40 protein-coding genes and 1 pseudogene (1 of these 41 cut by a window edge) are annotated in these 46,638 nt (G+C 42.2%); 15 read left to right on the top strand and 26 right to left on the bottom strand.

All coding sequences use genetic code 11. The features are described 5' to 3' along the window. The 7 genes and pseudogenes from VIM89_RS21085 to VIM89_RS21055 form a co-directional block, all read left to right on the top strand. Positions 1-291 (top strand): annotated as a pseudogene (locus VIM89_RS21085) (CDP-alcohol phosphatidyltransferase family protein); the annotation flags it as partial. A gap of 23 nt (positions 292-314) precedes the next feature. After that, on the top strand, positions 315-884 hold the full coding sequence (locus tag VIM89_RS21080) for a DUF4833 domain-containing protein (protein WP_488158160.1): 570 nt from the start codon (positions 315-317) through the stop codon (positions 882-884). A gap of 4 nt (positions 885-888) precedes the next feature. After that, complete coding sequence (locus VIM89_RS21075; protein ID WP_488158159.1) at positions 889-1,512, top strand: sterol desaturase family protein; 624 nt, start codon at positions 889-891, stop codon at positions 1,510-1,512. A 1-nt stretch (position 1,513) separates the two neighbouring features. Continuing rightward, on the top strand, positions 1,514-2,452 hold the full coding sequence (locus tag VIM89_RS21070; RefSeq protein WP_488158158.1) for a phosphatase PAP2 family protein: 939 nt from the start codon (positions 1,514-1,516) through the stop codon (positions 2,450-2,452). Between the two features lie 169 nt (positions 2,453-2,621). Continuing rightward, a complete protein-coding gene (locus VIM89_RS21065) occupies positions 2,622-3,440 on the top strand; it encodes a hypothetical protein (RefSeq protein ID WP_488158157.1) in 819 nt (272 codons plus the stop codon). After that, the gene (locus VIM89_RS21060; protein ID WP_488158163.1) at positions 3,377-3,547 is read left to right on the top strand and encodes a Loki-CTERM sorting domain-containing protein; all 171 of its coding nucleotides are present in this window, start codon (positions 3,377-3,379) and stop codon (positions 3,545-3,547) included. Before VIM89_RS21065 ends, VIM89_RS21060 begins: the two co-directional genes overlap by 64 nt. 54 nt (positions 3,548-3,601) lie before the next feature. Beyond that, a complete protein-coding gene (locus tag VIM89_RS21055; protein ID WP_488158156.1) occupies positions 3,602-4,177 on the top strand; it encodes a CAP domain-containing protein in 576 nt (191 codons plus the stop codon). 467 nt (positions 4,178-4,644) lie between these two features. Here VIM89_RS21055 and VIM89_RS21050 read toward each other — a convergent pair whose 3' ends face one another. Continuing rightward, positions 4,645-5,331 (bottom strand): pseudouridine synthase, encoded by a 687-nt coding sequence (locus VIM89_RS21050; protein WP_488158155.1) that lies wholly within the window; start codon positions 5,329-5,331, stop codon positions 4,645-4,647. Continuing rightward, on the bottom strand, positions 5,331-5,612 hold the full coding sequence (locus tag VIM89_RS21045) for a DUF1456 family protein (protein ID WP_488158154.1): 282 nt from the start codon (positions 5,610-5,612) through the stop codon (positions 5,331-5,333). The genes VIM89_RS21050 and VIM89_RS21045 overlap by 1 nt, the downstream gene beginning before the upstream one ends. 95 nt (positions 5,613-5,707) lie before the next feature. Between VIM89_RS21045 and VIM89_RS21040 the strand changes: the two genes are divergently transcribed. From VIM89_RS21040 to VIM89_RS21025, 4 genes are all read left to right on the top strand, one after another. Next, a complete protein-coding gene (locus VIM89_RS21040) occupies positions 5,708-5,935 on the top strand; it encodes a hypothetical protein (RefSeq protein WP_488158153.1) in 228 nt (75 codons plus the stop codon). A gap of 110 nt (positions 5,936-6,045) precedes the next feature. Next, positions 6,046-7,173 (top strand): acyltransferase family protein, encoded by a 1,128-nt coding sequence (locus VIM89_RS21035; protein ID WP_488158152.1) that lies wholly within the window; start codon positions 6,046-6,048, stop codon positions 7,171-7,173. Between the two features lies 1 nt (position 7,174). Continuing rightward, on the top strand, positions 7,175-7,552 hold the full coding sequence (locus tag VIM89_RS21030; protein WP_488158151.1) for a hypothetical protein: 378 nt from the start codon (positions 7,175-7,177) through the stop codon (positions 7,550-7,552). 12 nt (positions 7,553-7,564) lie between these two features. After that, on the top strand, positions 7,565-9,091 hold the full coding sequence (locus VIM89_RS21025) for an FAD-dependent oxidoreductase (RefSeq protein ID WP_488158150.1): 1,527 nt from the start codon (positions 7,565-7,567) through the stop codon (positions 9,089-9,091). On the opposite strand, the gene VIM89_RS21020 is transcribed toward VIM89_RS21025, so the two are convergent. Together VIM89_RS21020 and VIM89_RS21015 are read right to left on the bottom strand one after the other, a co-directional pair. Then, positions 9,088-9,498, bottom strand: coding sequence for a Dabb family protein (locus tag VIM89_RS21020; protein WP_488158149.1), 411 nt, complete (start codon positions 9,496-9,498; stop codon positions 9,088-9,090). The genes VIM89_RS21025 and VIM89_RS21020 overlap by 4 nt on opposite strands. A 56-nt stretch (positions 9,499-9,554) precedes the next feature. Beyond that, the gene (locus VIM89_RS21015; RefSeq protein WP_488158148.1) at positions 9,555-10,334 is read right to left on the bottom strand and encodes an NUDIX hydrolase; all 780 of its coding nucleotides are present in this window, start codon (positions 10,332-10,334) and stop codon (positions 9,555-9,557) included. A gap of 136 nt (positions 10,335-10,470) precedes the next feature. On the opposite strand from VIM89_RS21015, the gene VIM89_RS21010 reads away from it, so the two are divergent. Continuing rightward, positions 10,471-12,417: a glycoside hydrolase family 3 protein gene (locus tag VIM89_RS21010; RefSeq protein WP_488158147.1), complete on the top strand. Its 1,947-nt coding sequence runs from the start codon at positions 10,471-10,473 to the stop codon at positions 12,415-12,417. Positions 12,418-12,491: 74 nt separating this feature from the next. On the opposite strand, the gene VIM89_RS21005 is transcribed toward VIM89_RS21010, so the two are convergent. After that, entirely contained in the window at positions 12,492-13,583 is a 1,092-nt protein-coding gene (locus VIM89_RS21005) for a YncE family protein (protein WP_488158146.1), read from the bottom strand. 74 nt (positions 13,584-13,657) lie between these two features. After that, the gene (locus VIM89_RS21000) at positions 13,658-14,332 is read right to left on the bottom strand and encodes a cytochrome b/b6 domain-containing protein (protein WP_488158145.1); all 675 of its coding nucleotides are present in this window, start codon (positions 14,330-14,332) and stop codon (positions 13,658-13,660) included. Positions 14,333-14,572: 240 nt separating this feature from the next. Between VIM89_RS21000 and VIM89_RS20995 the strand changes: the two genes are divergently transcribed. After that, positions 14,573-14,995: a DUF1810 domain-containing protein gene (locus VIM89_RS20995; protein ID WP_488158144.1), complete on the top strand. Its 423-nt coding sequence runs from the start codon at positions 14,573-14,575 to the stop codon at positions 14,993-14,995. A gap of 104 nt (positions 14,996-15,099) precedes the next feature. Here the strand turns inward: VIM89_RS20995 and VIM89_RS20990 are convergent, their stop codons facing one another. The 9 genes from VIM89_RS20990 to VIM89_RS20950 form a co-directional block, all read right to left on the bottom strand. Continuing rightward, positions 15,100-16,326 carry a glycoside hydrolase family 76 protein gene (locus tag VIM89_RS20990; protein WP_488158143.1) on the bottom strand — a complete coding sequence of 409 codons (1,227 nt, stop codon included), beginning with the start codon at positions 16,324-16,326 and terminating at the stop codon, positions 15,100-15,102. 88 nt (positions 16,327-16,414) lie between these two features. Next, complete coding sequence (locus VIM89_RS20985) at positions 16,415-17,605, bottom strand: glycoside hydrolase family 76 protein (RefSeq protein ID WP_488158142.1); 1,191 nt, start codon at positions 17,603-17,605, stop codon at positions 16,415-16,417. Between the two features lie 21 nt (positions 17,606-17,626). Further along, entirely contained in the window at positions 17,627-20,017 is a 2,391-nt protein-coding gene (locus VIM89_RS20980) for a GH92 family glycosyl hydrolase (RefSeq protein ID WP_488158141.1), read from the bottom strand. 4 nt (positions 20,018-20,021) lie between these two features. Further along, complete coding sequence (locus VIM89_RS20975; RefSeq protein WP_488158140.1) at positions 20,022-21,230, bottom strand: glycoside hydrolase family 76 protein; 1,209 nt, start codon at positions 21,228-21,230, stop codon at positions 20,022-20,024. 61 nt (positions 21,231-21,291) lie between these two features. Next, entirely contained in the window at positions 21,292-22,401 is a 1,110-nt protein-coding gene (locus VIM89_RS20970; RefSeq protein WP_488158139.1) for a SusE domain-containing protein, read from the bottom strand. Between the two features lie 22 nt (positions 22,402-22,423). Further along, positions 22,424-24,055: a RagB/SusD family nutrient uptake outer membrane protein gene (locus VIM89_RS20965; protein WP_488158138.1), complete on the bottom strand. Its 1,632-nt coding sequence runs from the start codon at positions 24,053-24,055 to the stop codon at positions 22,424-22,426. A 21-nt stretch (positions 24,056-24,076) separates the two neighbouring features. Further along, positions 24,077-27,238, bottom strand: a complete 3,162-nt coding sequence (locus VIM89_RS20960) for a SusC/RagA family TonB-linked outer membrane protein (RefSeq protein WP_488158137.1) — start codon at positions 27,236-27,238, stop codon at positions 24,077-24,079. A gap of 18 nt (positions 27,239-27,256) precedes the next feature. Next, complete coding sequence (locus VIM89_RS20955; protein ID WP_488158136.1) at positions 27,257-28,717, bottom strand: sugar porter family MFS transporter; 1,461 nt, start codon at positions 28,715-28,717, stop codon at positions 27,257-27,259. After that, entirely contained in the window at positions 28,714-30,537 is a 1,824-nt protein-coding gene (locus VIM89_RS20950; RefSeq protein WP_488158135.1) for a class I mannose-6-phosphate isomerase, read from the bottom strand. Before VIM89_RS20950 ends, VIM89_RS20955 begins: the two co-directional genes overlap by 4 nt. A 251-nt stretch (positions 30,538-30,788) precedes the next feature. On the opposite strand from VIM89_RS20950, the gene VIM89_RS20945 reads away from it, so the two are divergent. Next, complete coding sequence (locus tag VIM89_RS20945) at positions 30,789-31,517, top strand: GntR family transcriptional regulator (protein WP_488158134.1); 729 nt, start codon at positions 30,789-30,791, stop codon at positions 31,515-31,517. A gap of 35 nt (positions 31,518-31,552) precedes the next feature. On the opposite strand, the gene VIM89_RS20940 is transcribed toward VIM89_RS20945, so the two are convergent. After that, on the bottom strand, positions 31,553-33,421 hold the full coding sequence (locus VIM89_RS20940; protein ID WP_488158133.1) for a hypothetical protein: 1,869 nt from the start codon (positions 33,419-33,421) through the stop codon (positions 31,553-31,555). Further along, positions 33,418-34,365: an NAD-dependent epimerase/dehydratase family protein gene (locus tag VIM89_RS20935; protein ID WP_488158132.1), complete on the bottom strand. Its 948-nt coding sequence runs from the start codon at positions 34,363-34,365 to the stop codon at positions 33,418-33,420. Before VIM89_RS20935 ends, VIM89_RS20940 begins: the two co-directional genes overlap by 4 nt. Positions 34,366-34,751: 386 nt before the next feature. Here VIM89_RS20935 and VIM89_RS20930 point away from each other — a divergent pair, with 386 nt between their 5' ends. Further along, positions 34,752-36,143 (top strand): hypothetical protein, encoded by a 1,392-nt coding sequence (locus VIM89_RS20930; protein WP_488158131.1) that lies wholly within the window; start codon positions 34,752-34,754, stop codon positions 36,141-36,143. Here the strand turns inward: VIM89_RS20930 and VIM89_RS20925 are convergent. The 9 genes in view from VIM89_RS20925 to VIM89_RS20885 are tightly spaced (at most 18 nt apart) and all read right to left on the bottom strand, a layout consistent with a single transcriptional unit that may run on beyond the window. Continuing rightward, positions 36,130-37,215: a glycosyltransferase family 4 protein gene (locus VIM89_RS20925; protein ID WP_488158130.1), complete on the bottom strand. Its 1,086-nt coding sequence runs from the start codon at positions 37,213-37,215 to the stop codon at positions 36,130-36,132. The two genes, VIM89_RS20930 and VIM89_RS20925, sit on opposite strands and share 14 nt — an antisense overlap. Before the next feature lie 5 nt (positions 37,216-37,220). Beyond that, entirely contained in the window at positions 37,221-38,447 is a 1,227-nt protein-coding gene (locus VIM89_RS20920) for a glycosyltransferase (protein WP_488158129.1), read from the bottom strand. Between the two features lie 7 nt (positions 38,448-38,454). Further along, positions 38,455-40,356 carry an asparagine synthase (glutamine-hydrolyzing) gene (asnB, locus tag VIM89_RS20915; RefSeq protein ID WP_488158128.1) on the bottom strand — a complete coding sequence of 634 codons (1,902 nt, stop codon included), beginning with the start codon at positions 40,354-40,356 and terminating at the stop codon, positions 38,455-38,457. Between the two features lie 12 nt (positions 40,357-40,368). Next, positions 40,369-41,226 (bottom strand): glycosyltransferase family 2 protein, encoded by an 858-nt coding sequence (locus VIM89_RS20910; protein WP_488158127.1) that lies wholly within the window; start codon positions 41,224-41,226, stop codon positions 40,369-40,371. 5 nt (positions 41,227-41,231) lie between these two features. Continuing rightward, positions 41,232-41,984, bottom strand: a complete 753-nt coding sequence (locus VIM89_RS20905) for a class I SAM-dependent methyltransferase (RefSeq protein ID WP_488158126.1) — start codon at positions 41,982-41,984, stop codon at positions 41,232-41,234. 3 nt (positions 41,985-41,987) lie between these two features. Further along, positions 41,988-43,073, bottom strand: coding sequence for a glycosyltransferase (locus VIM89_RS20900; RefSeq protein ID WP_488158125.1), 1,086 nt, complete (start codon positions 43,071-43,073; stop codon positions 41,988-41,990). A gap of 5 nt (positions 43,074-43,078) precedes the next feature. Next, complete coding sequence (locus VIM89_RS20895) at positions 43,079-44,359, bottom strand: lipopolysaccharide biosynthesis protein (RefSeq protein WP_488158124.1); 1,281 nt, start codon at positions 44,357-44,359, stop codon at positions 43,079-43,081. A gap of 18 nt (positions 44,360-44,377) precedes the next feature. Next, positions 44,378-45,406 carry a hypothetical protein gene (locus tag VIM89_RS20890; protein ID WP_488158123.1) on the bottom strand — a complete coding sequence of 343 codons (1,029 nt, stop codon included), beginning with the start codon at positions 45,404-45,406 and terminating at the stop codon, positions 44,378-44,380. Beyond that, positions 45,403-46,638, bottom strand: the end of a protein-coding gene (locus tag VIM89_RS20885; RefSeq protein WP_488158122.1) for an SLBB domain-containing protein. The gene runs 1,263 nt beyond the window's last position; the window shows 1,236 of its 2,499 coding nt (coding positions 1,264-2,499); the start codon falls outside the window, past its right edge — the gene reads right to left on this strand; its stop codon occupies positions 45,403-45,405. The genes VIM89_RS20890 and VIM89_RS20885 overlap by 4 nt, the downstream gene beginning before the upstream one ends.

The raw sequence follows: 46,638 nt of genomic DNA, 5'->3' as shown, positions 1-46,638 counted from the left end.
ATGATGGTAAGCTATGTTCGTGCACGTGCTGAGGGTTTGGGAGCAGATATCAAAGGCGGACTGATGCAAAGACCAGAACGCGTGATCACCCTTGGTTTGTTTGCTATGCTTTGCGGTGTTACCTCGTTATACATTGGTGGTAACTACAAGTTATATGTACCAGGTATTAAGTTTCACGTGTTCGAAACCATGTCAATTTTCACATTCCCTATTGTTGCATTAGCCGTGTTAACCAACGCAACCGCTATCAGGCGACTGATAGACGCTAAAAAGGCACTGGAGAAAAAGTAATGCGATACCCTCTTTTCAAATTAATGCCATTCCGTTTTTTTATACTTATTGCTCTTTTATCCGCAACATCTGTTTACGGGTATCCTAAAAAGTTTGATAAAGAGCCCGGTGGAGATAAAGGTGCTAACGTGGTTTATCCTACGCCACCCACTAGCAGCGAACGGCTATTTTACGTACAGCGTACCCCAAATGCCAATACAATAGTTTACGACCTGAATTTAAACAGCGATGGGAAACTGAATACTGAGCAGCCCGTAAAAGTGTACTGGTTAAAATATGCTGAAAAAGGACAAAAAGAGGAATTAAATTATATTCAACGTAAATTTGCATACGGTTTAAATACAAAAGCGCTGAATAACGGCGGTTATGATATCAGATTTGTGTCATACAAGAAGTTTCCGCTTACTTTAATGAAGGGCGGAGACGGAAAATATCATATCTTCGCGTTAGTTGCGCAAAAGCAGGTAATACTCAACCGTATCTTTGTAAAGATTGAAGGTGGCAGCTTTTGGATACCTAACGTGGTATACGTAGAGGTTAAAGGCATCGATCCGGAAACAGGCAAAGAAATAGTTGACCGTTTTAAACCCTGAAGTGATGAAAAAGAAATTTGTTTCCAATTCACAGGAATCTGTGAGAATGTTTAAGAGCGACCTCTTCGAGGCTTTATCAAAGGTTCATTTCCTTGTTCCGGTAGTTATTTTTGTGCCGGTTATATTTTATTGCGTTTACAGGTATTTCTTCACAACGGACTTGTCTGCGCTCCTTTTCGTCGGGCTGTTTTTCATTTCCTTATTTGTATGGACCTTCGTCGAGTATATTATGCATCGTTTTGTATTCCATTATGCACCTCCCGATAAACCCTGGGCACAACGCATGCATTTTATCTTCCACGGTGTTCACCACGATTACCCAAGCGATGCCAAACGTTTAGTGTTACCGCCATCTGTAAGTATTCCACTGGCAACAGGCTTCTTCTTTTTATTTAAAGCGATGCTGCCTGTCGATTATATCTGGGGTTTCTTCCCCGGCTTTATCCTGGGCTACCTTATTTACGATGAAACCCATTATGCCATCCATCATTTCAACTTTAAAGGAAATATCTGGAAAAAAATAAAACAGCACCACATGCTGCATCATTACCAGGATGCCGATAAAGGTTATGGCGTAAGCTCACCGCTTTGGGATAAGGTTTTCGATTCCGATTTCATTAAGAAATAGCATGGACAGTGATACCGGTTCAAGTAATACAGTCACCATACGGGCTGTAACTGTCGTCTCTATTGCATCATTTGCATATTTATTGTTTTCCGCTTTTCTGGTTGGGTTTAAATCCGACCAGGTTGTATTGGTGGTGCTTTTCAACCTGCTTTTTTATGCATCTGCCCTTACCCGGAAATTTGTAACAGGCTTTACCATTTTTGTTGTGTATTGGATCATATTCGACTATATGAAGGCCTTCCCTAATTACGAATACGCGACAGTACACATTGCCGATGTATACAATTTTGAAAAACATTTATTCGGAGTTCACTCGCAAGGCAAGCTGCTCACCGTAAATGAATATTTTCGTTTCAACGGTACTACTTTCCTGGACATACTTACCGGCATATTTTATTTATGCTGGATACCGGTGCCAATGGGCTTTGCGGTTTATTTGTTTTTAACCCGGAGAAGAGAGTTTTTACTATTCCTGTTCACTTTTGTACTGGTCAACTTTCTGGGCTTTATTGTTTATTATACCTTCCCGGTAGCACCACCCTGGTACATACAATATCACGGCTTTACTTTTCATGAGCTTACTGCCGGTAATACGGCAGGCCTCGCTAAATTTGACGCCTACTTCAATGTGAGCATTTTTAAATCTATATACTCAAAAGGATCGAACGTCTTTGCGGCTATGCCGTCATTACATTCCTCCTATCCTATTATTGTTATGTATTACGGTTTAAAAAACAAGTTGGGCAAGGCCAATATCTTCTTTGGAATAGTTATGGTTGGAATTTGGTTTTCGGCTGTATATCTTAGTCATCATTACATAGTAGATGTTATAGCGGGAATATTATGTGCCATTATCGGAATCACTTTATTCAACCTCATCTTATCTAAAGTAACGCCTTTCAGAAGGTTTATTGACAGCTACGAAAACCTGATAAAGTAGCAAGTTGAGGAGTATTATGTACTAATTACTATACTTTGTGCCAATTTGTCCTGATTGCTCATTATTTAGATAACATACCGATTCTATTGATTTAAAGTCACATTAAGGCACTTTGAACCTGAGTTTAAGTATAAAGGCACGGCTTTTGATGCTTTCATTCATCAATCTGATGAAAACATATATGCCTTACACGAGAAAAACGATATTACTCCTTCTATTTTTATGCAGTTCCTATAGCCTGTTTGCAAGCACGACCAGTGTTGATAGTTTAAGTACACAAGACCAATCAGGCTCAGGCGTAAGTTTGATCGATAGCCTGAAAAAACAGCTTGGCAGTGTTAGTGATGATTCACTTAAAGCCTCGTTATATAGTAAAATAGCCGCTCAGTATCTAAAATATGATTCCACAGCCAGCAAAAAAGAACGCCATACCTTTCAGAACGAAGCTATCAGCAACACACTTTCGGCTATTCATCACTACTCCAAATATGATGACTCGGTAGGCCTGCGCAACAGCTTTGATGTGTTAGCAAAAGTTTATCATACCCAGCATAAATACATCCAGGCTAAATGGTTTATTATCCAATCAAACTCCATATCGCGGGCAATAAACGATAATCCGAATATTATCGCTTCTCTGCTCGAAATGGCGTCCATCAAAGCTGATATAAAAGATTACAAGCTTGCTGTACGCGATTTGAACGAAGCATTGTCCATATCCTCCAAAAACCATATGCCGAAACAAGAGGCAGATGTTCAATTACATTATGCTATGTTCTATAATGTGATTAAGAATACGGAGAAAGCTGCTATAGCTATGAAAAGGTATGCGGCCATTAATGACAGCATAAAACGGGATAACGAAGCGCGTACACTGGCTAAATTAAAAACCACCGACTCGCTGCAGCAGGTCAAAAAAAAAGTATATATGAGCAGCAGCGACGGAAAGAGCTTCTCAACCAAAATGGTATTATTGTCGACCTTATAATTATCATTGCTGTAATATCTGCTGGTTTTCTTTTTCTTTACAGGCGCAAACGACGTGGTTTCTGGCGCTCAAAGATCAAACATCATCATCATTCCGACAATAATTAGCGGATAAATAACATTTATTTAAACCAGCCGTTTGATTAAACGTCAATAGGATATATGAAGAGATTGCTTTTGGGCGGATTATCAGTGTTAGTTATCCTGCTCATATGTGTTTCTGCGGCTCCGCAGCACATTAATAATGAACGTTTTAAGGAAGAGTTTTTAAACCGCATTAACAAAATACGGGCAAAGGGCTGCAATTGCGGTGTTACCTACTTTCCGCCCGCCCCGCCAATGAAATGGAACAACGACCTGGAATTTGCTGCCCGTGGACATGCCCTGGATATGTCGGAACGTCATTATTTTAGCCACACCAGCATCAACGGTCGCAGCATGTCTGATCGTGCCCTGGATGCAGGTTATGGCTTTAAAGGATATAGAACTTATGCCATAGGCGAAAATATTGCCCAGGGGCAAACCAGTATAGCCGAAGTAATGAATGGCTGGCTGCACAGCGAAGGCCACTGCCGTAACCTGATGAACCCGGCTTTTAAAGAAGTAGGTGTGGCTGAAATAGATAATTATTGGGTACAGGATTTTGGCGGGCGGGAAGCTTTTTCAGCACGCGAACAGCAAATGATCAAAAGTGGCAGGTATAAATTAGTGCAGAAAGAGATATCACAGGGGCATTAATCGATTATTCTTGCTTTCCCTTCAATAGACTATCTTGCCTAATGTTGATTAGTTTCCATTGTTCTCCCTCTCTCTTCATTGTACATGTAACATATAAGTTCAAACTGTCGCCGTGCAACTCAACCTGAAATATTGCTGGATTATCAGTCTCCTTAGGAAGTTTCTCGCTATAGTAGGTATATGCATTAAAATCATTTATGCGATCTTTTACGAACTTGCTACCGTGTAATTGACTTATGCCTTGTTCGAAGTATTTTGGTCCTTTCATTAAGTGGGAGATCAATAAATAGCCACTTGTTGATATCAGAAAAAGTATCGAAAACCACATCAATAAAGATTTCCTTCCATCTCTTGATTTTAAATATGGCTTTATGCTTTTATAAACCCAATAAAAGCTAGCAAAAAACAACAGTAATACTAAAACAAAGATAATAAGGTATAGCATGATCAAATATAATTACAAAAAGTTAGAGTTGTCCCCATCCCATCAATTCCATCATTCTGATAAACTCAGGTTGTAATGAAGCTTCAATAGTTATCAGATCTCCATTTATAGGATGATTAAACCTCAACTGTGATGCATGCAGCAGCATAGTCGTCATTTCCCATTTCTCTTTAAACAGCTTGTTTTGTTTGTTACAGCCATGGGTCCGGTCGCCAATGATCGGGTGAAAAACATGGGCGAAATGCTTGCGTAACTGGTGCATGCGGCCTGTTTTTGGTGTGGCTTCTACCAGTGAATATCTTGAAGTAGGATGTTTGCCAAAGGGCACATCCAATTCAGCACGTTTTAAAGTATAGTATGCTGTAAAAGCTTCTTGTAATGTACCGTTCTCTTTTCTGAGGGGATAATCTATTTCAGCACTATCCTGACTATGTCCGCGTAAAATAGTAAGATATTTTTTGCTAACCAGGTTATCTGCAAACTGCTTCTGCATTTCAATCTCAACAGCCTTATCGAAAGCAAACAGCAGCACACCGCCAGTTTTTCTGTCGATCCTGTGAACGGGGTAAACCTTCTGCCCTACCTGGTCGCGTAATAATTGCAGGGCGAATACTTCTGCGTCCGCAGCAATATTAGAACGATGAACTAACAAGTCGTGGGGTTTATTAATGACGATCAGATAATCATCCCTAAAGATTATTTCCAACATTATTGATCTGTCTTTTTATCTGTTGATTGACCGGGATTTGGTTTATTTTGTACAGGCTTCTTTTCCATCGGTCCGCGTTTGAAGATAATAAGCCCATTCAGAAAATTACGCAGCAATTGGTCGCCGCATGGTTTGAAATTGGGATGATCTTTATCGCGGAATATAGCTCCCAGCTCTGTTTTTGATGTCCGGAAATTTACGAGACTGCAAATATGAACAATATCATCATCCCTCAATTGAAGCGCCACCCGTAATTTCTTCATGATATCATTATTGCTCATAATCCACGTCTGTTTGAAACAAAGGTAGGCTTTTCTGTGTAATCCGATCTGAAGTCGGGCCAAATGACCTAACTTTGCAAACTAATACCTGAGATATGAACGATCCATTTGACATCGAAATAAACGGCATCACTTATTCCGTATTCCCTGAGGGAGAAGATATTTATGCAGTCTTCAAGGAAGGTGAAGATTATTTGCGGATTCAGAAAGATACCGAATCGCACTGGTTAAAACTCGATCCTGAAACAGAAATGCCTTTTTTTGATAACGATGAAGAAGTAAATACTATCGGTCGTGAAATAGCAGCCTACAAAGAAGAGTAAAAATTTTGTAACAGATTATAAATGTGTCGTCAGCCCGTTCGGATTAATGGCGGAAATGATTAGTTTTATTTTTATAACCCTAACTCAATCATTTTTTTCGCAATTAAACTATGACTGCAAACCCGGCTGACGATTTTCAGAAAACACCTACCCGTCTTTATTCTTTAGATGCGCTACGCGGATTCGACATGTTTTGGATCATGGGCGCTGAGGAAATATTTCATGCCTTGGCTGACGCTACCAAATGGGGACCGTTTGTGGCGATATCAAACCAACTGACGCATCCCGCATGGAACGGTTTTCACTTGTATGACCTGATCTTTCCTTTGTTCCTGTTCATGGCGGGTGTATCTACCCCATTCTCAGTAGGCCGCGACCTGGAAAAAGGCAAATCGCGCCAGCAATTGTTGATCAGAGTCATTAAAAGAGGTTTGATCCTGGTTCTATTAGGCGTGATCTATAATAACGGTTTAAATATTAAGCCGATCTCCGAGATACGCTTCGCTTCAGTTTTAGGGCGTATTGGTTTGGCTTATATGTTTGCCAATATCATCTACTTGTATTCAGTTGAAAAATGGCAGATATTCTGGTTCTGGGCTCTGATCATTGGATACTGGCTGTTATTAAAATTCACATCTGCTCCCGGCTTCCCGGCAGGCGACCTGACTATGCAAGGTAACTTCGCGTCTTACATGGACAGGACTATATTGCCCGGCCGCTTATATTTGAAGATACACGACCCGGAAGGTTTATTCTCCACTATCCCCGCGATTAGCACTGGACTATTAGGTATACTGACAGGTATCACCTTAAAGAAAACAACGCTTACTCAGGTGCAAAAAACCTTGAGAATGGCTATAGTCGGAATCATTTTCCTGGTATTGGCGCAAGTATGGAACCTGGATTTTCCGATCAACAAAAACCTTTGGACAAGCTCGTTTGTACTAAATGTCGGCGGATTGAGCTTATTGCTGATGGCATTATTTTATTATGTGATCGACGTATTGGGCTATCAGAAATGGGCCTTCTTTTTCAAGGTTATCGGCATGAACTCTATCCTTATTTATATTTCAGGAAGATTTATTGATTGGGAATATGCAACTAAAGGTTTTTTCAACTGGCTGCTGTATTTCTTCAACGATCCTTACAAGTTAGTAGTTGGAGCAATATGCTTTGTATTTATCAAGTGGCTGTTTTTATATTTCATGTATAAAAAGAAGGTTTTCTTACGTGTTTAATATGCAAAGAAGAACGTTCCTGCATTTATCGGCCTACACCGCTTTGGCGCTGACATTACCTTTTTCAGAAGGTTGTGCACCGTCACCGGAAAGAATTGCATCGCGGCCTTTTCTGTTCTCAAAACTGGCAGATAAAAAGACTATTACAGAAGCGGGAATCAGTTATCGCAAAAAGTTTCCAAAAGAGAGTGATAAAATTGTTCTAAGCAACCTGCTTGTTGGCGCTAAAACGTCGCTGGACAAGTCGGTCATCGAGAAACACCTTGATGATCGTGTTTTAGATGATTTTAAAACCGGCAAAACGGTGACCGCTGCGGGTTGGGTACTTTCTGTTACCGAAGCCCGTCAATGCGCTTTATACTCCATTTTAAACGCCTAAGTTATACTAACTATGCATATAGACGCCCGGCAATTACCCGACAACTCATTAATAGAAGGTGATCTATGCATTATCGGCGCTGGCGCTGCGGGTATTAGTCTGGCACTGGAGTTTTTGAATACGCAACATAAAGTAATTCTGCTGGAAGGCGGCGGATTCGAGTATGAGTCACAGATGCAGGATTTATACAGGGGAAAAACAACTGGCCAACGTTACTTTCCGTTAGAATCGGCACGTCTGCATTACTTTGGCGGCACAACCGGGCATTGGGCAGGCTTTTGTTCTACGCTTGATCCGATAGATTTTGAAAAACGGGATTGGGTGCCCCACAGTGGCTGGCCTATTAAACATTCTGATCTTGATCCTTACTATGCCCGCGCCCACAAAAACCTCGACCTCGGGCCCTACGAGTACCAGGACACCTATTGGATTGAAAAAGACCCAAAGCTTGATTCGCTACCATTCAATCATGCCAATGTATATAACAAAATGTGGCAGTTCAGTCCGCCTACACGCTTCGGCACAAAGTATAAGGACATCATTGTTAAGGCACCGAATATCCATTTGTATACTTATGCCAATGTAACAAACATCGATGCAAACGAACATGCTTCAGCTATACAACAGGTAACGGTTAAGAATTTTGCAGGCAAAACGCATACGGTCAAGGCAAAGCGCTTTGTACTCGCCTGTTGTTCTATCCAAAACGCACGTTTACTGCTCGCTTCTAATAAACAGGCTAAACGAGGGTTAGGCAATGATAACGACCTTGTGGGACGTTATTTTATGGAGCATATCGAAATTAAATCGGCCGAACTGTGGCTCACCAAGCCCGAAGCTTTAAAATTGTATGCCATAGATTTTGGAAAAACTAAAGCCCGTGCCGAATTAGCGATCAGTGCCGAAAAACAGCGCGAACTAAAAATTTTGAACGGTACTGCTTCTTTCACTCCATTGGAAGTTGCCCGGAAACAACCTGCCTTTATCGATATGTGGACCGCTGATACAGCGCAGCGCAAGAAAAACATGTCGAAATTTGATGAAGCAGAAAAGAAAGCATTATCTGAACATAGTCATGACGCTTATCAGCTTTTTACCCGTATAGAACAAGCTCCCAATCCAGATAGTCGCGTTACATTAGATACTGAGGTTGATACCTTGGGCATGCCGCGTGCAATGCTTCATTGGGTACTCACACCACTGGAAAAAAGAAGTATCCGCGAAATTTATAAATTGATAGGTACCGAATTAGGTATAACCGATAAAGGCCGTGTACGATTAATGGAGTACCTGCGTGATGAAAACGACAACTCCTGGCCTGAATTTACCGGCGGCGGATGGCACCATATGGGTACAACCCGAATGAACGATGACCCTAAACAGGGCGTGGTTGATGCTAACTGTAAAGTTCATGGCATCGACAATCTGTTTGTTGCAGGCGCAGCATGTTACGCCACAGCCGGAGCACCAAATCCTACCCTGACTTTAGTTGCCCTTACAATCCGGTTAGCAGATCATTTAAAACAAAAAAACGCTTAAGCGTCTACTGCGTCATACACTATCACTTTTTCCCATAAGTGACTGCAGTTTTTGATAAATTCCAAGTGAACGGGATGATTCTGATAAGCTGCCTGTCCCGCCAGGTCGCTGAAAAACATAAGTTCGGACACCGCCCAGCTTTTATCAACCACGTCGCGTTTTTCGGTATCAGCTACAATGCCCACACGCAATTCGCGCACTGTTTCAATTTTAGCCAATGTCTTTACTCCTGCTACAAGCTTATCACGGTCTTCTTTCGAGTCCGGATTTTTAAGCCAGAAAAATACATGGTGAACAATGGGGTATTTATTTTCAGTAACTGCTAAAGGCATGGCTGACGCAGCTGCTGTTCCAATAGCTAATGAAGCGGTAGTCGCGATAAATTTTCTTCTGTTTGATTTGTCCATGATGGATGCAATAGGTATCCAATTTTAAGAAAAATATTGAATTTATCATCATTGTTTTAAACCAACACCAACCCTTCCGTCAAAGCCTTTTCATATACTTCTTCGTTGAATTTGTAATAGGTTGGTGAACGATGTGCCCCTATATTTCTTTTCTCATCTAATCGGGATATCAGATCAAGCGCGATTAGTTTATTTGGAAAATTTGTCGGGTTCAGTTTCTTACCAGAAAGAACTTCATACAAGAGTTTAATTTCCTTAAGTGTAAACTTAGGTTGAAGCAGATTTTTACCTATCGGGAAATGATATAAATCGATCCGCATAGCAAACAGCGCTTCACGCACCATTTCGTCATGATCGAAAGCTAAATTGGGTATTTTATCTATTGGGAACCATTCACATTCGCTTGAAAAGAAATCTGCTGTAGGCTGGGCATTTACAATATCCGTTATGGCATAAAATCCCACCGAAACCGTTTCGTCGTAAAGCCAGTTATCTTCTTCAAACTTTATACCGGTCAGCTCATAAAATTTATTTTCATCAAAAGCCCCACCATGATCGTTTCGACCTATATCTCCGAATGTCTTAAACTGTTTCAAAAATAAATTTCCGATCCCGGTTCGCCAGGCAGTGATCCTAGCCGCTGCCTCATCCAGATTCTCATCTTTCCTTACAAAGCCTCCGGGCAGGCACCATTTGGTTATTACTTTGCTTTTTACGAGTAACAATTTTAATACACCTTCATGATAACCAAAAATGGCGCAATCTATGGTTAGTCCCGGGCGATGATCCAGGTATCCCTCGGTAAAAAAATGCTTTACTTCACTTAACGTTTCCATTAATAAGCAGTTCAAAAAAATTATTTATTAGATTTTAATAAATGTACAAGAAATTTACATACCTTCATTTATTAAATTTTAATAAATGAAAGAAATTTACTGCAAATCCAATAAATGCTAATCAAATTATAAACCAATGTCAATCAAAAAATCATTCCTTTATGCCGGAAGCGCCGGGCTTTTAGTCGCGGTATTTGCCTTCTCAAATCGCGGGGGTAATAACAAAATACCGGATACAGTTCGTTCCTATTCTACACTGATCCGTTCCGATGATGGCGCTGCTTATCGCGACTTAAATAAAAACGGAAAAATGGATGTTTATGAAGATCCTAAGCAGCCTGTCGATAAGCGTGTTCAGGACCTGCTTAAACAAATGACACTCGAAGAAAAAGCGGGCATGATGTTCTATTCTCCGGTACGTGTTAATAAAGATGGAACGATTGAAGAAGAACCGGCTAAAGATTTTCTGTCGAGTATGTCACCGGTGGGTACAAAAGAAATGGATCTGCGGCATATCACACATTTTAATTTGTTTGCTGTTCCTGCACCGGACACATTAGCTATATGGTACAACCGCATGCAACAATATGCCGAAAAAACTCGTCTGGGTATTCCACTTACCATAGCATCCGACCCGCGTAACCAGGGTGGTGCTGGTATTTTTGCCATGTCGGCTAAAACCTTTTCTATGTGGCCTGATCCGCTTGGCCTGGCTGCCATTGGTGATGAAAAGGAAACACAAAAGTTTGCTGATATCTCGCGGCAGGAATATTTAGCAGTGGGTATCAGGCAGGGTTTGCATCCGCAAGTCGACCTGGCAACTGAGCCTCGCTGGCCGCGCATTTCCGGAACGTTTGGAGAAGATGCCGGGTTATCATCCCGCATGGCAACAGCATACATTAAAGGTTACCAGGGTGAAAAACTTAGTGCCAGTAGTGTGGCTATGATGACTAAACACTTTCCGGGTGGCGGGCCACAAAAAGAAGGTCTTGATCCGCACTTTGCTTTCCAGAAGGGCCAGGTTTATCCGGGAAATAATTTCAAGTATCATCTTATTCCGTTTGAAGCGGCTTTTAAAGCTGGCACTGCAGCTATTATGCCTTATTATGGCGTACCGATGGGTCAGCCAAATGTACCAGAGGTCGGTTTTTCTTATAACAAAGCTATCATCACCGAATTGCTCCGCAAAAAATATCACTACGATGGCGTGGTTTGTACTGATTGGGGACTGGTATCTGATACTAAATTGGGGAACTTCAATTTCGTTGCAAGAGCGTGGGGTGTTGAAAAACTGAATACTGAAGAACGCGTTCAACGCATTATTGATGCGGGGGTGGATCAGCTGGGTGGAGAAAACCTGCCTGATGTGATCGTAAAACTAGTGAAAGAAGGTAAACTGAGTGAAAAACGAATAGATGAATCCATTACAAGGTTACTTCGTCTGAAATTTGAGCTGGGCTTGTTTGATAATCCTTTTGTAGACGAGAAGAAAGCCGGAGACATTGTTGGTAATGCCGACTTTATGAAAGCAGGTCAGGATGCGATGCGTAAATCATTGACCTTGTTGAAAAATGATAATCATACGCTGCCATTAGCTCCCAACAAGCTAAAAATCTATATCAAAAATATCAATCCTAAAGTTGCAGCTGAATATGGTACTGTTGTAAGCGATCCAAAGCAGGCCGATATTGCGATCATCAGACTGCAGACCCCTAACTATCCAATTGAGGAAGCAAAAGGCAACTTCATTGCGCAATTGTTCCACTTCGGCGACCTTGATTTTAAAGGTCAACAATTACAGGAGGTTCTTAACCTGGAAAAAACCGTGCCTACTGTAGTTGATATTTATCTTGATCGTCCGGCTGTAATACCAGAGATTAACCAAAATGCTAAAGCGTTAATCGCCAATTTTGGCGCAAGCGATGCCGCATTACTGGACGTAGTATTTGGCAAATACAAGCCACAAGGCCATTTGCCTATCGAAATGCCATCGTCAATGGATGCTGTACGAAATCAGAAAGAAGATATGCCTTATGACTCAAAAGACCCGCTATACAAATTCGGTGCTGGCTTGAGCTATTAAAAAATCACACACACATTAACCAACAAAGCCTCATCTTTTCAGAATGAGGCTTTGCTTTTTTATATCGATAGCGATTATTGTTGAACTGCCCACGCCAAACCATCAGGGCCACCACCTACATCAATATGTCCGGTAACTTGCAGCTTCTTTAAATCAATAACCGCTACATAATTATCACCGGTACAGCCTATAAACGCGCGCGAACCGTTCGGGTCCATCAGAATACCAGCCGCGCCGTGGCCAATATTCACTTTCTTCATTTCCTTGCGGGATGCTGCATCGTATACTACTATATCGCCGTTTCTAAGACTCGAGATAAGTACCATCTTACCATCAGGCGTAAACTGCAGACGGTTTGCTCCTACAACCTTTGCATCGATCTTGTCTACTACTTTTTTGGTGGCCAGATCGATTACAGCAATTGTTCCGTCATCCGCAGCTGCGGTCCATAATTGCTTGCCATCAGGTGATACATCAAACCCTTCCGAACCTCTTGAAACCGGAATAACCGTTTGCACCCAATCTTTACGGGGTTGTGGTCTAAAGCCTGACGGCGAACCACCTGCTGGTGGCGTTACTCCGGCTGGTGGGTTACCCCCCGGCGGCGGACCTCCAAATTGCATTAGCGTATCTACCAATATACTTACTGTTCCGGAACTTACGTTGGTGGTATACACCCTGTTAGCGTCAGGGGTTACATAGATCATATGCGTCCTATCCTGTCCTGTCCCCATTGCCCAATCAAATTGCTTTGTCGCCGGATCAAACCGGGCAACAGCTTTAGAACCTTCTGCAGTAAACCACACTTTCCCGGCGACAAACGTAATACCATGCGGCCCGAAAAAAGGTTTGGTGTCTATACTTGGCAATGCCTTTTGATTAACAAGATCGAGAACATCGATCTCGTGTAATGAACCTCCGCCATAAATAGTAACATAGGCCGTCTTGCCATCAGATGATGCTATTACCTCATGGGGATCAGTCCCTACAGGCATCTTCGCTATTACTTTCAAAGTAGCAGGATCGACGATAGCCAATGTGTGATCCGTTTTAGACAATGCCAGTAAGGCATTCTTCGGAGTCGATTGGGCTGAACATGCAATTGTTGAGAAGCTTAATGCTGTTGCGGAGATTAGTCCCAATAAAAGGTGCCTTCTATTTTTCATGATTTGAGGTGAATTAAGTGTGGGGGGTGATCTTATTACAAATTTGTGAAATATTAAAATGTTTTGTAACCTATTTATTCAGGCATTTGTCCGCCGTTGATCATATCAGACACGATTCCCTTGTGGCGCTTTTTTTCACCAATCACGACTCCAACCACATGCACTGTGATAAAACCGATGATAAGATACATTGTGAACCCATGTATTTCCTTAATGAAATGCATTTTCCTGAGAGCGGGTATGCTGTCCCTGAAAGCCAGGCACAAACCGGTTATCACCATTACCATCAGCAAAACATAAAACACAGCATAAAGTGTTTTGATAAACATTTCATTTCTGGAAGAAATCCTGTCTTCCTGTCTGGATAAAAATGATTGTTTGGCGACTTTGATCTTTCGAATCAATTTCTGATCTGCAAGTTCAAAAAACTCGAGTATAATTCTGAATAAGAACAGGCCAGTCAGTGCGTAGCCCAGGTAGATATGTATTGCCCATACTTTATCACTTAAAGCAAATGCAACTGATCTGGCCTGATCTTCTGATATCCCGACTCCTTTTTCTTTCAGTTTATCTGCTATTAATGACGCGTTGATCCATGCTTTCATTACAGTGGAATTGATTAACACTGTCAATAAAGAACCTGTAATGACAATTGCATTTAACCAATGCCAAAGGCGTATAGAGGATGAATATTTTTTAGTCCGAATTGCTTCTGCTTCTGCAACCGGGGCTGTTGCTATTAGTTCCATATCATTCAATTTAATGACACGAATAAAAAACATACCAGGAAAGTATTAAAATGAAATAGACCGAAGAGGATAATCAGTCGACCAGGAGCTTTTATCAAGAGATAAAACAAAACAGCAACATTTGATGGTATTCTTATCGCAACCGGAGAAGCTTCTGACAGATTTAAAACCTCCGAAACATGTATTTGTTATTTTAAGGATAAGGTTAGCTACCATACGTTAAACATAATATACTACTTTATGGGACTGGAAAGATTTAAAACAGCACAGGAAAACGATTACAATATTGCGTTGAGCGAGATTAAAAGCGGTCATAAACGCAGCCACTGGATGTGGTATATTTTTCCGCAGATAGCAGGTTTGGGTATGACAAGGACTTCAACATACTACGCAATAAAAGACATAAGGGAAGCTACCGATTACCTGTTAGATACTGAACTCGGTTTACGCCTGGTGACCATTTGCCGTGCTTTGCTTGAACTGGAAACAAACGATCCGCATGTTGTCTTCGGCAGTCCTGATGACCTAAAGCTCAAATCTTCTATGACCTTATTCGATGCTGTTCCGGTAACTTTTCCGGTGTTCGGCCAGGTGCTTGATAAATTTTATGGCAGCGAGAGGGATAGTCGGACATTAGAATTATTGAGTTCCGGTCGCGCTTAAGTTTTATTTATTATTATAAACTAAATCAAAAAGGCGCCCTCAATCTCACAAGGGGCGCCCATTAATCAACTGTAAATCTCCGCACTCATTATGCTGCGGGTGTCTTAACGATAGGCCGATAGCATGAACTGGGTCCTTTCCATCCATGCCTGATCTACTCCTTCGTATCTTGTATCTACACTGCCCCCACTCAAATCGCAAAAGGTGTGATAACCATTATTACTGGTCGTTAGCAAATTCGTATTGATGAAATCGATATTTTGCTGTGCATAATCTAACCAGGCTGTGTTTCCGTCACGTTCGTAGAGCCAGATCATGGCCTGAGAGCCCCATACGCACCATGCCGGGTTGACGCGCGGATCAGTAGTATTAAAAATATAAACATGGTGTGTGCTGTTCCAAAGGGTCGTGTTCATGGCAATACCAAGATTTTGCGCTTTGGTGACGTAACTGTTATCCCCTAAAATCGACGCGTATAGTAGATCCGCCTCAACCATGATCGCATTATCATAGGTAAAATGGACAGTTTGCTTTGTGCCGTTTGCATCAAACTCCCAATCATACAACCCTGACGTGCTATCATATAGGTTGCTTTCGAGCCAGCTCATAACAGACTGCGCCCAACTCTTATAGTAGGCTTGCCCGGTGATCTGGTAAAGCCGGAGGAATGCCTGAACAGCAAGCCCGTTTGTTTGAGTAGGCTTCACTGCGCCCGTGCCGGTTCTCTGATAAAAACCACCGCCATCCGTAGTTGTGGTCCATAGTCCGCTGTTCATCATCCAGTTCGCAACGGACTGGGCAGAGGCCAGGTAATTGGATTTGGTCGTTCCGGAAGTAACCGCGTATGCATCAAGATAAGCATTGATGGTTACCCCGGCATCGTCGACATATTTGTCGCCACCGGCACCGGAACCGTCAAGGTTGGCGGTCGAAAAATAACCGCCAATACTTGATCCAAAGTCCCACATATGGTACATCCAGTTGTAGGTACTATCCATCCATGAGCGGAACCGCGCGTCGTTCCCATAGGTCGGATTGACCGCCGCAGCGTCTGCGTAGATCTGGCTGGTGTTGTACCATTCATAAGCGCTGTTGGCTTCGGTGGTTGTGTTTCCCCTGCAACTGAAATATGGGGATAAAATGTTACCAACAATAAAATTGTGCGTGTTTTCTGCTTTAGTATAGTAAGCAGAACCCGAGTTCAGGTTTCGCATTTTTGACACAGTAATGTTTCCATTCTGTGTCTTGTTAACCTGTTCCTTGTGACATGCCGACAAGATCAGTACCCCGATCAAAATTGTCGATTCTCTGAGTAGATAATTTGGCTTCATAACGGTTTTTAATTAGAATTTATTTGTTATAATGTATATACATTTTAAATTCAATAACATTCCCAAACACGCCACCTATTCTATTTACTTAAATCTCACTCAACCTTGCATATAACTCTGCTATGCAATCCTCATCCATCAACCATTTATGCTTTGCTATTTCAACCTTGCTGGCCGTCCAATCATGCGACACAAATCCATTTGCATCACGACTGTTCTGCCACGCATAGTCCAGGTCGTGGTGTATAGCATCAATATATTTTGTATTCTTATCAATTTTGTATAATGCTTCATACCCCCTGAACAACACCGTTACAAACCACGGCAGATCGATCTTCATAGTCAACTTTGAATCATGCTGCTGACTACTGTAATAATCGAATGCTGATTTTGCCGCGTGCTGCGCTTCCTGCAGATATTTCGTCTCCTTAGTGAACCGGTATAAAAGAACGGCCGCCTCGATTACTGAACCAGTATTATAGGTCCAAAAGGTTGGATTGATAGTTCCATCCTTCACCTTTCTATCGTTATAGTACAGACCGTTTGGTGCTTTTAGATTGATTAGCATCCAGTTATAAAAACGTTTACCCCAATCCAGGTAAGTTTTGTCTGAAGTTGCTTCATACAGTTTTAGGGCAACCAACAGCGCCATGCCATTACTGCAGGCAGGCTTTTGGTCATGATGACCTTCGACCCAATACACGCCGCCACCCAATTCGTCGGACCAACCACTAGTGATGAATTTAAAAGCAATTTTGGCCCTCTCCAGGTATTCCGGTCTTTTAGTATTCAGATAGGCTTCTGCATATTCGATTCCCACCAGGCCGTTGTCGTCATAATAACGGTCCGATTTTTCCATCACTGGTGGATAAGCCTGGTAGCCCGGTGGTGTACGTGAATTATCTCTGTAAGCTTCCATACCGATAACCAAAGAGTCAAGCAATGGCAAGTATTCATGACGCACATCAGGATTATGCAGAAGTGCGTTGGTTGCCGACATCATGCCCGAAAATGGCCACAAAAAGCTTACTTCTTTAACTTTAACCGCGCTGCCTTCCACATAGTCCACCTTGCCGGAGGTATCCTTTGGAAAATATTCCAGGAAAAGTCCAGGGTATTTCTTCACTCTGTAATGATCCCAAATCTGGTGGTACATAACCTGAGATCGTTGCAAACAAGTTTTGCGGTCCGTGAGGCTTTGCGCTATAGCGGATGCGGAGAATGCAACAAACAAAGCCAGCGCTAATGAAATATGACCTAGGTATTTATTATTTTTCATTTGTAAGATTGTTAACTGATATTATTGATTTGAAGGAGGCAGGCTTTTCACACCCCATTTTTTATTTGGTTCTTTACCCATTACAAAGTTTAAGTACCCGCCGTTCATAAGCTTGCTTCGCAGCATCCAGCTATTTTCCAGTTTCGAACCGTTGAATGTTGCCGATTGAACATAAATGTCCTGCGATGAATTGTTCCTGGTGCTTATTGTTAAATGCTTGCCGTTGCTGAGTTTGATGCTCACGCTGTCAAAGAATGGACTGCCAAATTCGACGATCGGCTGATAGTCTGTAAATCCCTTCACATCAAATAGACCCAGTGCGGTCATTACATACCAGCCGCCCATCTGGCCCTGGTCCTCATCCTGGCCATAACCATAGCCGTGGATAGGATCATTGCCGTAAAAGCCATTGCAAATTTCGCGTGTCCATTTCTGCGTAAGCCATGGGCTGCCCGAGAAGTTGAACAGCCAGCTAATATGCAGACATGGCTCATTACCGTGATTATAGATCGAACTAACACCAGCAAACGCATCAATGGTTTTACCGCCTCCGAAACCTTCGTCTTTCGATTTTTCAAAGATGTCATTCAGGTGCGTATTAAAATAATCCTTGCCTTGCAGCGAGATCAATGCAGCAGGATTCTGCGGAACAAATAGCGTGTACTGAACAGCGTTTCCCTCCTGGTAACCGCGCCATGGTGCATACGGATCAAATTTGTCGATGAATTTTCCGTCGGCTGTTTTCGGCTCGATCAATTTATTCTCCGGGTTGTAAAGCAGGCGCCAGCCATTGGAATATTTGATGAACTTTTTATAGTCAGCCATTTTGCCCAATGACCTGGCCATTTGTGCCGCGGCAAAAGCACTGAAACTATACTCCAGTGTATGCGATGCAGAAAAATCAGAACCAGTAGAATCCGTTATAAAATCACCACCCTTGTATTCAAGAAAAGGCACATATCCGTATTTTACGAAGGCTTTCACATCCATTTTCCCTGAACCGAACTTCCTGTTGCGCCATTCGAGCTCATTGGCACGAACCGCCCTATATGCTTCATTAACATCGTAATCCCGTATGTCTGCCTGATAAGCCGCGGCAATAGCAAGCCCTACGAAGTTTGTACCTACACCTGATACATATTCGCTGTTTGCAACACCGTCGCCAAACCATCCCTTGTCCCTATATAGCTGCAATTGTGTATGAATAAAATCTTCATAGAAATCCGGATATGCCAGGGACCACAATTGGGTAAGATCCCAATATCCACCCCAAATCGCATCGGTATTGATGAAGTTATATAACTTTCCGCTCGGAGAGCGTTTAAGGTGCCCGATCTGACCACCATGTTTAGGATAGTCGCCGTTAATATCACTGGCAACACCACGTCCCAGCAGAGCATGATATAAGCCGGTATAGAATTTTACAACTTCAGACTCGTTTTTGCTCTGAACATTTATTTTTCCAAGCTCCGTCTCCCAGTTTTGGATTGCCTTCTCTTTCGCCTGGTCAAAACTTAGCGTCGATGCTTCTTTAGCCAGGTTGAGTTTTGCATTCGCTTCTGATGTATAAGAAAGGCCTACTTTTATCTCGATTTTCTCGCCTTCACTGGTTTTATAATTTAGAAACAACCCTGCCCCGCGGCCACTTTCCTTTGTTGAATTTTCATGGATGGTATTATCGACAAAAGAGCCAACGCTAACAGGTGCCTTGCTCAATTCACCATAAATAAACATCGATACTTTACCGTTCGGGTCGTACTTCTGAACGTATTTTGGATAAGTTTCGACAAAACCGGCAAAATGTGTCTTATCGATCATATGAATTTCAGCATTTTTTACCGGCCCGCTTTCCCCCTGCACATGACCGATATCAAAGATCAGGTGTGCCTCATCGCTTTTAGGGAATGTATACCTGTGAAATCCTACTCGTTTTGTGGCAGTCAACTCTGCTGTAATATTGTAATCGTCAAGCAGCACTTTGTAGTAGCCGGGTATTGCTATTTCGTTCTTATGATCAAATCTCGAACGGTAACCGGTGCCTGGAGTATCCAAGCCTCCCGGACGTACCTTCAGCGGTCCGGTGGTTGGCATAAAGCTTACGCCACCTACCTGCCATTCATGAAAATGGACAAAGCCTTCAATGGAATGGTGACGGGGATCGTAACCAACCACTTCCCAACCCTGGGCATTTCCATAATGTCCATTGGTTGACGGCGCCAGTTTAGCCATGCCTTCCGGTACAGCTGCAGGCGTAAAAAAGAACCAGCGGCTATTGGCTGACCCGATCCTTGGATCAACATATTTGCTTAAGTTTTGCGCAGTTCCCAAACTTGAAAACTGCATAAATATCAAGACTGCGCAAACAATCCTTACTATTTCTTTAATATTTTTTGAGCTATATCGCATCTTCATAGGTTTATTCGTATTTTGATAATAGTACCTGCACGCGCTGCATCCAGGCCTGATCCACTCCTTCCTGATTACTATATTTACCTGCCCCATCCAACCCAGCGTATTGATAATAACCATTATTCGCCGGACTTTTCAGCACGACATTGATCTTGTCGACGTTCGCTTTGGCATAAGTTAGCCAGGTGGTGTTCCCATCCGCTTCGTAAAGACGTATAAAGGACTGGGACGCCCAACCGCAATAACAGGGATTGAGCCGGATGTCATTCGTATTAAAAATGAAAGCATTGTAGGTTCCGTTGTACAATGTCTTGATCATGGCGTTGCCCAAAGCTTCGGCTTTAGCGGTGTAAGTATTATCATTCATCGCTTTAGCCCAAAGCAAGTCGGCTTCCAGCATGATTGCATTGTCATAAGTAAACTTTTGCATATCTGAAGTACCGTTACTTTCGATCTGCCAGAAATAAAGACCGGTACTGCTGTCGTACATTTTACTGTTAAGCCAGGTGTTAATTTGCACCGCCCAATCGTGGTATACGGACTTGCCCGTGATCTGGTAAAGACGCAGGAATAATTGGAGGGCGACACCATTAGACTGTGTTGGTTTCACCGTCTTTTGGGTGCTCCACCAAAAACCGCCGCCAAAATTGGAATCCCAAAGACCACTATTAATGAGCCAGTTGGCACAATTTTCAGCCGCCGTCAGGTACTGTGTTTGAGTGGCACCAGTAGTAACATCATACGCTGCAAGAAAAGTAATTCCGGTAAGCGAATTATCATCGACATATTTATCGCCTGCCGCCCCCGAACCGTCCAGGTTTGCAGCTGCAAAAAAACCGCCGTTGACATCTTTTTTATCCCATAAGTTTTGCAACCAATTAAACGTATTATTCATGCTTGCCACATAGGATTGATCACCGTTTGCAACCATCGCCGCGTCTGCATAAAGCTGGCTGGCATTGTACCATTCAAAAGCACCTGTAGTGTTTGTTGTCGTATTTACACGATAACTGCCGTAAGCAGTCAAGTAAAAATTTGAGATAAAACTATGGGTGCTTTTAGCATTGTTAAGGTAAGACGAAGTGACCGGTGGCGTTGTTCCACCATGGTTGCCTGTAGTATCAGTAGTATTTGGGACGGGGGTCACATGCGCCTTTCCGCAGGAAAACAATAAAATGCTCAGAATCGCAAAGTGAGCCAACAATTTCATTCTCATATAGATGGTTATTAAACACGCCCGCTTTGGTCATTTGCGGGCGTGTTTTCAATATTACTAATTAATTAAATGCGGTAGCTGTATGTGTGTAAGAACCTGTTCCCGGGAAGTAGACGTCTACTTTTACATTATGCGTATCGGCTTCTGCCGGAAATTTATAAGTGTTGTTCCACTGATCATTGGTTACCGGTATCAGGTAAAAATAACTTGCAGGCTGGCCCGCAGGATCAACATTGTTGGCATTCGTACTGCCCCACCACTCATCGCCGGCTGAAGTATGCAGGATAAATTTATACCGCTGATCCCTTCCCCATGAAAATTGGTAGAAGGTAACCGGGATTTTCGGATTTTCCCAGGTTCCATTGCCGATATAGCTTAATGAACCAATCTCTGAATTATAGGCCGACATATACAATCCGATTGCACTGATACTTACAACATTTGATGATAGTGTATTTAAATTGGCAGTAATCCGGTAAGCAGCTTTTGCAGCCGAGACAATGGTAGTTGCACTGCCGACCTGCAAATTGCCCTGGCCATCGATGTAATATTTGTTTCCTGTCCCATCGGCTCTGTCCGTAAACTGATAAGTACCCGGCTGAAGAGAGGTGTATATTTCAAATACGCCCAAAGAAGCCTGCTTCATTGCAATGGCCTTGCTCATATCCGTGCCTCCTTCGGTAGCGGATCCGGTAATATAAAGCGTAGTAGGTAGCTCGATCGGCCTTGTAACCGATATCGTGCGGGATTGCGCGCTTAATTTGGCGTTATACGCCAGCGAAACCATTACCGTCCACTTCAAAGTACCAGTGCTTAGCGGCGCTATACCTGCAGCTTTGGCCACCTGGTTTAAAGTATCCTGGCTGATCGTGGCCTGGTTCTGAACACCTTTGCCATCCGAAAGGGCCTTGTAGATAGGGTGGCTAAAATCACCGCCCGCCTTATCGAATAAAACTTCATAAAGCACGGGGTTTGCAGACATCACTGCTGCCCATTGAAACTGTACGTTCCCGCCTCCGGCTTTCAGGTCAAAGCTCGCCTGGTCGTTTGGTGCGGTTAGTGACGATACCGGGCTGACATTGGTATCCAAAGGATGAGAATCTTTCTTACATGACGGCAACAGCACGATGGCAAAAAGAGCCGCTATTGCGAATTTCATTATCGATTTCATGATCATATCTTTTAATTAGCTATCAATAATTAGGGTTCTGGGTTAGGGCTTTATCAAGATTCAGTTCATTCAGCGGGATTGCCCACAAATAATCACGCGCCGGATTGAAGCTGCGTTTTTGAGCGCGGATATAACCGTTATCCGTTGACGGATCGCCTGAAAACTGGGCGCCATGCGCATAGCCATTCATAACCGTGTTGGCCAATTTCCACCTCCTGAGGTCATCCGTTCTCAGTCCTTCCATGGCCAGCTCGACCCTCCGTTCGCGGCGAATGATGACCGTCATGTCTGCATTACCCGGGTAATTCACAGCATTCGGGTCGGTAAACCCTGCTCTGCTGCGCAACGCACCAATGGTCTGGCCCCAAACCGTGGCATCCATCTGGCCAAGGGCATTTTTTGCTTCCGCATAATCCAGCAATATCTCTGCATAGCGGAACAGGTGCAGATTATTTCCTGATTGATAGTTAGCTAAAGCGCTCGGATCAAAATATTTTCTCCAGTAATAACCGGTTGGAGACGAGCTTTCTGATGTTCTGCTATATTCATCCAGTCCCGGCTGCACAGGGTCTGTTCCTGGTTTGATATAAATGGTTTTGCTGGGTCCGTTAACGCTTCCCTCGTTGTTCCATTGATAACCATCATAAACAACAGTTGCAGTTAACCGGGGGTCGCGGTTCACATAAGGATTGGCTTCATTATAACCTGAACCTGCCTGCGTGATGCTATCGCCATTGAGCATGATATAGTCATTCACTAATTCCTGTGTTGGTGCTAAAGCGCTTACACGGCCGCCGACAGATCTTGGCGCAAAATCCCAATAATTTGTCCAGGTCCGGGTAGTTGCCGGAACGTATTGCAATGAAAGGATCGATTCGTTATTCGTCTTGTTCGTAGCCGGATTATTGAACAGATTTTCATAGTTAGGCGCCAGGGAATATGATCCGTTAGTGCCTCCCATCAATGCTTCACAGGTTGTAACAACGTCCGCCCACTTGCTTTGGTAAAGCAGTACCCTTGCTTTCAAAGCCAGCGCAGCGCCTTTGGTGATCCTGCCATTTTCTGCGGCGCTCAATTGATCTTTAGAAGGTAATGCTGAAGCGATAGCATCCATTTCACTTACGATAAATGCGTAAATCTGTGCCTGCGGTGTCCTGGCTACATTTTTTGACTGGTCCTCGGTGATATTATCGTTGATCAGTGGTACATCGCCATACCATTTGGTAAGGTTAAAGTCTTCAAAGGCCCTGATAAACCGTACCTCTGCCTTCACACGGGCAAGTGAAGCTGCATCTAAAGTTTTATTCTGATCGACAAACGCCAAAAACTCGTTGCAGGATTTTATTGCCGAGTAATAAGTTGTCCAATCACTAAGGAATTCTTGTGTCTGCGAATTCGCAGTACCGCTGGCGATCAGTAACAGATCGCTATTATTAGCGGAGTATGCATTATCTGAGGTTCCTTCCAGATTGAAATAAAGGTTACTGTTGTACATCAGGCTATAGTTATTATTCAAAGCGTTGTAAACGTTGGCGCTGGTTGTCCAAAAGTTTAAGCTCGAATACTGATCATTTGGCGCGATGTCCAGCTTTTTGCATCCGAAGGCTAGCATGGCAGCCAGGGATATGATCAAAATATTTCTAAATATTTTCATGATAATTTCTGATTGATATTATTAAAAGGTTACATCAAGGCCCATCCCGTAAAATTTCGGCATCAGGTAGGCCCTCGCGCTGTTCGAAGCATCCGATCCGCTTAAATTATTATCAAACTCTGTAGTCTCAGGATCGATAAAATTTAGTTTAGATAGCGTTAGGATATTCTGACCTATTACTGATACGCGCAATTTTTGAATACCTATCTTCTGTGTCAAAGCCGTTGGCAACGTATAGCCAAGGTTTACATTCTTTAGCCTGATATAAGCAGCATTAAAGGCGTACAGGTTAGATCCTGTCCTCCAGTTATTCGTATTCGATGCTGAGCCGATAGTTGCCAGTCTTGGGAAACGGGCATCCGTATTTTCAGGCGTCCAGAAATCAAGCTGATGCTCATATAAGGTTTGACCATAGTCATAGTGGAAAGGCTCAACCAACTCACCACGGAGGAACTCGGTTCTTTTGCCAACACCCTGGATGAAAGCCGTCAGGTCAAACCCTGCATAGGCGATCCGGTAAGTAAAGCCGAATGTGTAGTGCGGGAATGGGTCGCCGATAAATGTTTGGTCTTTCGCGTCGATCTTGCCATCACCGTTCAGATCCTTAAATTTCAGGTCTCCAACACCAACCGTGGTTCCGGCAGGGTGCGGGTATGAGTTTACATCACTTGAGTTTTGATAAAAACCATTGGTTTCATAACCATAGTACTCCGTTATTGGGTGCCCAACTGCCCGGATCAGCTGCCATACGTCCTGCTGATAGGTAAATTGCTGGGTATTTCCGGTCAGTTGCAGAAGCGTATTTTTTGTATTGGCAACATTGGCGCTAAAGCTTTGTGTGACCTTGCCGGTCTTTAGGTGATACGTCAGTTCGAGCTCCCATCCCTGGTCCCTTACTTTAGCAACATTTTCTACCGGTGGCAGAGCCCCAAATAAGGCTGGAACATTTAACGGCGGCTGTTCGATGTCACTTGTAACTTTATTGAAATAATCAACCGAGCCGGTTAATGAATTGTTGAAGAATCCGAAATCAGCGCCTACGTTAAACGTAGCGGCTCTCTCCCATGTGAGAGCCGCATTTGAAAGAGTTCTTCCGGCACCTCCCTGAAGCACATTATTAAAGCCGTAAGCGGCCGGATAATTAAAATAGAGGGTTTGATACGAATAATCCCGGGCGGTCTGATTATTACCCACCACACCATAAGTAGCTCTAAGCTTTAAATTATTAATCGTATTTCTCAGATTTTCCATAAATGGCTCATCTGAGATCAGCCATCCTGTATTTACAGAAGGGAAAAATCCATTACGATGCCCTTTTGCAAATTTTGAAGACGCATCATCGCGGAATACGAAATCAAGAAAATATCTGCCTTTATAGTTATAGTTTACGCGACCGAATGCAGATAAAAGACTATTGGCATCAACAGCGAGGCTATTATAAGAATTTGTCTGATCGATCTGTGTACCTGTAGTCGCAGTACCGAATGTAGGGTCTGTAAGCGTCTTCTGCAGCTGGAAGCCCCGTTCATAATAATTTTCACTGGAGACACCTAATGTTGCGCTGAAGTTATGGTCGTGGTGAAAGGTATGGTCGTAAGAGGCATATACTTGTGTATTGAATGCATTTGATTTGGCGTTGTTATCAAATGTCGTCAGGTCATTACCGTACACTCCTGCAGGTATATAATTAACTTGCGTTCTCCTGAAAAAGTTACCATTATTTTGAATAGTCCCACCAAACACTCCGGTTAGTTTCAAGTCTTTGGTGATGGTGAGCGTACCGTTCAGATTTCCAAAGATACGGTCGTTATCAGCCTGGTTCCAGCCGCCTTGTTTAAGTACGCCGTATTCATTATATTGGGAAGCTACCGTGTTGGTTAGAAAATTACCCTGTGCGTCCGTCCAACTATAGTTAGCGGGTACGCGATTAGCGTCAGCAATGATATTGTTATCACCTACGGTGTTGGTCTTGTTCCTGGTCTTGGTATATTCCAGTATGCCATTGAACTTGAAGTTGCCAATAACGCTGGTCTGGTTTAACCGGAAATTATATTTTTGGTAACCGAAGTCGCTACCTTGTCCGCCGTTACCGATGAAATTACTCATTTGATCCTGGTAACCACCTGAGATAAAGTAACTGTTTGTAGCACCGCCGCCGCTGATACTAACATTCTGGGTTTGCAAAGGCGCATCATATAATAAATGCTGGATATCCCAGGTACCATTACCCTGTTGCTGCAATTGCTGGATCTGTTCGGGCGTATAGGCTGGCGGCAAACCAGAATTTTCTAACGCCTCATTCCGGTAATAAGCGTTATCCGCTCCACTCACCTTGTGCACCAAAACATCAGGTACTTGCCAACCGTAGCTGCCATTATAGGTCAATGTCGCTTTTTGATTGAATTTACCTGCTTTGGTAGTTACCAAAATAACACCGTTCGCACCTCTTGAGCCGTAGATAGCCGCAGAGCCCGCGTCCTTAAGGACCGTAACATTCGCGATATCATTAGGATTGAGCAGATTCATGTCATTTATATCTTGGGACACGATACCATCGATAACGAGTAAAGGATTGTTGTTTCCTAATGTCGCAATACCCCGTATGTTGATATTCACATTAGCACCCGGATCAAGAGTCGGCTGTTGAATAATAAGGTTGGGTGACTCACCCTGCAGGGCCTGGTACGCATTCAAAACGGGCTTGTCGCCGATGTCCTTGGCACCCACGGTGTTCAATGATCCATTGACAGTGGCTCTTTTCTGCGTACCGTAACCAACAACCACGACTTCGTTGAGCACATTGTTAGGCTCAGGCTGCAGGGTTACATTGATGACCAGTTTGCCTTCAATAGAAACCTCTTGTTTCACGTAACCGATGAAGGAAAACCGCAATTTGCCGGAGATCTGGTTATCAGGAATACTCAGAGCATATTTGCCGTTTGCGTCTGCAACTGTCCCGATGTTCGTTCCGATAACCAGAACGGAAACGCCAGGCATTGGCTGTCCACGCTCGTCCGTCACCTGGCCGGAGATCGAGATATTGGTTTGAACAAATGAATTTGTTTCCCTGGTATTGCCCGCGGCATAAACGGGAGCAAACCAGGAGGCCAGCAGCAACAGCGGAATGATCCGGCTGTATCGCCATCCAAGTTTTCCCAGGTTGAGTAATAATTTAATTCTCATAGTAATTGGTTTTGAGGGTTATGAATTGTTGTAAACTTTTATTTTCTTGATTGACGGCTCTTTTTGCGAATTCTGGTCCAGGTTCTCTTTCCAGTACTCATCAATGCTTTCCAGCGACCTGCCTTTAGTTTCAGGTATGAGTTTCCATGTTACCCAGATAGCCGGTGAGCAAAAAAGCGCGAAGAGAAAGAATGTGGCTGCGGGCCCAAGTCCTTCCAGTGACACCGGGGTCAACTGTCCCACAAGGAAATTTCCGATCCAAAGTGAAAGTGTTGCCAATGCCATCGCCTTGCCGCGAATTCCGTTAGGGAATATTTCGCCAATGACCACCCAGCAAACCGGTCCGAAAGAAAAAGCGAAACAGGCGATGAACACAAGGATGAAAATCAATATGGCAGGTCCATGCGTCACGCCAAGAGCGAAGAGTGAACCAATGCAAACGAGCGAAACGACAGCACCGATAATACCGGTATATAACAGCGGCCTTCTACCCCACTTGTCAACAGTAAAGATGGCTACAAACGTAAAGACGACATTAACTATACCAATGGTTACCTGTCCGCCAAGTGCATTGCTTAAAGTAAAGCCTGCCCCTTCCAATATTTTTGGGCCATAATAAATAACTGCGTTAATTCCACATACCTGTGAAAGGAATGGCAGCAACAGACCGATATACAAAGCTTTGCGATAAACCGGTTTGAAAAGTTCCCTTACATTTGAGGCGGATTCGTTTCTGTCCATTGCCATAAAGGCGTCGATCTCGTCATCAGCTTTTTCCGCACCGTCTATTTTGATAAGGATAGCCCTGGCCTTGTTTGTTTGATGCTGCAACAGGAGCCATCTTGGCGACTCGGGAACTAGGAATAACGAAATCAGAAATATTCCCGAAGGCAAAACGCCCAATCCAAGCATCGACCGCCACGGTTCCGTAACAAATACCTGCTGAAGCGTCTCACTTTGATAAGCGGCATTATGAAAATTTTCTATATATGCATTTGATAAATAGGCTACTACAATTCCTACAGTTAGCGCCAACTGGTAAAGTGATACCATCATCCCCCGGTATTTAGCCGGCGAAAACTCTGATATATACAATGGCGAAACCATCGATGCAACCCCGATACCCAAGCCGCCGATGAGCCGGAAAACCACCAGTTGAGCGAAGGATGAACACACCGTACATCCGATGGCGGACACGAGGAATAACAAGCCGGATAGAATAAGGACTATTTTCCGTCCATACTTATCACTCAATTTCCCTGAGAAAGCGACACCTATGATGCATCCCAGCAGGGCGCAGCTCACAAACCAGCCCTCCTGCAGGGCATCAAGCTTAAAGTCGTTTTTTACGAATCCCACCGTGCCGGAAATGACAGCTGTGTCGAAGCCGAAAAGAAAACCACCCAGTGCCGCAATCACACACACGAGGTATAAAAACCCCTTTTTCCGTTGACTATTTTGCTCTATTGCTGATTTCATTGTTGATCTTTAATAAATGCCTTGATAACTTTTGCACGTGTTTTGCCAAGATTTGTCATTTTGAAGCTGCCTGCAGCGGCGGGGATGACGAAGGTCTCGGCGTACGCAAACCTTTGCTCAAATCCATCTTTTGTTTCAATAGAAATAGCTTCTCCTTCAACAAGCATCAAAACGAGGCATGACTGATTGGTGGAAACGGTGAACTCATTGTCGAACTCAATTCTATGGACATCATAAAAATGATCCTGGTGAGTAGGCAAATGCACGACTCTCATATCTTGTGAATAGTCTAAAACCATAGGTTTCGAGATCAACTCCTCTTTAACCTTCTTGCCTTTCCTTTCAAAATCGAGGTTGTTAAAAGCGTGCTCTATATTTATTGGCCTTGGATTTCCCTCCAGGTCCAGTCTCAACCAGTCGTACATTTTGAAGGTGAAGATGTAGGGCGTCGCACTTATTTCCAGTACCAGGTTACCAGCCCCGGCGCTGTGGACGGTACCATTTGGAATGAGAAACAAGTCATGTTTTTGAGCCGGATAATATTGAACAAAATCAGTGATATTTACTTCAACATTGTTAGCCTGGCTATCCTCGAGTGCCTGCCTGTATTCAGCCGGATCAATATTGTCCTGAAATCCTAAATAAACACCGGCCCCGGGTTCACAATCGAGTATGTAATAAGTCTCGTCCTGCGTGATTGTTTCACCAAAAACATCACGTATATATTGCAGCCTGGGATGGCATTGGATCGAGAGGTTTCCTCCTTTTACGGTATCCAGAAAATCAAACCTTATAGGAAATTCATCACCAAATCGGCCTGCATGCTTACCCATAATCTCTTCCCGGTTACAGAACATGAGAAAATCGAAAGAGACTTCTAACAGATTCCCATCGCTTTCCAGAACAACACCATTCTCCGGCACGATCAGTTCAAATGACCAGGCATAGTTTACAACATCCTTGTTTATACCTGTAATTTTCTCTTTTATCCACTGGCCGCCCCATGCACCAGGCTCAAACCAGGGCCGAACCCTGATCACCGAAGTGCTCATTTTGGACAGGCCGGCAAGCAGGTGCTCCTTTTTGGCCCAGCTGATGCCGGTCGGCCATTGACCGTCGGCAACTATCCCTATACGTTCTATTAATTTCTTTTTATGCTCGCTACACAATACCCAATCCACGAAATAATACCGTTTATACATACGGAACGGCTCGATCAACTGCGCATTGCCAAGGTTTCGTATGCTTCCAGCACGCATGCGAAACTGAAGTTCGTTTTTAGGGAGATCAATATAAATTACCGGTGTTCCCCAGTTGGCAAGAGCAGCGCCTGTGCCGTATAGGATATTAATGTCCAATCGGGAATCAGGCAATTGATTCGTTAATGCCTGATCGAAGAGGTCTTCAATATTTAGTAAGCATTTGGTTCCCCAAACTGAATCATCTGCGCCAAGGAAGGGAGAAACCAACCCATCAATCACTTCTTCACTTTTCAAAAAATCAGCCGCCTTGATCCATCCAACATTAAGATTGGACTTTTCAAAACATTTTGCCAGCGCCTCCTTTATAACGTCCCAAAAAACACCAACGTATCCGTCAATAATAACATTCTTATGGCTCATGATCCATTCAGCCAGTGAGCTATAATCATTGTGGATCAATCCGTCGCCAATATTAAAAACCGGGTAAATATTATATCCGGGCTGATCGGGAAATGAACTGACCGAATTAGGCATCAAAAACTGCCCGGTCTTTCTGAAAGGCATTCCCTCATCCAGTTCTAAATCATTTAAAGTTTTGGTACTTTGTAGAATACTCATATTTGTTATAATGTATATACATATTAAATTTCAGATCATAAAAGACACAACCTGAAAAGTTATAATTGGCGAACGAAAATCGAATGATTTGTTATAATGTACAAACATAAAGATATTTATTTGACATGCAATTCTTTTTGAAAGAAAATTTTTCTATTAAATTAGTGTGTTCCAGAGGTCGAGCAGGGCGATTATAAAAAAATTTAAAAGAATATGTCCGAACATAATAATAAATCTCTTACTTTCGGTGTATGAAATACACGATAAATCATAAAAGTCCTATCCCTCTTCACATCCAGGCCGAAGAACTACTGCGTCAAATCATCCAGGACCCCGAATATAAGGGTGGCAAAATCCTGCCAAATGAAGTCGAGTTATCCAAGCAACTGGCTATTTCACGCACTACCTTGCGCCAGGCAATCAACAAACTGGTCTTTGAAGGATTGCTGATCAGGAAGAAAAAAACGGGAACCAAGGTAGCTGAGATACCTGTAAGCTCGAAGTCAAACAATTGGCTGAGCTTTTCACAGGAAATGAAACTGAGGGGTATTACCATCAGGAACTTCGAATTGCATATTACCTGGGTGAAGCCGGATGACGAGATCGCCCGGTTCTTCGAGATCAAGAAAGACAAGATGGTGCTCAGGATGGAGAAGGTGCGCGGACGTCCCGAGGAACCATTCGTGTATTTTGTTTCTTACTTTCATCCGCGGATAGGACTAACCGGCGAAGAAGATTTTGCGCTTCCGTTATATGAAATGCTGGAAAGCGAGCATTCAACCATCGCTACCCTATCCAAAGAAGAAATTAGTGCACAGGCTGTAAATACAGACATCGCGAAAAAACTGCGTGTAACCGAAGGCAGTCCGATTCTCTTCCGTAAACGTTTTGTTTTTGACCAGGGTCAGCGCCCAATGGAATTTAACCTTGGCTACTACAAGGCGGATAGTTTTATATACACCGTTGAAAGCACAAGATAGCGTTATGATAGATGATCGTGTGCAGATATAAGAATCTATCTGCTCACTAATGGTTCCTGTTGAGAAGGGGCCTGATATTCTGAATGAACATCCTGAAAGTAAGCTGTAATTGGACCATTATCAAAAGAAAGGTGCAAATTGAACCTGCCTATGCTTATATTTCTGCCATCAAGTACTTGTCTCATCTCAGCTTCATCATCGTTTTTTACAGCTTTTGTCGAGATCAGGATCATATCCGGTTGAAGTTTTTCACAGGTAGCTGCCAGGTCTTTTTTACCGCCATAAATTTTGTATCCGTATAAATACATATTATGCTTGGTTTCATCATCATCAATCCAACCCACCGGTTTCAGCTCATATTTATGATTTTGTAATAGCTCCTGTATTAACAGATAGCCGCTATCTCCTGCGCCATATATTAATACTTTTTTTGTTGCCGCCCGGTTCCTGCTGATCTGGTCGTTAAGCCAACGATAAAATAACCTCACGAATACTATGCCGGTAGATGTTACCAAAAAATCGACCGGAAAGAAATAAAACGTAAACAATCCCAGCTTTCCTTTAAACGCAAGTATGCCGACAAGAATAACATTGGCCAGAAAGATAGATATAAAATAAGCTCCTATTTCCAAAACCTGCACATAGCGCCATATACGGTAATACAGCCGGCCAATATAAAGCAACGATATTTTAACACAGATAAATGCGCCTAGTATAACGTCTTCGTGAACATTTTTAAGATTCAACGCTTTTTTTGCGAACCGAAAGGAGATATAAATAATCAATATATCTATAAACATTCCCGCGATAAGCTTTTTCTGTGCAATTAAAAATTGTAATGCTGTATTAGACCGGGCGGATTGTCCCCTTAGACGTTGATTGGTAAGTTTTTCTTCCTTATCTGAATAAACTTTTACCCTTGATAATAACACTGAAAAGATCACAGAGCTTGCACTGACGATAATGACACACAAAAGCAGTCTATTGATCTGGCTTTTATACATAGACAAGCATAGCACTCCCCATGCAGCGCAGATGCCATATAAAATAAGCACAGCCTGTTTCTCACTTAAGCCTAGTGCGACAAGCCGATGTGAGGTATGATCTCTTCCGCCCTGGTCTATCCTTCTGCCTGCTAAAAGGCGTTTAACAGTAACCAGGGTAGTATCCATAATGGGTATCGCCATTAAACTTATAGGTACAAAAAGAACCCACATGGCAGAAGATGAACCCATTTTATATTGTATAGCAATGCTTTGGTAAGCCAATGTGCAGCCAAGGAAAAGGCTGCCTGAATCGCCCATAAATATTTTAGCGGGCTTGAAGTTGAATATCAGGAACCCTATAGTTGCACCGGCGAGTGCAAAACCGCTAATGGCCAGGTACGAGTCGCCATTTAATGATGCCAGTGTGCCGGTGGTTAGCGCTACAATAGCCGAGATACCCGCCGCCAGTCCATCCATATTGTCCAGCAAATTGATGGCATTGGTAATTCCGATAATCCATATGAAAGTTAGCGGAATACCCGTCCATTCTAACAGACCACCACCAAAATTGAAGCCATAATAGATCAGGACAAAGGAGCACGCGATCTGAGTAAGAAGTTTAATAACTGGTTTCAGTTCCCACAGATCGTCGATAAACCCTGTTGCAAACATGACGAATGATATGCCATAAAGCATCAGGTTAGGATGAGCGCCTGAAGAAAAAACAGCAATACTGTATGCAGCAAAAATAGCTATACCGCCCATAAGGGCAGTAGTTTTCTGATGCCAGCGGTCTGCCCTTGGTTTTACCACCCAGCCTTTTTTATGAGCCAGTTTAATAGTAAGTGGAGTGAACACGAGACAGGAAATAAACGCTACCACTCCTGCAATTACCGATCCCGACAAAGCATTCATCATAAAGCTATCTTATTGCTCATATTATATTTAACCTCCAGTATCTTTTCGATCCCTTCGTCAATACTTAATAATTTGCGGTTAAGTACATTCAGCATTTTTGTATTGTCAGGTTGACGTCGCGTCATGTCGCCTTCTTTTAAAGGTGTAAGATGTATAATAGATGAACTTGAACCGGTAATTTCAATCACTTTTTTAGCGAGATCAATGATGGTGACTTCGACTGCACTGCCGATATTAACAACCTCATTTAAGAACAGTCCTTCTTCAAATATTTTTACCGTAGCTTCTATATTATCGTCGATATAACAAAATGTGCGACTTTGGTGACCGTCGCCATAAATTGTTATATCCTGATTACCCAATGATGCATCTATAAATTTTGTCACCACGAAATCCTTGCTTTGATGAGGCCCGTAAGTATTGAAAAAACGAAAAATTGTAAAATCGAGTCCGTACTCCTTGTGATAAGACTTAAAAAAAGCTTCACCAACATTTTTTACGATAGCATATGGTAGCCGCGAATTTAATGGAGTAGTATTTTCATTTTGCGGGAACTCAACAGGTTCGCCGTATACCTCGGAAGAGGAAGAATAAAACACTCGCTTCACACAGGTATTTTTTGCCAGGCTGAGTATATTCTTTATTCCCTCAATATCCTGCAGAACTGTCATTGGATTGTTCAAAGTGCGCTTAACGCCGACCATAGCCGCATAATGAAACACATAGTCGAACTTAAAACCAAGCATTACAGCAGAAATATCGTTGTAATTATTAACGTCGCATTTGATGAACGAGAAATTATCGCAGTCTTTTGGCAGGTTAGCCACTGATCCGGTCAGTAGATTGTCAACTACCACAATATGATAATCTTTGTTTTTGACCAAATGATTAGCAAGCGAACCACCTACATTGCCTGCGCCCCCCGTAATTAGAATTTTTTTCATATAATAGACAGTTTAAAAGTTAATCTATTTAGTAATAGTGATACAGGAGCCGGGGTCCTTAGCTAATTGGACATTGGAGCAATTATTGGAAGGATCATTAATATTATGGTTAGCAGTGTGCTGGATCCGGGGCATTATTAAAGTTTAAGTAATAGTTATTGTGGTACCATAAAATCCGAAAATTTAAGCAAATGCCTTAAAATAAGGCAAATAGAAAAATGCCGGATTTTTATGTGTCAATAACTAAAATTAGATATTTGTTTTAATAATTTTAGTTTTAGTTATTAAAAAATTTTACCCATAAGCACATACAGGAAAACTAAAAGGAATCGCCAGATTTTACCATATTCGTTGGTGAATAATCCGGAGCGATAAGAAAGACAAAAATGGGCCATATCACGATATTTGACTACCTCCTGCTACCTTTATACCTTTGGCTGATTTTCAAGATTGCCTATTATTTCAGGGACAAATATTATCCTAAAGACCATCCATACCATCCCTATTTTATACCAGCTCTGACAGCTAAGGTTGGGGGGGCATTATTTGTCGGAATATTCTATTATTATTATTACGGTGGGGGCGATACCTTCAATTTTTTTTACCACGCCGAGATCATCAACTCAACCCTTTGGCAATCTCCTTCAACCTGGTTTATGTTAATTACCCACCAGGTGGATACGAACAATATGATCGAGGCGAAAGCTTTGTCTGATATCTATTGGTTTGACGATATTCCATCTTATTTTACTTCATGCCTGGGAGCATTGATCGGATTGTTTTGCTTTACCAAATACCTTGAAATCAATGCCATCATTGCGTTTTTATCTTTTATAAGCTCATGGCTGATGTTTACTGTTTTTGCTAAACAGTACCCTAAATTGCTTAAATATCTTATCATCGCAATATTTTTTTTACCAGGGTTGATAGCATGGGGCTCAGGGTTACTAAAAGACAGTTTTTGTCTTATTGCGATAGACGGTCTGATCTATTGCTCATACACCATGTTTGAGAAAGGGAAATTCAAGCTATGGCTTATTGCTTTTTTTGTTGGCTCAATCCTGTTGCTTTTGGTAATAAAAGCATACATATTGATCCTTTTACTACCTATAATCCTTTTCAAAACTTTCCTGGTTTATAGGAAAAGGTTATCAGCGCGCTACGGTAAAAGCGCATTTTATTATGCGACATTAACTATTGTATCCATCGGCACGCTTTATTTAATAAAGATCATTGTTCAATACATGGTTTCAGCAGTTGTCATTCAAGCTACCCTTGAAACCATAAAACATCAAAAAGATTATCTTCTGGAGCTATCGATCCAGGAGGATGGGCAAGCGTATGACCTTGGAGATTTTAATCCGACAATTTCGGGCATTCTTGCAAAATTCTGGCCGGCGGTCAATGTTGCGTTGTTCAGGCCCTATTTGTGGGAGTCGCACAGTATTATTCAGATAATCAACTCGATCGAATCGCAGGTTACGCTGCTGGCCACTGCTTATCTTGTTTTCAGCAGAAACATTCTGAAAACTATAAAAAACATATTATCAGATCCCAACCTGATCATGTTCCTGTTGTTCACTTTACTTTTTGCGTTTATAGTAGGAGTATCCACCTATAACTTTGGTTCGCTTTCACGTTATAAAATACCCTGTACTCCGTTCTATGCTTTATTGATCCTGATTCTTTTATTTAAGGATAAACCCGAACCGGATGCAAAACCGGCTGATGAAAACGCTGAGAACCTGCCTGCTTTACCTGATGCTATAGCCGGTTAAATACCTCAAGGTACTTTGGCGCATATACTTCAACCGATAAATTTTCTTCGGCAAACTTGCGGGAGTTGTAGCCCATTTGTTTTCTAAGCTGGGAGTCTTTGATCAGGAGTTCTAATTTTTCAATCCATTCCTGTTCGTCCTTAACTAAAAAACCATTGTAACCGTCCTTAATAACTTTATAGTTTGGCCCGATAGCTGTTGCAATGATTGGTAAACCTGCAGCCATGTATTGCACCAGTTTTCCGCCGCTTTTGCCATGCACCCATTGTTCATCCGGCAAAGGATGCAGGCCTATATCAAATTTCTGTATGTTGGAAATCTCAGTTTCCGCTGTCCAATGCAAAAGTTCTATATCTACGCCATCTAACACAAAGTCATCATCACCCATTACCATAATTTTCACCGGGTATTTTTGAGAAATATGTCGCAGCACGCCATCAATCAAGTGTAAATATTTGCTTGTGGTGTGGCTGCCGCTCCACCCTATTACAACCGTATCTGATTCATGTTCTACGGGATAGTTATAACTTTTAACATCAATTGTTGCGGGTACCACGGTCAGGCTTTCATTTAGTTTTTTTGAATACGCTACCAATTCATCTGTGCTGACTAAAACATGGTCGCTCTTCTTTATCAGGTAATTTATTTTGGATGCCGATTTAAATGGCTTGATAAATTTATTATGCTGACTGGTGCTAACCATATAAACCAGGTCATCAATATCATATACCTGCTTTTTGGCTAAACGACGTATCATTCTTTCCATAAGCGGCGGACCAAACGGCGTGGCCCATAGAAATATATAGACTACATCATATTGGTGCAATCGAAAAAGGTCTCTGAACCGACGCAGGTATCCACCTAACGTACCCAATGCCTTTTCGAGCAGGTGCCCCTTTTTATAAAGTATTTTTTGAGTTCGTTCCGAAATAAAAGATGATATTTCCAGGTCGTAACCGTTTTCCTGCCAGTTGTTATAGTACTGCTCAAACTTAAGACGCTGAGCAGGTACATAATCTCGGGGATATGGACATAATACCAGGATCTTTTTATTTCGTTTTTCTGATGACATATAGTTTACTCTAATATAGAGTTGTATACATTCAAATACTGCTGAGAACCTTTATCCAGCGAAAAATAATCAATTGCACCATTTCTTACCTGTTGTTTATCAAAACCAGTAGCCGATATGTCCTTTATTACATCATCATAATTGTCAATCGGGACAACAAAACCAGAATTATACATCCGGAGAATATGATCGCTGTCCCCCACTCCTGAATTGCAAATAACCGGTACGCCCATCGCCATTATTTCTCCCTGCTTTGTCGGACTGCTGGCAATCTTACTGTAGGCCGGTTTTATAAAAAATATACCATAACTAAACAAGCTGATCATTAGCGGCACCTCTTTGCGTTCGGCTTTGGTGATGATGATATCATCGATACTAATACCAAATTGATGTGCTTTTTCAAGAATACTTTCGGGGTTGTCCTCCGTCACAAACAGAAACTTTGCTCCCGAAATTTCCGTTTTTAGTGTCTTGAAAAACTGCAACATATCATCCAACATATACCAGGTGCCGATGCTGCCGAGGTATCCTAGTGTAAACGTCTCTTTGCTGATATTAAGTTTCTGCCATATCGCTTGCTGTTGATCTACCATTACTTTACCCGGATCAAAAAGCGCAGTATCTACACAACATGGAATAACTGTTATTTTATCAGGTTCGATTTGTATATCCTTCCACCTAAGTATTTCGTCTTTTGCGGCCCCGGTAAGAGAGACAATGGCTGCCGATTTATTGATAAACTCAATTTCCTTCTTCTTAAAAAACCGGTATATGGTTTTAAAAACAGGATTTTTAAGATTCCATAATTGCCCGTCTACCCTTTCATCGGCCCAAAAGCCGCGCATATCAAAAATGAAAGGTAAATTATACTTCCGTTTCAATGCCAAACCAGCCAACGCAGGAATATAACTGCGGCAATGAACCAGGTTATAATTCATTGACCGATGCAGGCTGGACGCCTTACGTTTCATTCGGAAAAAATCATACAGCGTAGATAATACAGGCGGGGATTTGGTATATATCAATGGTTCCCATCGTATGCCAGCGGAATCCAGGATAGTCTTAATCTGATCTTTTCTTTCCTGGTATCGGGCTTTCTTTTCAAAACTCAGTATAGTAAAAGCAAAGTCTTTCGCACTTAATGCAATGAGATATGGAATGACCTGCGATTGCCCCAGCGGGTCAGTCATTCCGTCATAAGATATATACAGCACGTTTTTCTTTGCCATCATTTCCCTGTTATTTCATCCATTTCTCATACCACATCTGGAACATCAGCAGATACCATATCTGCAAATGCCGTTCGGTATTACCGGCATTAAGACTTTTTAAAATACCCATTACCGTATCTGTATTAAAAAGACCGTGTTCGCTAAGCTTCTTTTCATTGAGATGGTAATCTACCAAAGGCTTCAGCTCATTAGGCAACCACCATTCTATCGGTACGGCAAAACCCATCTTGGGCCGGTCCATAAGCTCCTTCGGGATGTACTTATGGACGATCTGCTTAAGAATATATTTCTTTTGTTTATTGTGATATTTATAATTTGACGGAAGCCTCGCCGCCCACTCAATAATATGCTGATCAAGAAAAGGTTCACGTCCTTCCAGGCCTGTACTCATGGTTGCACGGTCAACCTTTTGAAGGATATCGTCAACAAGGTAAGTTTGATAATCCACCACCATCATGCTGGACAGCCTATCAAAACCGGCATCCTGTCCATTAGTATTGTGCGGAGTATTTAGTTGCGTCACCGGCGCTGCAAATAATTTATCAATTTCATCGCGGGTGAAAACCTGGGTTAGGTTCCTCAGCAATTCGGCTGCGGATGGGTCCCTGATTATGTTTTTGAGCTTATCGTATCTGCCATGGAAGTTGTACGACTTACGCAGGTAAGGAATGCTTTCTGACGAAAGGGAATCCATCGTATGGAAAATCATTTTACGCACAACCTTAGGCACTTTTTCTATTTTTTCAGCATACCTCGATATGTATTCATAACGATTGTATCCGGCAAACACCTCGTCCCCTGCATCAGCTGATAATACTACAGTCACATCCTTTCGGGCAAGCCTGCTTACCAATATGGTGGGTATTGCACTGCTGTCGGCAAAGGGTTCGTCATAATACTCAGGCAGGTCGCCGATTATATCCATTACCTCTTTTGCCGAGCAATAGTATTCGGTATGATTAGTGCCAAGCAACTTGGCAACCTCTCTTGCATAAGGCGCTTCATCCAGTTTGTTGTCGACGCTGCCTATGGTAAAGGTTTTAAGTTTGGTTGTACTTTGCTTTTGCAGAAGAGCAGTTACGCATGCACTATCATATCCTCCGCTCAGGAAAACGCCAACCGGTACATCAGCCACCATCCGGTATTGAAAAGCTTCCGACAGGATGCGCTCAGTTTCCTCAATAGCCTCTGGCATAGATATATCAAGTTTGGGTTGACTGTAATAGTCGTAAACATTCCAGTAAGTTTTTAGCGAAATGTTTTTCGTACCAAGATCAAACCGTAATATATGTCCGGGCGATAATTTTTTTGTATGACGAAAAATGCAATATGGCCAGGAAACATATCCATAAGTAAGAAAAGAAGCAACAACATCGGGATCAACTTCCTTTTCAAACTTCGGATGTTTGACCATCGATTTCAATTCAGAACCAAAAATAAAAAGATCGTTGTGAAAATAATAGAAGAAAGGTTTCACGCCCGCCCTGTCGCGTATGCAGATAATTTCATTGGCCTTCTTATCCAAAAGAGCAATAGCAAACATGCCCCGCCATTTAAAGATACAATCTTCGCCCCATTCTCTCCAGGCATGCAGGATCACTTCTGTGTCAGAATGTGTTTTGAAGGTATGCCCCAGTGAAATAAGTTCATTCCTTATTTCATCGTAGTTATATATTTCGCCATTGAAAACAATGTGCAGGTCGTCATACTCGATAGGCTGGTTAGCTGCGGCGCTAAGGTCGATCACCGAAAGCCGGCGATGCCCCAATCCCACCTGGCAATTATTTAGCTGCTGAAACTGTACGCCCTGACCGTCCGGTCCCCTCGATTTCATTACCAGCGTCATTTCATTCAGGATCGCTACATCACTGTTATTTTTAAAATCAACAAATCCTGTTATACCGCACACTTTTTATATTTTTTAATTGTGATACTTTAATCTTGCCCAACCATATTTTAAGCCATATTGCAATGCACGCAGGTAATAACCTGATTTTTTTGCAGCGCCGCATAGCATATAATAATTTCGTTTCAAAAACTCTCCCATCAATCGCTTAGGAACTACCTTTTCTTCTATCAAAAGGCGAACAAATAGTTCATTATCCTTAAATATTTGTTTCTTTTTGTCCGCATCATTGTACATGCTTTCAGGATGCACACGGTAAAAAACATTAACACACCGTAATGGAATACATCGCGATACCAAACCTACTTTACACAAAAACATCCGGTCGGCTGAGCTGCTCAATCGCCGGTCAAACTGGATATTGTTATTTATCAGTACATCCTTCTTAAACATCAGGTTTGATGGGATGGTGGTAACGTTATTTTTATAAAATAGTATTTCTTCCAGCATGTCATTTCCCGGAGAATTCAATGCAGCGTACTCTCGAATCACTTTGCCATACTCATCAATACACGCAACCCACGATCCACAAACAGCGACATTTTCATCTTGTACTAATGCATCTAACCTTGATTTCAAAAAATCCTTACCAAGAATATCATCCGCATCAAGGAATACGATAAACTCACCGCCGGCAAGCTTCATACCATAATTTCGGGTGTCGGAAACACCGCTATTTTCTTTTAAGTACACAGTTATCCGATTCTCTTTATTTTGAAGATCAAATACTATCTCTTTGGTATTATCTGTGCTCCCATCATCTATTATCAGCATTTCCCAGTCGTCAAAATCCTGATCCAGAACTGAATGAACTGTCCCTGCCAGGTATTTACTTCCATTATAAACCGGTATTATGATGCTTACTTTGGGCATGCTATTTATTTTTTGCAGACAGCGAACAACACATGACAATTTTTCTCTATAAAATCTTTGTTTTCAAACAACTGATATTCCCTGATCTCCGGATACAATGGTGTTTTGAACAGAAGTTTAAAAATCCCATTACGCAAACTATAAGGTAACTTTCGGATGCCCCGGGTTAACAACAATTTCTCTATAAATTGTTTAAAGCTGCTGCCGCCTTTGTTTTCATACCTTGTATATTTTTGTCCGCTGATCGTCACCTCGCTGAATTCTGCTTTCAAAATATCCTTTAGTTCATCATAAGTAAATTCCTGCGTGTGGTAAGGATTCATAACCTTTCCATCCGGGCTCGATACTTTGATATTGGGAGTGGATATAACTACCACTCCGTCCTGTTTTGCAACGCGTGCAAATTCTGCAACCATTTTTTTGTATCCCGTCAGGTGTTCTATCGTTTCTAAGGAAATAATAGCGTCAAAAAAACCATCATCAAATCTTAGGCTTGTGGCATCCATCACCTCAAATTGAACAGATTTGTTACCTTGCCATTCAACCTTGCAGTTGGCTATACTATTGCAATCAATATCACCTGCATAAATAGCAGCCTTTGGCACCTCGCTTAAAATATTAGCACCATAACCCGATCCGCATGCTATGTCAAGTACGCAATCTCCCGGTTTTACAAACTTCTTTGCTTCGGTATACCGGTGTAAATGCTCCCCTGTCCAGGGAGTTATCTTATTATTATAATAACGTTCTATAGACATTCCTTATCCAATTCTCCCATTAATAACATCCTCATAAGTTTTGGTTTTAGGATTTAGTTCAAATTTCTTCCTGACAGCCTTATTCAATTTTTCACCCATTTCCACGAGCATCGAGCGGTCAGCATACATCTGTTTCAGTATCAGATACAATTCCTGTTGAATATTATCCCGCGATATCAGAAAGCCGTTTTGTCCGTGAACTATATACTTATCAACATCACCTATCCCTTTCACAGCTACAACTGGTTTGCTGCATATCCCGGCTTCCTTTGTTACTTGCGGACCGCTTTCAGAAACCGAAGTATGGACCAGCAAATCGGCTGAGCAAATATGCTTAATCACATCAGTCTGACGACCTAGAAAGGAAACCAGATTACTAAGTCGCGAATCAATTACAAACTTTTTCAAATCATCTTCCAGCGGTCCGGTATCTAATAAAACCAGTTTTACATTTACACCTTCATCGGTCAGCCTTTTGACCACTTTCAACAGGTCGATATGATTTTTATTGGCCACCATACGCCCTATGCTGATCAGTTTTAAAGCAGTTTCAGTTTCCGGTTGAGCATGCTGATTTTCACAGACCGGATAAAAATCAAAATTGTAATATAAAGGCATTACAATTATTTTTTTCGCGGATACGCCTTCTTGCAAGATCATATGTCTTTTACTGTTATCGGAAACAACAAGAATTCTTTTTGCGAGTATGCTGACCAGTTTGTCCAGCTTCAATGCGTTTTTATTTCCTGACAGATAAACGTCATCAGCATGGTGCCGCATTGGCCAAACCGAAGCCTTAATAAAATACTGGCTTAAAGTTGCAATGAGGTTAGGGTATTGCAAATGAGAAAACACAAAATCGATCTGATGTTGGCGGCAAAATTTGATTAGTGCTCTGCAATCGCTATAGATATTTTTGGGGACTGCTGAAAACACCTTAGCGCCTAATTTTTCGGCATGCTCATGCAGGTCACCAGCCGGAGTTATCGTCAAGAGGTAAATAGCGTGCCCTTTTTTAATAAGGTCATCCATCGCCGTTAGCAGGAACACCGATACATAAGAGCTATTATAGTAAAACACAATCCGCATCCTGTTTACATATTGATCTTTTCCACTACCGATGTCAATTTCAAACCATGCCTCAGGTATAGTTTCAAAGCCTCCCGGATATATTTATTATAAATGATCACGACTACCATCAGGCAAAAGAAATAAGACAATGCTGATGTGATGGCATACTGATTAACTTTCACAATGTGCAATAAGGTGTAATTAACCGTAATGGTAAACAGGATGACGAGGGGAGCGATAAAGTAATAAATGCGGTTATGCCTTTTGTAATAAATCAACCCGGCCAGGACAAGATATAAGCTGTAGAAATATTGACCTGCAAGCAGTAACAACAGGTAATAAAGTGCCGGGAAAAACTTTTCGGCGATGAACAAGTGAAACACAAAGGGCGTAAGCAAAGCGATACCTGCCAGGAGCGCCGTTAAGAAAAAAATATACCGCATCACCAGCGAAACAACCTTTAGCTTATTCCGGTTGATCAGATTTTCATACAGAAAAGGGTAAAAAGGCGTAATAAAAGCGGTGGTAATAACGGTAAGAATAAAAGCGAACTGCCCCGACAACCCATATACGCCGGCTTTTGACGGTCCATAAAAGTAGTTCACCATAAAAGTATCGCAGTTATACATGGTGAAAGACATGAAGAATAATGGTATCGTCGGTAAGCCTCTTTTCAGGATAAGCAACAACCATTTTTTTGAAAACTGAAAAATGATCAGCCGGTTCTTTACAAGAAAGAATATCCCGAACAGGGATATGATCAAAACATTCAGGGCAATACTTTTTACACGTCCCATATACCCATCATGGCAGTAGCTTATAAAGTAAATAGCGAGTGATAGCTCCAGCGTGGTCTTTACAATTGCCATTACACCAAAAAATACAGGCTTTTTCTGGTTGCGCAGGATGGTAAAAAGGTAGTCACAGAAAAAGTTAAAGAAATTCAACAGGCATATCAGGTACAGGATGTTCTCTGATAGTCCGGTTAATATAGTCAGTCCTCCATGAAATGCCCATACTATCACTAACATAATGGGTAAACCCAGTAAAGGAACAGTTATGGATGTGCTGACAAACCGACTTATGTCCTTTTCCTGAAAACCGGGGTACTCTACCGTAAAAGTTTCTCCTATTCCCATACTCATCAAAGGGGCCAGCAGGAAGAAGGCGTTTGAAAATATAGTGATCAGGCCATAATCGGCTTGTGAAAGGTAGTGTGTAAAAAAAGGAAGTAATAAAAAAGAAATAGCTTTGGTTGCAAAACCGGTTACCGTATAAATACCAAATGCTTTAAAAAAGTTCAAATCAGAAGTATTTTACAATTAGCCATTAACGTGATTGTTCTTATGCAGCCTTCTCAGTTGCAGTGCGGCAAGCAATGCTGCCATTAAAAATAAGCCAAAGAAAGATAATGGTAATAAATTCCTGATAAGACTTGGTCGTATTGGTGGCAAGGGTAAATCCGGGTCGTCAATTACCCGGTACAACGGCGTTTCCTTTTGCAGGTTGATCTTGGCAATTTCAAGGTTGCGCATTACCTCTGCATAGGCTGCGCCAAAGGCCGCTGCTTTGGCCTGATTAAACATCATTCCGGAGCGTTGAACACTTATCGATGGGTTAAGGTTAAATGTTTGATCGCTCAGGGATGCAGTAGACGAATAAGTACGACTGAGCATACCGGCAAGGCTATCAGCCTCATGCTGCAGCAGCCTTACACTCGTAGCAGATACTTTGGTTTTGGTCTCGATAAAATATTTTGAAGTCTGGTCGAGCACAAGTTTCGATGTATAATAAGCAACGTCGGGATCAGTTGAGGTTGCCCTAATATAGTAAACTATAAGCTTTTTATCTTTTTTGAATACGGTAAAAGAAGCACCGGTCCTGGTAATAATCAGCCGGTACAGGTTTCTTTGAGGTCCTGAAAACTTGGCCGGATCTTTTCCAAAAGGGCCAATCGATGCATACCGCTTTGAAAATAGCTTCCGCGCAATCAGGTTAAGCAGGCTCTCATGTTTTACAGTATCTGCCTCAGACAGCAAGGCTGTGCCAATCAATTTTCTTGATTTGAAAAGCTCAATAATATTGTCTCCCGAAAAAATATTGTCCGGGTTATTGGTTATACCATCAAAGCCTAACTGTGACGCAAGGTTGAATACCCCGCTATTGGGGCGTGAATCAGTTGAGAGAACAAAGCTAATAGCTGATGAATAAACAAGCGGTTTACGTAAAAAATTAATCAATCCGATCGTCGCTCCGACAAGCAAACCCACGAGCAGCAGATACCATTTTTTTAATAAATGATTTGCTATAAGTTTTATTTGCTCCTGGCTGGACATGTTATTATTGATCATTTCTTAAGGGCAGCGATGGTGACAATAATTACCGATATCAATGATATAACTGTTGATGACAGGCCTACAACTTCACCGGTACTTAAGTTCGCTCTTTCTTTTTTACCTGGTACAATTATTTCGGCACCGGCTTCTACTCGCGGATAGGACCTGAATATCCCAAAAAATCCATTTTTTGTCCGGCTTACACTTCCATTGGAATGTACCACATAGATTTTTGACCGGCGTGCATCATCAGTTGTACCGCCTGCCTGAGAAAGGTAATATCCCAAAGGCTCTCCTTTCACATAGCCTGTTTTGGTTGATGATAATACTTCACCGCTTACTTTTACCAAAGGATCAATCTTTGATACCTGGATCACGTCACCGTCCTGTAATACATAATCGTCAATCGAACCCGGATTCTTTAAGACCTTATCCAGGTTCACAGCTATCCTGTCGTTTGGTTTATTTACGTCCGTTATGATCTTATCACTTTTTTTATCCTGTGTACTGGCTTCAATGTTTTTAATATCCTGTTTTTTCGAAGTATCTGCCATTGCGCTAGTCCTGACTAAAAATACTCCCTCTCTGTTAGCTAATGGCGATAACCCTCCTGCACGTAAAATCAGATTGCTGATCCGTTCATTCTTGGATTCTATCGTATAACTACCGGGGAAATTTACTTCCCCCCTGATCAAAACTTTTTGCTGTTCAGAATATCCTGGGTTACGTCTTACAGTAATGATATCGAAAGGCTCTAAAATGAATTTATTATCATCTATTTCAAGTCCATTTCTTATGTTAATATTATACACTTTGGCGATGGAGTCGACATTTACCTGTAAGTTCTGATTCACGATCCTTCGGCCTACTTCAATATTGAATGAGCTGGCAGCGTCTGTAAGACCTCCGGCCATAAATAATGCGTCTTTCAGTGTAAGATTCTGCTTAAAACCATATTCACCTGGCATTCTCACTTCGCCTTCTACCTTAACGGAGTCGGATGTTCTCAGATCGTTAGAGAAAGCGATCCTGATGGTATCCCCTTTCACTAGTTTGATATCATCGGTACCATTCATTACGCCGGTAACATTAAAAGTTATGTTCTCTTTGGTGCCGTCATCATGTCGCCTGGTCAGGCTGGCACGTTGGATAAATACGTTTTCGTCCAAACCGCCTGCCCGTTTTATTAACCCGCTTACTGTTAAGCCCGGCGTTAACTCAAATACCCCCGGGCGGCGAACTGCCCC

The sequence above is a fragment of the Mucilaginibacter sp. genome (assembly GCF_036568825.1).
Taxonomy (GTDB): domain Bacteria; phylum Bacteroidota; class Bacteroidia; order Sphingobacteriales; family Sphingobacteriaceae; genus Mucilaginibacter.
This window is presented reverse-complemented; position numbering and strand designations above follow the sequence as displayed.

What these genes read in the sequence shown, in the direction of transcription:
- VIM89_RS21080 (WP_488158160.1), top strand. Translation starts at nt 315, where the DNA reads ATGCCATTCCGTTTTTTTATACTTATTGCTCTTTTATCCGCAACATCT.
- VIM89_RS21075 (WP_488158159.1), top strand. Translation starts at nt 889, where the DNA reads ATGAAAAAGAAATTTGTTTCCAATTCACAGGAATCTGTGAGAATGTTT.
- VIM89_RS21070 (WP_488158158.1), top strand. Translation starts at nt 1,514, where the DNA reads ATGGACAGTGATACCGGTTCAAGTAATACAGTCACCATACGGGCTGTA.
- VIM89_RS21065 (WP_488158157.1), top strand. Translation starts at nt 2,622, where the DNA reads ATGAAAACATATATGCCTTACACGAGAAAAACGATATTACTCCTTCTA.
- VIM89_RS21055 (WP_488158156.1), top strand. Translation starts at nt 3,602, where the DNA reads ATGAAGAGATTGCTTTTGGGCGGATTATCAGTGTTAGTTATCCTGCTC.
- VIM89_RS21050 (WP_488158155.1), bottom strand. Translation starts at nt 5,331, where the DNA reads ATGTTGGAAATAATCTTTAGGGATGATTATCTGATCGTCATTAATAAA.
- VIM89_RS21045 (WP_488158154.1), bottom strand. Translation starts at nt 5,612, where the DNA reads ATGAGCAATAATGATATCATGAAGAAATTACGGGTGGCGCTTCAATTG.
- VIM89_RS21040 (WP_488158153.1), top strand. Translation starts at nt 5,708, where the DNA reads ATGAACGATCCATTTGACATCGAAATAAACGGCATCACTTATTCCGTA.
- VIM89_RS21035 (WP_488158152.1), top strand. Translation starts at nt 6,046, where the DNA reads ATGACTGCAAACCCGGCTGACGATTTTCAGAAAACACCTACCCGTCTT.
- VIM89_RS21030 (WP_488158151.1), top strand. Translation starts at nt 7,175, where the DNA reads ATGCAAAGAAGAACGTTCCTGCATTTATCGGCCTACACCGCTTTGGCG.
- VIM89_RS21025 (WP_488158150.1), top strand. Translation starts at nt 7,565, where the DNA reads ATGCATATAGACGCCCGGCAATTACCCGACAACTCATTAATAGAAGGT.
- VIM89_RS21020 (WP_488158149.1), bottom strand. Translation starts at nt 9,498, where the DNA reads ATGGACAAATCAAACAGAAGAAAATTTATCGCGACTACCGCTTCATTA.
- VIM89_RS21015 (WP_488158148.1), bottom strand. Translation starts at nt 10,334, where the DNA reads ATGGAAACGTTAAGTGAAGTAAAGCATTTTTTTACCGAGGGATACCTG.
- VIM89_RS21010 (WP_488158147.1), top strand. Translation starts at nt 10,471, where the DNA reads ATGTCAATCAAAAAATCATTCCTTTATGCCGGAAGCGCCGGGCTTTTA.
- VIM89_RS21005 (WP_488158146.1), bottom strand. Translation starts at nt 13,583, where the DNA reads ATGAAAAATAGAAGGCACCTTTTATTGGGACTAATCTCCGCAACAGCA.
- VIM89_RS21000 (WP_488158145.1), bottom strand. Translation starts at nt 14,332, where the DNA reads ATGGAACTAATAGCAACAGCCCCGGTTGCAGAAGCAGAAGCAATTCGG.
- VIM89_RS20995 (WP_488158144.1), top strand. Translation starts at nt 14,573, where the DNA reads ATGGGACTGGAAAGATTTAAAACAGCACAGGAAAACGATTACAATATT.
- VIM89_RS20990 (WP_488158143.1), bottom strand. Translation starts at nt 16,326, where the DNA reads ATGAAGCCAAATTATCTACTCAGAGAATCGACAATTTTGATCGGGGTA.
- VIM89_RS20985 (WP_488158142.1), bottom strand. Translation starts at nt 17,605, where the DNA reads ATGAAAAATAATAAATACCTAGGTCATATTTCATTAGCGCTGGCTTTG.
- VIM89_RS20980 (WP_488158141.1), bottom strand. Translation starts at nt 20,017, where the DNA reads ATGAAGATGCGATATAGCTCAAAAAATATTAAAGAAATAGTAAGGATT.
- VIM89_RS20975 (WP_488158140.1), bottom strand. Translation starts at nt 21,230, where the DNA reads ATGAGAATGAAATTGTTGGCTCACTTTGCGATTCTGAGCATTTTATTG.
- VIM89_RS20970 (WP_488158139.1), bottom strand. Translation starts at nt 22,401, where the DNA reads ATGAAATCGATAATGAAATTCGCAATAGCGGCTCTTTTTGCCATCGTG.
- VIM89_RS20965 (WP_488158138.1), bottom strand. Translation starts at nt 24,055, where the DNA reads ATGAAAATATTTAGAAATATTTTGATCATATCCCTGGCTGCCATGCTA.
- VIM89_RS20960 (WP_488158137.1), bottom strand. Translation starts at nt 27,238, where the DNA reads ATGAGAATTAAATTATTACTCAACCTGGGAAAACTTGGATGGCGATAC.
- VIM89_RS20955 (WP_488158136.1), bottom strand. Translation starts at nt 28,717, where the DNA reads ATGAAATCAGCAATAGAGCAAAATAGTCAACGGAAAAAGGGGTTTTTA.
- VIM89_RS20950 (WP_488158135.1), bottom strand. Translation starts at nt 30,537, where the DNA reads ATGAGTATTCTACAAAGTACCAAAACTTTAAATGATTTAGAACTGGAT.
- VIM89_RS20945 (WP_488158134.1), top strand. Translation starts at nt 30,789, where the DNA reads ATGAAATACACGATAAATCATAAAAGTCCTATCCCTCTTCACATCCAG.
- VIM89_RS20940 (WP_488158133.1), bottom strand. Translation starts at nt 33,421, where the DNA reads ATGATGAATGCTTTGTCGGGATCGGTAATTGCAGGAGTGGTAGCGTTT.
- VIM89_RS20935 (WP_488158132.1), bottom strand. Translation starts at nt 34,365, where the DNA reads ATGAAAAAAATTCTAATTACGGGGGGCGCAGGCAATGTAGGTGGTTCG.
- VIM89_RS20930 (WP_488158131.1), top strand. Translation starts at nt 34,752, where the DNA reads ATGGGCCATATCACGATATTTGACTACCTCCTGCTACCTTTATACCTT.
- VIM89_RS20925 (WP_488158130.1), bottom strand. Translation starts at nt 37,215, where the DNA reads ATGTCATCAGAAAAACGAAATAAAAAGATCCTGGTATTATGTCCATAT.
- VIM89_RS20920 (WP_488158129.1), bottom strand. Translation starts at nt 38,447, where the DNA reads ATGATGGCAAAGAAAAACGTGCTGTATATATCTTATGACGGAATGACT.
- VIM89_RS20910 (WP_488158127.1), bottom strand. Translation starts at nt 41,226, where the DNA reads ATGCCCAAAGTAAGCATCATAATACCGGTTTATAATGGAAGTAAATAC.
- VIM89_RS20905 (WP_488158126.1), bottom strand. Translation starts at nt 41,984, where the DNA reads ATGTCTATAGAACGTTATTATAATAATAAGATAACTCCCTGGACAGGG.
- VIM89_RS20900 (WP_488158125.1), bottom strand. Translation starts at nt 43,073, where the DNA reads ATGCGGATTGTGTTTTACTATAATAGCTCTTATGTATCGGTGTTCCTG.
- VIM89_RS20890 (WP_488158123.1), bottom strand. Translation starts at nt 45,406, where the DNA reads ATGATCAATAATAACATGTCCAGCCAGGAGCAAATAAAACTTATAGCA.